Raw genomic sequence first — 54811 nt, 5'->3', positions numbered from 1 at the left:
AGTCCCGAGCTAGCCAAAGATGGCTACACCCTGGTAATGCTCCACCACGCTTTGCAGGGCAGGAACATCAAGGCCGAACGGAGGAAGGGCATCGAGGATGTTTACAAAATCTTCCCGAACCTCGATAGTGAGGGCGAAATCCTGCTGATACAGACCTACCTCGACGGAAACCCTGTGAACCGGGTCGCCAGCGGTCAGGTCGTCGAGGACTTTCCAATAAAAGACGTCTACGTCGTCGGCGACGCCTACAAGCTCCCCGGAGGAATAGAGGTCGAGGGGATAGCGCTGGGAGTTATGAGAACCCTTGAGATGCTCGGCCTGGGAAGCTTCTCCAAGTGGTACCTTTAGCCTGTCCCTCCAATGGGTTCTCCTTTTACCTTTGACAACTTATTTTTTCACACATCGAACCTTTTTTCAGTGGACACCAGTGTCTTCTAACGAACGTTTTTATGCCCAAGTACGAAACCTTACATCACGGAGGTGATACTAATGAAGAGGGTCGTCATAGCCCTTGGCGGTAACGCAATCCTCCAGCGAGGTCAAAGGGGAACCTACGAGGAGCAGATGGAGAACGTGAGAAAGACGGCGAAGCAGATAGCTGACATAATCGAGAGGGGCTACGAGGTCGTTATAACTCACGGAAACGGTCCCCAGGTTGGCGCACTACTCCTCCACATGGACGCGGGCCAGCAGCTCTACGGCATACCGGCCCAGCCGATGGACGTGGCCGGTGCGATGACGCAGGGACAGATCGGGTACATGATAGGGCAGGCCCTAATCAATGAGCTCAGAAAACGCGGTATAGACAGGCCAGTTGCGACGATAGTAACCCAGACGATTGTGGACAAGAATGACCCCGCCTTTAAGAACCCGAGCAAGCCCGTCGGGCCCTTCTACGACGAGGAGACGGCGAAGAAGCTGGCCAAGGAGAAGGGCTGGGTGGTCATCGAGGATGCGGGAAGGGGCTGGAGGCGTGTTGTTCCGAGTCCCGATCCCAAGGGCCACGTTGAAGCCCCGGTGATCCAGGATCTCGTGGAGAAGGGCTTCATAGTCATCGCGAGCGGTGGCGGTGGCGTTCCCGTCATAGAGGAGAATGGAGAGCTTAAAGGCGTCGAGGCTGTCATAGACAAGGATTTGGCGGGGGAAAAGCTGGCCGAGGAGGTCAAGGCGGATATCTTCATGATTCTCACCGACGTCAACGGTGCCGCGATAAACTTCGGGAAGCCGGACGAGAGGTGGCTTGAGAGGGTCACCGTCGAGGAGCTCAGGAAGTACTACGAAGAGGGACACTTCAAGAGGGGCAGCATGGGTCCGAAGGTTCTGGCCGTCATAAGATTCCTTGAGTGGGGCGGTGAAAGGGCGATAATAGCCTCGCTCGACAGGGCCGTTGAAGCCCTCGAAGGGAAGACGGGAACGCAGGTTTTTCCCTGATCTATATTTTCTATCGTCAGCTATTTAGCCTATATGGCTGCCTATATTCTACTGCGACAAGGTATTTATTTGAGACCGTTTAGTCCGGCCCGGTGGGGGATATGGATCCATGGCTGCTCGTCACGATCGTCGTCGGTTTCGCTATGGCCTGGGCGATAGGTGCCAACGATGCCGCGAACTCGATGAGCACTGCAGTTGGGGCCGGTGCGATAACGCCGAAGCAGGCCGTTTTAATCGCCGGCGTTCTCGAGTTCACGGGTGCATATTTCTTCGGGAAGAGCGTTACGGAGACGATAAGGAAGGGCATAATTTATCCTGACAAGATAACAGAACCGTCTGTTCTTATTTACGGTTCTGTGGCCGCCCTGCTTGCCGCGACGGTATGGCTCATCATTGCCACGAAGTTTGGCCTCCCCGTTTCCACCACCCATTCGATTATCGGCGGCATAGTTGGTTACGGAATCGTCTACGCAGGACTTTCTATAGTGAACTGGGGTAAGATGGCACAGGTTGTTCTCAGCTGGATCCTCTCCCCGATCGTCGGTGCGGTTATGGCGTACCTCGTGTTCAAGGCCCTCACAAGGAGCATTTTCATGAGCGGGGATCCCGTTAAGAACGCCCGCCTCTGGTCTCCCCTCTGGGTTGGCCTAGCTTTCGTCGTCATTGGAACGATGTTCTACATCAAGGTTCTCCACGGTAAAGACCTGAAGGCGGGCGTCCTCCTCTGCGGAATCCCGGCCGGTTTTGTAGTTTTTCTGATTACTTACACCCTGATACGGCTTAGGTTCCCAATAAGCGACCCCTACATCGGTGTTGAGAGCATATTCCGCCGCGTCCAGGTCGTTACCTCGGGCTACGTGGCTTTAGCGCACGGGGCAAACGACGTCGCCAACGCCATAGGGCCAGTTGCGGCCGTTTACGCGGTAGCTTCGATGGGGCTGAGCGGCATGAAGGTTCCAGTGCCCAGGTGGATCCTGGCGATGGGAGGCCTTGGCATAGCCGTCGGCGTCGCCACATACGGCTACCGCGTCATGGAGACCGTTGGGAAGAAGATAACCGAGCTGACGAACACTCGCGGCTTTACGATCGATTTTTCGGCCGCGACCGTTGTCCTCGTTGCGAGCTGGCTCGGGATGCCGATCTCAACCACCCACACCGTCGTTGGAGCCGTCATCGGCATAGGCCTCGCGAGGGGGGTAAAGGCAATAAACAAGGACATCGTGAGGGATATAATAATCTCGTGGTTCGTTACCGTCCCCGTTGCGGCAGTTATAAGTGCCGTTATATTCAGGGTCTTAATGCTCGTGGGGTGATACCATGCAGGTCTGGATCAAGCTCTTTGCGAAGAGCCCCTTCAAACCCCTGATAAAGCATGCGGAAGTTGTTATCGAGACCGTCGAGACCCTTGAGAGGGCCCTCCAGGCGTGGCGTGCCGGAAACTACGGTGAGATGGAGAGGCTCGCCGTTGAGGTTGACAGGCTCGAGGACGTCGCCGACAGGATAAAGGAGGAGATAAGGGACTCGCTCAGCTCGAAGCTCATGATGGCCGTTGCGAGGGAGGACGTTCTGATATACCTCCACATGCAGGACAAGGTGGCCGACGCCGCTGAGGACACTGCTAAATGGCTGCTCGTGAAGAGGCCGGGGGAGATACCGGAAGAAATCAAGGACGTGATACTCAGGATGGGGCGGGAGAGCATAAAGGCTGCCAAGCTCGTGTATGAGGCGATAGTCCAGATGGATCGCGTTATAGAGAGCGGCTTTGCCGAGAAGGAGATCGAGCGGGAGTACGAGCTCATAAGGGAGATCGAAGGGGTTGAACAGAACATCGATGGGCTCGACACGGAGCTTATGAAGCTCGTCTTCAAGAACGAAGATAAACTAACGTGGGGCGACGGAACCTACATCCTCAACATCGCGAGAACGCTCAGCAACATCTCGGACAAGGCCAAAGACGCCGCCGAGAGGATAAGGTTGATGATGAACAAGTGATCCCTATTTCCTCTTTGGAAGAAGAGAAGAACGAAATCAGATCGCTATCATCGTCGAGGTCATCTGGATTTCCGGCATGCGTCTTATCTTTTCCGTTATGAACTGGTCAAGGTCCTTGAGAGTATCGGTCTCAACCTTGACAACGAGGTCGTACTCGCCGTAAACAACGTAGGCTTCTTTGACCTCGGGCATAGCAAGAAGCTTCTCCATGACTTCCCTTTCCTTTCCAGCGGCCGTAACCATCAAAATAAAAGCCGTCACCATGGGCTATCACCAAAACTATTTTATTGGAGGGGGTATTTAAGGTTATCGAGGGCCATGTTCGACCACCTGATACCGGAGCGCATAAGGAAGGAGCTCCTTCGGGAGCTTTCAGGGCTTGGAATCGAGGCCCTCAAGCCGTACTCCAAGGGCACAACCAGCGTTGTTTTTCTCGGGAAGCTCGGAGAAAAGAGGGTAATCGTCAAACTCCAGAGACCGGATTCTCCCCGGGACAACTTCAGGAGAGAGGCGGAGATACTCGAGGCAATATCACCATTTGGAATTTCGCCCCCGCTCATCGCCCGGGGCAGGATTGGGAACCTGAGCTACCTCGTCCGTGAGTTTGCAGAGGGCGAGCCGATCCTTTACGCTGAGCTCAAGAAGAGGCACCTCTTCCAGATAGCCGAGAAAACTGCCCTCCTGGACAGGCTTTACCTCGATCACGGCCAAATACAGGGGGGCAAGCACATCATAATTGGCGGGGACGTTTATATCATCGACTTCGAGAAGGCCAACTGGAGAAAGCCGAACAACCTGACCTCCGCGATGGCTATGATCTTCATAGGAAGGAACGCGATATCCGAGAGGGTTTACAAAAGCTTTAACCTTGGTGAGGACTTCAGGGAGGCAATGAAAAGCGCCCTGAGAGTGTACAAGAGGGAGGGAAAGCTTTCAGCCGTGCTGGACGTTCTGGCCACCCTTTGAGCGTTTAATCCTATCGTGAAGGGCCGCTATCACAGGCACGATTATGGCGAGAGTTATGAGGCCCGCCCTGGGGTCCCAGAAGTAGTCAAAGCCTAATATGACCGCTATGGCTATCCCGATCATCACGAAGAGGTCCCTGTCGTAGAGCCTTGACTTCGCGAGGATGTTCTGCTCGCGGGCTATGTACGCAAGGTAAACCGGGATCCCCATCGCCGCGAAGACCACTCCCCAGTACGTCCTCAGCGCGAGCGAGAGCACAAGTCCCGTGCTGAATATCACCGCAACGGCCGTTGTTTCCTTCATAGCCTTCACCTTCCAGCGTTATCGGCGGGCTCCTTTTAAATGTTCCCCGGGTTCAGCAATGTCCATTGAAGTTAGGCTTATATACTTCGACGCTTATCACAATCAGGTGATAGCGTTATGAGCGGTATCGAATGGAACGAGAAGACCTTTTCTCGGTTCGCCTACGTGAACGACCCGAGGATTAAAGGCTCGAGAATAGCCTACACCCTGACCAAGGTCAACATGAAGGACAATAAGTATGAGAGCACGGTGGTCGTTGAGGACATTGGAAAGGGCTCAAGGCGTTTCATAGAGAACGCCTCAATGCCGAGGCTCTCGCCCGATGGCAGAAAGATTGCCTTCACGAGGCCCAACGAGGAGAAGAAGGAAACTGAGGTCTGGGTTGCCGAGCTCGAAACGCTCTCGGCAAAGAAGGTTCTCTCCGCCAAAAACATCCGCTCCCTCCAGTGGAACGACGACTCGAGGAGGCTTTTGGTGGTCGGCTTCAAGAGACACGACGATGAGGACTTCGTCTTCGACGATGACGTTCCCTTCTGGTTCGACGGCATGGGCTTCCTCGACGGCGAGAAGACGACCTTCTGGGTCCTCGACACGGAGAGCGAAGAGATCATAGAGGAGTTCGAGAAGCCCCGTTTCAGCTCGGGCCTCTGGCACGGCGATTCGATTGTAATCAACGTCCCGCACAGGGAAAACGGAAAGCCGGCCCTCTTCAAGTTCTACGACATAATCCTCTGGAAGGACGGAAACGAGGAGAAGCTCTTCGAGCGCGTTTCCTTTGAGGCGGTTGATTCAGATGGAAAAGCCATTCTCCTCAGGGGCAGGAGGGAGAAGAAGTTCATCAGCGAGCACGACTGGCTCTATCTGTGGGACGGCGAGCTCAAGCCCGTCTACGAGGGCCCGCTCGACGTCTGGGGCGCGAAGCTCACCGGGGGCAAGGTCTACTTCCTCACTCCAGATTCGGGCAGGGTGAACCTCTGGCTCTGGGATGGTAAAGCCGAGCGCGTAGTAGCTGGCGACCACTGGATTTACGGCCTGGATGCCAGCAACGGAAAGGCCCTACTCCTCATAATGACCGCCACGAGGATAGGCGAGCTCTACCTGTACGACGGCGAGCTCAAGCAGGTCACCGACTACAACGGCCCGATATTCGCCAAACTGAAAACCTTCGAGCCGAGACACTTCCGCTTTAGAAGCAAAGACATGGAGATAGACGGCTGGTACCTCAAACCGGAGCTCAAGGAGGATGAGAAGGCCCCTGTGATAGTCTTCGTCCACGGCGGGCCGAAGGGAATGTACGGGCACCGCTTCGTCTACGAGATGCAGCTGATGGCGAACAAAGGTTATTACGTGGTCTACGTCAATCCGCGCGGCAGCGACGGTTACGACGAGGACTTCGCCCTTCGCGTCCTTGAGAGGACTGGCTTAGAAGACTTCGAGGACATAATGGCCGGAATAGAGGAGTTCTTCAAGCTCGAACCGCAAGCCGACAGGGAGCGCGTTGGAATAACCGGCATAAGCTACGGCGGCTTCATGACCAACTGGGCGTTAACGCAGAGCGACCTCTTCAAGGCTGGAATCAGCGAGAACGGCATAAGCTACTGGCTGACGAGCTATGCCTTCTCGGACATTGGCCTCTGGTTCGACGTCGAGGTCATCGGGCCAAACCCGCTGGAGAACGAGAACTTCAGGAAGCTAAGCCCCCTGTTCTACGCAAAGAACGTGAAGGCCCCGATTCTGCTGATACACTCGCTGGAGGACTACCGCTGTCCGCTCGACCAGAGTCTGATGTTCTACAACGTTCTGAAGGACCTCGGCAAGGAGGCCTACATAGCCGTCTTCAAGAAAGGCCCACACGGCCACAGCATCAGGGGAAGCCCGAAGCACAGGGCGAAGCGCTACAGGCTCTTCATCGAGTTCTTCGAGAGGAAGCTCAGGAAGTACGAGGAGGGCTTCGACGTGGAGAAGGTTCTCAAGGGCGGGGAGGAATGACCACCTTTTCTTAACTTTCTTCAGAAAGAGCTATATACTGCTTCTCGGAACTGGGTAGAGGTGAATCTCCATGAGGGTGAAGTTTGCCCTAGCGTTGCTCCTGATAGGTCTGGTCGTGATCTCGGCCGGCTGTATCGGGGGCGGCTCCAAGGAGAGCACTCCAACCACCTCATCGACGACCAGCTCTCAAACCCAGACAACGACTTCCGCTGCTCAGACGACCACAACCACCACGACGACAACGACATCTCCACAGACCACCACTACATCAACGCCTTCCATTCCCAAGGTGTCGATAGGTGAAATCGGGAACTACGTCGGAAAGAACGTCAGCGTTGAGGGCCTTCTCCTCGGCATCTCCTACGACTCAGCGAACCACGTCTACGTTATATCAATGGGCGAAAACGGTGCGAAGATAAACGTCACGGCGAAGCGTGGGCTCCTGTCGGTTCTCAACCCGCTTGAGGTTGGCGTTGGCTCCAAGATCCTGGTGACCGGAGAGGTTGAATCCCAGGAGCAGCTCTCGGCCGGTGAAATCGAAGTTGTGGAGAAGAAGGCCCCAACCACCAGTGAGATCAAAGACATCTCCTCTGGGATGCTCGGGAAGATTGTAGTCATCGAGGGCAACGTGGTTAGCACGAAGAAGATAGGCTCCAACCTGAAGCTAACCGTGACCGATGGAACCGGCGAGATAGTCGTCTTCATTCCGGGATCGGTAGTTAAGGAGCTCTCAAACGAGACCCTCTCCGGCCTGAAGGGAGGTCTCGGGGTTAAGATCGGTGGCTACGTTGACGAGTACAGGGGAACGCTTGAGGTCATACCGTACATCCCTGAGGCCATAATCGCCTACGGGGAGCCCCTCCAGATAGAGACTACCACCACGACAACCACAACGACGACAACGACCACGAGCACTCAGACCCAGACCGAGGTTCAGTGGGTTACCGTTTCGGAGCTCTCCTCTGCCAGCGGTACCGTTCAGCTTAACGCCACCTGGGTCAAGCTCTACTACTCCAAGCCGAACTACCTCATCGAGGTCTCTGACGATACGGGAAGGGTTAACCTCACGGCGGAGAGGGAGATCCTCCCGAACCCCATAAAGGTGGGGACGGGCAGCGTGCTCCACCTGGTCGTCGATGCCTCATCGATGAAGGTTCTCAACCTCTCCGCCGTCAGTCCGCAGCCGTCGCCGCTCCTCAGCACGGCCAACGTTACCGCAGAGCTCCTCGGGAAGACAGTGGTCGTTCAGGGAACGGTTTCGGACTTCAAGACCATCGGTGCGAACCTCAAGTTCCTCGTCGTTGACGGTAGCGGCAACATAACGGTCTTCGTGCCATCCTCAGTTGCCTCCAAGCTCCCGGAGGACGTTAAGTCAAGGCTCCAGGACGGGGCTTCCGTTGAGATTGGCGGCTACGTTACGGAGTACAAGGGCACGATAGAGATCATACCCTACTCGGTGGAGGGCATCGAGATACTGACCTAATCCTTTCATTTTTTCGCTGGTCATGGTTATACACGAAACTGTTAAAAGCCCGGCCCTTCTACTCCTTTGCTACGTCCCGAAATCCAGAAGTTGAGGGGGTGTTAGCGTGACCTCAAACGGCTCAAATGGTAATCCTGACTCCAGAAAGGAGGAGAAGAAGCTTTACTATCACGGACTTAAGGAGCAGAAGAAGATCGACGTCTCGAAGCTGAAGTACGTTTCCCTCGTTATAGCAGTTCTCGGTGTCGCGCTGATCCTCATAGCGGCTCAATCTGCGAAGGCTCCAATGGCGAAGATAAGTGATGTCTACGGCAACTATCTGATGAACTACGCCGTTGTCAGGGTGGAAGGAAACGTCGTGAGCGTCCCCTACGTTTCTGAAAGTGGCGGAAAACTGAGCGTTACGTTCTCCGTTAACGATGGCACCGGCTCGATCGACATCAGGGTTTATTCTCCGGTTGCGGAAAAGCTCATCAAAGAGGGAAAGGTTCCCTTCCCGGGCGACAGGATAGAGGCGGAAATACAGCTCCGCGTGAGGGAAACCTACACCTACGGAATGCTCCAGTACCTCGACGGGCTTAAGTTCATAAGCAAGGCCTACTCCCCCAATCCGCCCAAGGTGACGACCCTCACGGAAAAGATGGCCAACGAGTACGTCTACACGGAGGGCCTCGTTACATCCCTCAACAACGTCAGCAGCGGAATCCTGATGGAGGTGGACACCGGCTCCGGTAGGGTGACTGTTCTCATACCCAAGGTTCTCCTGGTCATTGGAAAGGCTCCTAAGGTTGCCCTGGGTGATCAGGTCAAGGTCGCTGGCGTGGTTTACCTCTACAAGGGTAGCTCGCCTGAGATCGTCGTAAGGGATCTCAAGGACTTTACCGTCGTTGGAGCCCAGCAGGTTCCACAGGTCTCGCTTGATGAGCTGAGGGATCACGTTGGAGAGACCGTTTCGGTGGAGGCCACCCTCGAGAAGATAACCTACAAGTCCGGGCAGTACCTCGTCACCGTCAGCGACGGAGATGTTTCTGCCGTCCTGTACACCTCAAGGGACGTACTGGCCGCGATAAACCCGTTCCAGGCCGGCTCTGGATCGAGGATCAAGGCCATTGGCCTCGTTGGTGACAACGGCACGCTCAAGGTCTCGAAGTTCGAGGTTATCAGCCCGGTCAAACCCGAACTGAGCAGAATCGGGGATCTCTCCTCCGAGATGCTCGGGAGGATAGTTGTTATCGAGGGCAACATCGTGAGCACGGCCAACGTTGGCTCGAACCTCAAGCTCGTCGTAAACGATGGAACCGGCGAGATAACCATCTTCATACCCGGTTCGGTGGTCAGGGAGCTCGATGAGAACGTGAAGGGCCAGCTCAAGGCCGGACTCGGCGTTAAAGTCGCCGGTTACCTCGACGAGTACAGGGGAACGCTCGAGGTCATACCGTACACCCCCGAGGCCATAATCGCCTACAGAAAGCCAATAGGTGGAACGACTGAAACGACTACCACCCCGAGTCCGGGCCAGGGCGGGAACGGAACGATCACCCTCTCCCAACTGCCCTCGGCGAGCGGCACCGTTAAGCTGGAGGTGAAGTGGGAGGCCGTTTACTACTCCAAGCCGAACTACCTCATCGAGGTCTCTGACGATACGGGAAGGGTTAACCTCACGGTCTCGCGGGATCTGATCCCCAACCCGCTCAAGACCGGGACCGGAAGCGAGCTCGAGATAACCTATGACGCCGACAAAGACAGAGTGGTCTCGATTGAGGTCGTCAAGGCCGTTGCCTCGCCGCTCCTCGAGACCGGTGAAGTCTCCTCTGACATGCTCGGAAAGACCGTAGTCGTCCAGGGAACCGTAAAGAGCATCTACACGGGCAGTTCATTCGTAAAGCTCACGATAGACGACGGAAGTGGCGAGCTCGTGATCTTCATTCCAAAGAGCGTTCTCGGCGACAGGACGTTCAACGAGGGTGATATCGTGAAGATAGGCGGATACGTGACGGAATACCGGGGAACCTTGGAGGTCGTCCCGTACAGGGGAGACGCGATAGTTAAGGAGTGAGGTGATGCCAATGGTTCCCCTCTCTGAGGTCCTGGTATGGTCGCTCGCCGGGGTGCTGTTCGGATCATTAATATCCTGGATCCCCGGCTTTCACATCTTCAACATTATGGCCCTGCTCGTGGCGGTCTTCGGCGTCGGCGAGCTGATGCCCGTCCAGGCCTTCCCGTTCTTCGCCATTGGCGCGATAGTTGCTTACGCCTACGTGAGCGCAATATCGAGCGTCTACTTCAGCGTTGCCGACGAGAGCGCGGTGTTCCTCCTCTTCCCGACCCAGCGCTACCTGCTCCTCGGCAGGGGGCATGAGGCAGTGCTCCTCTACCTCATAGGGGCGGTTGCGGGAACTCTCGTCCTGGTGCTTGGGGCGCTCTTCATCTTCCCCAAGGTTCTCCCGCCGATCTATCAGGCGACCAGCCCGTACATAACGTACTTCCTCACCGCGATAGTGGTCTTCATGTTCATGAGTGAGTGGCCCAAAGAAGGCGACAGGGGAAAAACACCCCTCCAGAGACTCTGGCTGGCATGGAGGCAGATACTCGGCGGAATTCTGGTGTTCTTCCTCTCCGGTCTCCTGGGCTTCGCGGTGATGAACACAAACCTGCTCCCCTCGACCAGCGCCTACACGAGGCTTACTCCGATGTTTATAGGCTTCTTCGGAATGTCCTGGGTTCTCCTCAACATACTCTCCAATCCACCGATGCTTCCGCAGAAGATCGACGATAAGGTCGAGAGCAGTATTTACAACACCCTCAAGGCGAGCTTTGGAGGGGCCTTGGGAGGCACTATAGCGGCCGTTTACCCGATAATCACCGGAGGTATGGGAGCGCTCATAGCGGGGCACATAACCAGCCAGCGCGGTGACGATGCCTTCATCATCAGCCAGGGCGTCAACAGGGTGATCTACTACGTTGGGGCCTTCACGCTCCTCTTCCTGCCGAACCTGAGGCTGACGAGGGGGGCGGCGGCCTGGCTTGTGAGCTCGGTCTACACGCCGAAGAGCTACGCCGAGTACCTGGCGGCCATAGGCGTCATCCTGCTCAGCGCGGGGATAAGCTTCCTCTTCACCTACTACCTCTCCAAGCTGATAGCCAGGAGCTTCACGGTGGTTCACATCAGGAAGCTCTCCTACGTCGTCGCAGTAGTCCTCATAGCGATCTCCTACGTACTCACGGGCCCGATGGGTGTGCTCGTGCTCTTCGTCTCAACTGCCATAGGCATGATGGCGGCTGCCTTCAACACGAGGAGGAGCTACTGCCTCGGCGGTCTCGTCCTGCCCGTGCTGATAAGCATGACGGGCCACACCGGTGAGGTTATGCGCCTGCTCGGTCTGGGGTGATGGGGGATGAGGGGCTTTACCCACTACATCTCTGGTCTCGCCGCTGCAACCTTCTTCCCCTCGCTGGTATCTGACCTCAGGATGGGCATCCTGCTCCCGGTAATAGCGGCTGCCGCTGCATACTTCCCCGACTTCGTGGATTTCAAGTTCGGGAAGTTCTTCGCCCGGAGGGACTACGAGATCGATCCAGCTCCCTGGGACGAGAAGAAGCACTACGCCCCGAAGCTCGTGAAGATAAAGGAGTTGAGCGAGAAGAACCGCTACCAGTTCTTCGCCATCGAGGGAAGGGTCGAGGAGATCCTGACGAGGGGTTCTGGAACTGTTACCTACACTATCCTCGACGAGAAAGGTGAGCAGAAGACCGTTGAGGAGGAGTACAACAGCATTGTTTTCATCCTCAACGACGGAACCGGCAGGATAACCGTTGAGGCCGTTGGGGACGACTACAAGTTCTTCGAGGAGGAGTTCGGTCAGATCGAGGAGGGCAAGGAGATACTGGTCTTTGGCTACGTTGACATCGACGAGGTCGATAAGGAGCTCCGCTTCGTCGTCAGCGACGCCCCGCACCCGCAGGGTATAGCCGAGACAATAGCGAAGGCGATAGAGGAGGCCTACCACGAGGGCGAGAGGATAGTCAAGATCCACAACATCCGCCTGCCGGGGGACGTTTACAGGCAGTTCTTCGTTTACCTTGACCCCCCGAAGAGGGAAGTTCGCGTCGAGATGGGCCCGATAGTAACGCCAGGTGGAGTGGCCATAACCGACAAACCGCCCGAGTACAGGCGCTATGGAATAGCGAAGGTCAGCGTGCCCTTCATCAAGACCTACCCCAAGCCCACCAGGATAGACTCCTTTTCGGGCCCGGAGATAGCCTTCAGGAGGGCTGAGTTCAGGGGCAAAACAGTTGTCAAAGACCGCTTTTTACCCTGGCATCACGGCTTCAGCCACTCGCTCACGATGGGCATCATAATAGGGGCCTTCGTCTACGCGATCTTCAAGCTCCTCGGCTACAACCACGCGGGTGACCTAGCTTTGGCCTCGATGATAGGTCAGTGGCTGCACGTCTTCGAAGACCAGCTCGGCTTCATGGGCAGCAACCTCCTGCCGCCAATCACAAAGGACGTCATCCCGGGCTTCAAGCTGGGTGAAAGCGGCAGTGGCTTGACCAACTTCTCGACGGCGTGGCTGATGATAAGCTTCATGATATGGAACTTCAACCGCTTTACAGAGCCGAGGCCCATCCCGATAGGCGACGCCAAACTGCTCCTCCTGCTGATATGGCCATCGATAATAGGCTTTGGAATAGCGATAGTGAGGAGCTTCAAGCTGAGAAAGGAGATAGCTCAGCTCATGGACTACTACACCAACTTGGAGGCCTTCGAGGAGCTTGAGGAAGTCGGCGGGATTTAACTCCTCCTTACTTTTTCCCCGGTTTTTTTGCCACAACGCCGAGTGCTTCTTCAACCCGCTTAACCTCCACGAAGCCCGCTCTCCTTAACCGCTCCATAACGCCTTTCTGAAGGTCCTTCCTGCGGTATCTCTTCCCGGGATTGCCAACGTAGTGGAAGAGCCTCCCCCCTGGCTTTAAAATCCTGAAAAGCTCACGGTAGAACTCCTCAGAGTAGAGCTGGCCGGCTAGAGAAAAGCGAGGCGGGTCGTGGATTATAACGTCAAATGTCTCGTCGTTAAAGCGCTTCACGACCTCGAAGGCGTCGCCCTGGATCACCTGGATTTTACCGCCGGTGAAGAGCTCCCTGCTCCAGGGGTTTATCCTTGCCAGCTCAATGACGTTGGGGTCTTTCTCTATGGTTATGACGTAAGCCCCGCGCTTCGAGGCTTCTATCGCCGTGTAGCCGAGTCCCATGCAGGTGTCGAGAACTGTCTCGCCCTCCCTCGGCTTCACCGCGTTCACCTTGCTCCTCGTATCCTGGAGGGGATTTGTTCCCTTCGTTCTGTGCATCCTGATTCCGTTTATCTCTATCGTTGGAGGGATTGTAGGTACCAGCTTGTAGAAGTGTTCCCCCGCTATGGCGGCCTTGTAAACGCCTTTCCTGATGAAGTAAACGTTCTCCGTGTCCCTTGCGATTCTTTCCATGATCTCCCTGGAGACCCTCGTCCCGTCTGGGAAAACGAACTCATCCCCATCCCTCGTTATCTCCCACCTTCTGCCTGTCTTCCTGAGGTCTAGGTTTATTTTGACCGGGCCCCTTGAAGCCAGCAGGAGCCTTGCCTCCCTCGAGGTCAGGTAGTAGACGTCCTCCATCTCCACACCCCGGGATCGTTGATGGCAAAGGTTTAATACGTTGCCGTTTAATACATATGGGGGCAGAACTATGTCAACCCTTCAGGACAGGATCTCGACTGGCATCCCTGGACTGGACGAACTCATCGAGGGCGGCCTCATCCCGGGTAAGGTTTACCTGATAACGGGCCCTCCCGGTAGCGGAAAGACCACGATGGGAATGCACTTTCTCATAGAGGGTGCGAGGAAGAACGAGAAGGTGGCCTACGTCTCTCTCATTCAGGACCCCCACGAGGCCGTGAAAGACATGATGCGCTTTGACCCCTCGGTTCAGGTTTACGCCGGTACGAAAAGGCTCCTTCTCTTTGACCTTGGCCCTGTTCTCTGGAGGGAATCCGCCCACGTTCCAACGTGGCGGAGCGTTCTGCTGAGGATAAGGGAGATAGCGGAGGACGAAAAAATATCCCGCCTTGTCATAGACCCCCTCACTGCCATAGAGTTCTCAATGGAAAACCCTGCTGAGAAAAAGGCCGAGCTGGCCCGCTTCGTTCGCGGCCTTGAGGATCTGGGTGTGACGACGTACCTTATAGCCGAGATGACTGACCTCAACCGCTACACTGAGGAACACTACCTCGTCAGCGGTGTCATAATGCTCCACTACTTCCTGCTCGAGAAGAAAATGGTCAGGGCGATTCAGATCCTGAAAATGAGAAGAACGAAGCACGAAACGGGGCTGTTCCGCATGGAGTTCACCCAGAGGGGCCTGGTTGTCAGGAAGGGTAGTCCCTTCGAGGCCGTCTAACCCTTCAGCTTTTTAAATCCGCCGTCGTGGAACATGAGGACGGTTTCCGCAGTCTCTTCAAGGAGTCCCCGGAGTTCTGGGGACGAGGTGTCCCTGTTTATGAGGTAAACCGCACTGTAAGGAACGGAGAGTTCAACCGCAGCCCTATTGGTTATCGTCAGGGTTATCCTCGCCGAGTCCCTGTGGAACCTTGGGATCCTCTCCATCCCGAAGTAGAGGATCAGCCCGGGTGATTCGCGCTGCAGTATCCCGTCGAGCTTCCTGAGAAACACCGCTGGCTCGTTGTATATGTCAAGCGTCGCTATAGTCCTGCCCCATTCAAACCTTCCCCCTATCTTCACCACGCGGGGCAGTTCCTCAACGTCCCATTCCATTGCCTCGAGGTGCTTTCCCACGACCATACCCGTGTCGACGACGTCGACCACAAGAACGTTCTCCGCACCGAATTCGTCAAGGGCCGCACCGAGGACGAGTTCTGGGTGATCCTTGGAACCGTACTCTATCAGTGAAAGGCCCCTCCCAACCTGGAGCAGGCTGAATGGCGTTTTTGTGACCTTGGCCTCTCCGGTTAGCTCCACGACGTAGTGCTTCTCGCTCTCGAGGTTCCTCAGCACGTACTCGCTTGCAACCGACCTGTTTATGAACAGGAAGGTGTACTTGCCACCCGGGGCTATTGGGGGCCTCTCAATCATCTCAAAGTACATCTCAACCTTTCTCAGGTCGTTCTGAAACGGCAGTATGAACTTCTCCATGCCGAGCACTATTATGGCCTTTGGCTTTTCGTCCCTCTCAAAGAAGGGCTTGACTGTCTTCGAGTACTGAACCTGGTGATACGTGAACTCACTGGGCTCGGAGGGTATGAACACCTCCCCGATGATGTTGCCAAGCCTTACCCTTCCCCCTTCCTTAACAACTGTCAGCCTGTCCACCGGCAGTCTTATACCGCGCCTCTTCAAATGCTCGTTGAACGTATGGAGCGTGTCGAGAACGTCTACCACCAGAATCGGGACATCCTCCTTCAGAAAGTGATCCACGATCCTGTGGAAGACTACCTCGGGTGACGAGATGGGCTCGTACTCTACGAGGACCATCTCCCCAATTTTCATCTCCCCGAGTAGCTCGTCTATCATCACAACACCTCACCCAATTACTTCTTCAAAAACCCTCTTAAAGTTCCCGTATGCTATCGCCTTCACCTCCTTTTCGCTCAGCCTCTCGCCGAGGCTCTCAAGGAGGAGGGGGATCCCAGCTTCGTTTTCAAGGCCTTTGACGGCCTTTCCGCTCCAGCCCTCGAGGTAGTAAACGAAGTCAAAGCCCAGTCCCACGCTCCTGTAGCCTATAAGATCGACCATGTATATGATGTGCTCAACGTACCTCTCGAGGGTGGGATCTTTCTCGTCCACGAAGCTCGGTATGGCAACCGCCCCAACGACTCCGTTCCGCTCGGCTATGGCCTTCAGCTGCTCGTCGTTCAGGTTCCTCGGGTTGTCGCACAGCTTTCTCGCGTTCGAGTGGGACGCTATTACCGGGAAGGAAGTCAGATCGAGGGTATCCCAGAAGCCGGCCTCGTTTATGTGACTCAGATCCAGCAGGATACCAAGTTCCTCGGCCTTTCCAACGACCTCCGCTCCGAAGTTCGTTAGCCCGCCGTTTGTTCTTTCAAAGACACCATCGCCTATCTGGTTCCTAAGGCTCCACGTGAGGGTCAGAACCCTGAGTCCAAGGCTGTAAAAGACCTCCAGGACGTCAAGGCTCTCGAGGGGCTCTCCTCCCTCCATTCCGAGCCACAGGGCTACTCTCCCTTCCTTTATGGCCCTCTCCATTCCCTCAACTGATGTCACCATCTCGAGCCTTGAGCTCTCGGCGACATCTTTTTTCAGCCTCATAACGGCTTCGAGGCCGTACCTCAGGGCGATTGGCCTCTTGTCCACCGGTGTCCAGACTGCCATAACCCTGGCCTTCACGTAATCCCCGAAGAACTCTTCAAACCTGGACTCAAGGACTCGGGTCTTGCCCTTTCCTCTTTCCTTCCATACGAGGGTTGGAAGATCAGAATGTGCGTCAAAAACCCCTATCATATCTCCCACCTGCTCTCCTCCTCAATCTTTGCTATCTCCTCGAGGAGCCTGGCCTTCAGCATGGAGTTTCCTATAAGCTTTGCAACCTCTCTGGCCTCCAGGAAGTCCTTTCTTTCGGCCAGTTTTAGCGAGATCGCCGCGAGGGCGTCGTCCCTCTTCTCCGGATCCTTGATCTCGACGGCAAAGCGGAGAGCCTTCTCAAGCTCCCCCATGCCGCTAAGTATTGCGGCCGCCCTCTGGACGTTGGTCTCGGAGAGGCCTATCCTCTCGAGGAGCTTGAAAGCCCCCTCGAGTACATCGAGGTACTCGGGAGCACCTATCTGCTTCAGCCAGCTCGCCATCTCGAGCATTGCTATAAACCTCTCCTGCGGATCTTTGTAGAGTTTTTCTATGAGCTTGAGGGAGTAGTTGTACCTGCCCTCCAGAAGGGCTGCCCTGACCTCCGGCGGGCCGTGATAGTAGAGGGTCCTGGCCATCTTCAGCTTCTTCTCAACGTCTGCGGCCCTGTGGCTTATCCTGAGCTTGTCAAAGATGTCGTAGGCCATCTCGTAGAACCTTATAGCTTCCCGTGAGTCGAGGCTGTCGCCGGCGTTTTCGATGAGGCCCGCTATTTCAGTTATGACGTCAAGTTTCGTCCTGTAGTCCATCTCGGCCGAGATGGCCGCGTCAAAGGCCTCGTTAAAGGTCTCAATGGCCTCCTCCGTCAGGCCCGTAAGGGCCAGGTTCTGCGCCAGGACAGCCATGGCTATTGCCCGCTCCCCCTCGTCCTTTATCCTCGCTATCTCCTCTGCTGCCCTGTCGAAGACTTCCGTTGCCTCGTCCCCGTTCCCCGTGACCGCGTGGAACCGGGCGAGTTTTGAGTAAATGTATGCCCTGTCCCCGGGATCCTTGATTTTCTTGAGGGTTCTCCGTATCTCCTCAAGGAGAAGAGGAACCAGATCCCTCCTCACGTCCTTTGCCCTAAACGCTATTTCGAGAAGCGCGTCGGCCCATTCAAAGGGATCCTCTATCTCTCCGGCCGCCTTAATGGCCTCCTCGAAGAGGCCCTTAGAAGCGAGCACGAGGATATCATCGTACGAACTCATACTCATCACTCTTGTCTTGTATACACCACAACAGTTTATAAGGGTTCTCGGAAATTCCGCATGGTGGTGCGATGCTGACTCTCGCCCTGTACAACACATATGACACCCGAAAACTTCACGAGGCTCACCTCCGGGCTATCGCGAGAGCGGGCCCCATAGCTTATGCCTTTGGTTTCCACCTTGCCCTCGTCGGTTTTCCGCTCCGGGGCCGGCCACTGGACGTTGCCGAGGAGGTATCGTCCCACACCACAATAGGTGAGGGCGGAACCTACCTGCTCGAGCTCGCCCGAAGAAACCGCTTCCATCTCCTCGACTTTCCGAGGAAGGGCTTTCCTCCCCAGTTCGGAACCGTTGTGGCCACCACCCGAAAACCCTCGGATGAGAAGGAGATATCACCCCTTGAACTGGCCGAGAGGGCCCTCCGAGGTGAGAGCTTCATCTTTCTCGTCGGCCTCGGCAGACACGGTCTCCCCGGGGAAATCTTTAAGTTGGCACGTCATCATATGGACATAACTGGTAAAAGGATCAGCCTCGAAACCTGCACCGCGATAGGTGCCATTCCCGCGAAGATAAGAACGCTCATGGAGGCGCTGAAATGGATGAAGGCTGGAAAAAGGACGTAGCGTGGTTCTTCATAGCGGTCCTCATCGTGGCCGGTATAAACTACGGCCTCAAGATCGTCATGCACACGGACTCACCCCTCGTCATAGTCATAAGCGGCTCAATGGAGCCTGTCTTTTACAGGGGGGACGTCGTCCTGCTCAGGTCCGTCCCGCCGAGCGATATCCATGTTGGAGACGTCATCGTCTACAACGCCCCCATGTACAGCTACCCGATAATCCACAGGGTGAGGGAGATTAAAACCGTGAACCTCGGCGGGAAGGTTGAGAGGTGCTTCGTCACGTGGGGCGACAACAACCCGGTTCCCGATTGGGGGGAGTACAGGCTGTACCCGACACCATATGGGGGCGTGCCCTGCGTTCCGGCCTATGCGGTCGATGCAAAGGCTGTGATGGTTTTTCCGAAAATAGGTCTTATTCCCCTCTGGATCAGGGAACACCTGTGATGGGATGATGTGAGGGTAGGTGGCTGAGCAGTGATGAACTAATCGGCCCCTGACCAACAGCCCTTTCTGACGAAAGCGCTGGCGGAAAGAGGGCGTGCAACTAGACTTCCCTTTCTTTTTTGGATTATTTTCAACCGGCACTTTCACAGTGTTTCACTTCTGACAAGGCGTCTTCCAGACGCCAGAACATAAGTGAAACTAGCTCAATAGGTCAGTTTCTACGTCAATCCCTAATTCGCTGCTGAATTTGGAGCGCACGCTTTGATTCCTATCAAGTTCTAAATCCTTCCTGTACTCTCAAACCCCTGGAGTGGGGCTTCGCCCCACGTTAAGAAACTTTGCTGGGCAAAGTTTCATCAAAGTCGGCATGCCTCTTGAATGGCTTGTCTTCATGGGGGTTTACTTCCAAACTTGCCAGTTTTAAGCGTGTTTTCTCCCGTTAGCGCCCTTCGGGCGCCCTTTTAAGTTAAACACCTTCTCCAGGAGATATTGCAAGTGTAAACCCCAAATCCATTGACTGTTTAATCACGCATGCAACTTTCCTTTTGTCCTGTTTAGATAGTTAAACCATTTTGGTCAAGCTTTGTGCAAGCAAAGGTTGCTCAGAGGTGACCGCTCTCATCACCCCTCAGGAGGGCTTAGCCTCATCATCGCTGGACTTAAAAACCCGCCAAGCCTTTTAACCCTGGTGGTGGCGATGCGCTTCATCCCGCTCATAGTTGCCAGGCCCGAGGTTCAGATGGCGATAGACGAGGCGATAATGATTGCCAGAATCGAGGGGAAGGTTCCCGACACGGTAAGGCTTTACGCCTTCTCGCCGAGCTCCGTGACGATAGGGCGCTTCCAGAGCGTCGTTCACGATGTAAACCTTGAGGAAGCTAAAAAGCTCAACATCCCCGTTGTCAGGAGGATAACAGGCGGTGGGAGCGTCTTCCACGACGAGTTCGGTGAGATAACCTATTCAGTCGTCGTCGGCGAGAACTTTCATCCGGCTTTGAAAAACGTCGAGACGAGCTACCGCTACCTGGCCGGCCCGCTCGTGGATGCTTTGGGGGACCTCGGGCTTAACGCTGGCTTTTCTGGTCTCAACGACATCGTGGCAAACGGGAAGAAGATAAGCGGCTCAGCCCAGACGAGGAGGAAGGGTGTAATCCTTCAGCATGGCACCTTCATGTACGCGACGCGCGTTGACGTGCTTGGTAGAGTTCTCCGCGTTTCGAAGGCGAAGCTCGCAGATAAGGGCGTTTCGAGCATCTGGGAGCGCGTTACAACGCTGGAGCGCGAGGGGATAAAGCTGAACCGCTGGGAGGCCTACGAGCTGTTGAAAGAGAGCTTTTTCAGAGCCTTCGAACTCGAGGAGGGGGAGCTTACAGACTATGAGCTTGAACTCGCGGAGGAGCTGATAGAGAAGCGCTATGGAAACCCCGAGTGGAACGAGATGAAGTGAAACCTTATGGGCTCCCCTTCCCTTTTTCTTGCTCTCATCGAGGATTAGAATCCTTGGATTCCTTGCCAGAGCGCTCGCGAGGCCAATCCTCTGCCTCTGCCCCAGTGAGAGGTTCTTGGAGAGTAGCGTTGAGATGAAGAGCTTCTGCTTGAGCCACGCGGCCGCTTTGGTCTCGGCCCTCCTTTGGCTGGCGTTAGGGTTTTATACTTAGGCGAGAACAAGAAGCGAGGGAGCTTTATGGGAGCGACCAGGAGCGAGATTGTGGTTGAGGTTCCCAAAGGAATGAGCGTTAGCGAGATTCGGAAGATGGTGAGGGAGATTGTCCTCAGATACCTTCGAGAGAAGGGCGCGAGCGAGGAGGAGCTGAAAAAGGTGAGGGTTAGGGTGGAGGTGCTTGAGGAGTGAAGGTCAGGGTCAAGGTGTATGGCGGCTCGATTCCGGAGCGGGTTCTTGCGAGGGAGTTAAAGCGTGCGCTTGAGGTTAAGAAGACGGCGAGCGAGTTGTATGAACTTCTTTCGGAGGAGGAGCTCGATGAAATCAAAAGGGAAGTCTCAAAGAAGAGGGTCTCGTTCAGGGACTTCGGGGATATTGATTGATACGAGCGTTTTAATTGACTTGTATCATGACAGAAAGCTCGAAGAATACTCAGGCTCGGCAATCTCAATCATCACTCTCTTTGAGTTCGTGAGGTGAATCCGCAGTGAGAGAAAGAGAGTGGAAGTTCTTAAGAGGCTGGAGAAGCTGTTCAAGGTTGAGCCCCTTGACAACGTAATAATCCTCACGGCCTCGAAAATATACAGGCACTTGAAGAGGAAAGGAGAGCTAATCGATGACGCTGATATACTCATCGGCGCCACCGCGATAGCTAAAGGCTATACCGTGTGGACCACGAACATTGACCATTTTGAGAGGATGAGGGACTTTGGGGTGAAATTGTACAAACCCCGAAAGAGGTGATGGCCCTGGGTGTTTACCTCGACCGCGAGGCGCTTGAGATAGTGTTCCAAAAGAGAGACTCAGCCTCAAGAGAAGCGCCAAAACTCTAAAAGTTTTAAACTGCAGACTCTATTCCAAACTCCTCCGCCAGCTCGTAGAAGAGCTCATCCTCCCCGAGCTCCTCCCGGAGTTTTTCAAAGTTCTTCATCAGCCTCGGAAGCCTGCCCTTCGAGCGTCTCAACATCGAGTTGCCGATTTCAATGGCGAAGTGCAGGTAGTCGTCGCTGACGAGGATTTCTCCATCCCTACCAAGTGGAGCGGTTAGATACTCAGTGGCGTTTATCTCGACGAGGTAGCGGTTGGAGATTACCTTGAATGTCGTATACTTGAAACCGCTGGCTAAACCGAGCTCGTGGAGCTTTTTGGCCCTCTCAAGGTCTTCAGCCACAACGTGAAAAATCGGGGGTTGGCTTTTGAGAAAGATTAAGCCTTCTCTCGCCTTTTCTAGAGCCCTCTTTGCCTCTTCAAACTCCATCTCGCGGTGAACCTTGATCAGCCACCTGCTAAGGGGTTTGGCCCCCAGGGCAGGCTCCTCGATGATTCCTATCCTGCCCGAGCATGAGCTCGTCGTGTAGATTCCCCTGATTGAGTTGATGAGCAGGAGGAGGTCTATTATGTCCTCGTCGACTTTGCCCTCTCTCATTGCCGTGAAGAGGCTGACCAGCGCTTCCCGCTTTGCCTTCATCCGTTGGCCCCCTCTAAAGTTTTTAATCGGCCTCTAACCGCGTCTGGTTTTCAATATTGGGTTAATACCGGATCAGCTACTTTCTCTTGCGGCATCTGACGAAAACTTTATAAATCTAACTCGAAAGCTTAAGCTGGACGTGGCCGGGGTGGTGTAGCCTGGTCAGCACAGGGGACTGTGGATCCCCTAGCCCGGGTTCAAATCCCGGCCCCGGCCCCATAACAGCCCTTGTAAAGCAAGCGCTGGCGGAAGATTAGGTGCTTTTTCTAAAGGTTTGATTTTAGAGGGGTTTAAGCTCAAATTTGCTCTTCTGTGAGTGTTTCACTCTACAAACGGCGTCCGAAGGACGCCAACAATAAAGTTGAAACTACGTGGAAGGCTTCATTTAGTGTTAAACCCCAGTCAAAGTTGCACTTGACTAGTGCACGACTGATTTTTCTGCCAGTTTGATGAGAAGGGCAATCTTTTCGCCAGCCTTTCTTAAAGGCTGAGCGCGAAGTTTGATCAAGGTTCGTGATTCTTATCCAAGGTGCTCTTTTGCAGTAATGATTTTCGGGTTCAAGGGACTGTTTTTCGGTTGAATGCGCTCTTAATGGCTAACTTTCAAGTGGGTTTACTCCAACTCGCGCTCCTATGGAGCGCTAAAAAGAGCAAACCCTCTTCGAGAGCCAAGTTAGAACTGCATTCCTCTAAAACCCCAGGAGTATAAAAATCCACGATAATAGGGGAGATATGAGGAAAATCACGACCTTTGATAGGACTTCTCCCAAAGTTTTAGTGTTGACGAAAAGAGGGCGTCTTCTTTGGTTAAGCTCTGTGCAAGCCAATCTTACTGGGGGCTAACGTTCTCACATCCTAATAACTCCGCTTGTGCGGGGGTTTGATCAATTTGATCAAAATATTTTGTGACTTCTTTTTAAGTTTGACAGAATGAATAACAACCATCAAAAAAATTCGAGGTTGTTAGTCAAAATGAAAAGTCAAAGCAGGCCTTCGATGAGCCGGTAGTCCTCCTCCGGGATTTCTCTCATCGCCTTGCCCATCAGGTGGCCGCTCCAGCGCTTCTTGTTGGTGATGAACTTCAGCTTTGGAACCAGCGGCTTGAAGTCGAGCTCGCCGAGCTTTATTGGCCTGATCTTAATCCTCAGCGGGTAACTCTCGTTGAGGTGTGGCGGGCTCTTGAAGATTCTGTGAGGTGTCTCAACGCGGACGATTTATCTGCAAGTCCCAAACTAATCAAAGGGCATCGGAGAAGATCATCGGAATATTGAAGTACTCGGAAGTCACTCCTAACTAACAAGTTGCTCAAGCGGATCCCAATCCTCCACCATGTCATCCCAGCATCTTCTCAAGCTCTTCAACGGGTCTGAGCTCGGAGGCAAGCACGTGGTACGTTCTCTCGTCGATTGCACTTTTTTCAATGGAGATTATCACTATCCCCCTGTGCAGGGACGCCAGATCCTTGAGCTTCGTCACGAACTTGAGCATCGCCTCGTCCCCGTTCTCGAGCATCAGGTACTCAATGCAGTCGATGTGAACGACCTTGTCGGTCTCGGTGGACTTTAGAAAGTTGAGGATGCGGTCGAGGAGGTAGGGGAGCCTCCTCGGATCAACTGCATCCTCGTGGCTGACCTTGGATATCCAGATGACCGGAACGAGCTTCAGGCCGAGTTTGGAGCGGAAGACCTCCGGCGGATCCCTGCTCAGCACTATCGCCGGCAGGTGGAGGCTTTTGACGAGCCTGACGAAGGCCTTTGAGGCCCCTTTCTCGTCCCCCCAGTAGGCCCCGTAGATTGAAGGGTTCAGGGGCTCGGTGACTATCGGTACTATCGTGTACTCGTTGCGGGAGAAGGGCAGGTACACCATTATGGAGGAGACGAAGAGGAGAACCGCCCCGAGGGTCAGGATCACCGATCTAACATCCATCATCAACTTATTTCCCCAGAGCACGTCCGTCCTCAGCAGGACGCCGATGAACTCGGCAATGGCCACCAGGATGAACGAGGCCACGAGAACGTTGAAGCTCAGGACGAAGTACCTGCTCCCGAGGTTTTTCTTCGTGTTCTTGCCTATCGAGAGAAGGAGAAAGACTATTCCGAGGGAGAGGATGAGGACTGTGAGATCTCTGATAAAATACCAGAGGGAGCGGATCATTACCATGTTTGCAGATTGGATCCGCTGATTTTTAACGGTTTCGAGGGTTTTTTAAGGAGTTGGAGGATTTATCCATGGTGATGTCCGTGACCTGGAAAGACAAGCTCGGACTGGTGCACATCTACACTGGCAACGGGAAGGGAAAAACTACCGCCGCTTTTGGCCTGGCCGTTAGAATGCTCGGTTCCGGCGGAAAGGTCGCGATAGTTCAGTTCATGAAGGCTCCGAAGGCCTACGGGGAGCAGAAGAAGATAGAGGAGTGTGGAGCTTTGATAGAGTCCTTCGGCCTGCCGAAGTTCGTTCACGGCAAACCGACGGAGGAGGACATTGAGGCGGCAAAGAGGGCCCTCGCAAGGGCAAAGGAGCTCGCCTCAAGCGGTGAGTGGGATCTGGTGATCGTCGACGAAGTCTGCGTCGCCCTCGGCTTCAACATGCTGGACGTTGGGGAGGTCAGGGAGCTGATAAAAAGCAAAGCACCCCACACCGAGCTCGTCCTGACGGGCCGCTACTGCCCTGAGGAGCTCTTCGAGCTGGCAGACTACGTTACTGAGATGAGGGAAATAAAGCACCCCTACCAGAGGGGTGTGATAGCGAGGAGGGGCGTGGAGTACTGACGCCTACCTTTTTATCGTGGTGACGCCCGGTATGTGGAGCTTGAGCTCCACCTTCCTCATTATCCCTATTATCAGGGTGGCGAAAACGAGGTAGATCCCAGCGACGACGAGGTATATCTGGGCGTAGAGGAATGTCTGGGACGCTGCCACGCTCGCCTCGTACATCAGCTCCGGGACAGCTAAGAGCATCGCCAGCGATGAGTACTTGAGCAGGTAGACCATCTCGTTGGTCCAGCTCGGGAGCATTATTCTGAAGGCCTGCGGGAAGATCACGTGCCTTATTATCTCCCATTTCGTCATCCCCAGTGAGAGGGCCGCCTCAACCTGGCCGTACTCGATGGAGTTGAAGGCACCCCTTATGTACTCCGCCTGGTAGGCCGCGCTGTTGATGACCATCCCTAGGGCCGCCGCCACCGTTGGATCCATGACGAAGTTCGGGAAGTGGTCCCTTATCACAAGCGGGAGCCCGAAGCCGATTATGTAGAGCTGGAGGAGCATTGGCGTTCCCCTGATGAGCTCGATGTAGGTTGCCGAGAGTGCCCTTGAAAGCCTCCCCCCGTAGGTTCTGGCCACAGCTAAGAGGAACCCGAAGCGAAGCCGCCTATGAAGCCCACGATCGTGAGCTCCAGGGTAACGACGAGTCCGTGAAGGAGGTACCGCGCTATCGTTTCCCAGACCATCACGGTCCCCCCACCGAGAGATCAGCTATCCTCTTCAGGAACTCCCTGGTTTCCTTCCTCTTCGGGTTGTAGAGGATCTCCTCCGGCTTTCCCTTCTCCCAGATTACACCGTCGTAAAAGAAGAGCACCTCGTCGGCGGCGTTGAGGGCGAAGCCTATCTCATGGGTCACGACGAGCATGGTGACCTTCTTCTTCGCGAGCTCGCGCATGACGTCGAGCACCTCTCCGGCCAGCTGAGGGTCTAAGGCCGAGGTCGGCTCGTCGAAGAGGATTATCTCAGGCTCCATTGCCAGTGCCCTCGCTATTGCAACGCGCTGCTGCTGGCCGCCCGAGAGCTGGGCCGGGTACTTGTGGAACGCGTCCTCCTCCAGGTGGACCATCCTGAGGGCTTTGATTGCCTTCTTCTCGGCTTCTTCGTCGCTCATCCCCCTGACGACCTTGAGGCCGATTTTAACGTTTTCAAGGGCGGTGAGGTGCTTGAACAGGTTGAAGTGCTGGAAGACGAAGCCTATCTTGGCTCGAATCTTCCTTATGTCCACACCCCTTTCCAGGATGTTGGTTCCGTTGAATATTATCTCCCCCCCATCTGGCTCAATGAGTCTGTTTATGCACCTGAGGAGGGTGCTCTTTCCGGCCCCGCTGGGCCCGATGATGACCTTTGTCTCTCCCCTCTCAACTTCGAAGGAGATCCCCTTCAGAACGGGTTTTTCGCCGAACCTTTTCGTGAGGTTCCTTATGATCAGAACCCTATCAGAGTCTGACATCCATCGCCCCTCCGGTTCCCTTTATTCCGTACCTCTTACCCATCCAGTTCGCGAGGTAAGTCAGGGGCAGAACCATCGCGAGGTAGAACAGCGCCGCCAGTCCGTAGTACCTGAAGGGCTCCGCCGTGATCGAAACGAGGTAAGTTGCCTGCCTCGTGAGCTCCACTATGCCGAGGGCCAGTGCTATTGACGTGTCCTTCAGGACTATGACGTACTCGTTCATCCAGGCTGGAATAGACATTCTCAGCGCCTGCGGAAGAACGATGTGCCTTATTATCTGCCACTGGCTCATTCCGAGCGAGAGCGCCGCCTCTATCTGCCCTTCATCAACCGCCTGTATGCCGCTCCTGAATATCTGGGATTGATAGGCCGATGAGCGTATCCCAAGGCCGACGACGGCGGCTAAGAACGGTGAGAGCCCCAAACCGATGAGCATCGGCATCGAGTAGAAGATCACGAAGTATATCGCGAGGAGTGGGATCCCCCTCAGCGTCCCCTCGTAAACCATCGCGACCCGCCTCAGGGTTTTACCCCCGTAGGTTTCCATCAGTGCGACGGGGAGACCTATGAGAAGGCCGAGAAGGATCGAGAACACCGACAGGACTATCGTCGTTTTAGCACCGTTCAGGAGCATTCTGAGGGCAATGTCTAACGGAACGCTCGTGGAGGTAATCAAGCGTGGCACCTCCAAAAAATAGAGAAGAGGTCAGCTTCCAAAGTACTTCTCAACGAGCTTGTTCCAATCGGGCGAGTTCATGATATCCTGGAGGGCCTTGTTTATCTTGTCGAGGAGCTCCTTGTTGCCCTTCTTAACAGCTATTCCGTAGTGCTCGTTCGTGTTTATTGTGTAGACAACCTTGACGTCGTACTTGTTGGTGAACATGTTGGCAACGGGCGAGTCTATGACGAGGACGTCAACCTGACCGTTCAGGAGGGCCTGAAGCGCCGCGACGTAGCTGTTGTACTCCTTGAGCGTGACCTGATCCCCGAGGTTGTCCTTAATGTAAATCGCGCCGGTTGTTCCCTTTTCGACGCCTATCACCTTACCCTTCAGGTCGTCAAGGGAGCTGACCGTGATGCTTGAGTCCTTCCTGACGACGACGGCCTGATCCGCCTTCCAGTAGGGAATGCTGAAATCAACGACCTGCTTGCGCTTCTCGGTTATGGTCATTCCGGCTATTACGACGTCAACCTTCCCTGTCTGAAGGGCCGGGATTAGGGAATCGAAGTCCATGTCCTTTATCTCAACTTTGTCGTAGCCCGCTTTTTTGGCCACCATCTTGATGAGTTCTATGTCAAAGCCCGTTATGTTCCCGGTCTGCGGGTCTTTATACTCGAACGGCGGAAAGTCGGCGCTGGTCCCAACGACCAAAACCTTCTCCTTTGAGCCGCCACTGATGCAACCGCTGGAGGCAACCGCGGCAGCCAGCATTAAAACCAAAAGCCCACCGATAATTTTCCCGTCCATTGTTGATACCACCGATTGGCTTTTAGGTGCCGTTGCGTTTATATTGTTTTTGGTCCATTTTGAGTTTTACAAACCCAAAAAAGCTTGGCCCGGCTATAGAAGATCACTCAACCGAAAAGCTTTTTAGTTAGGAAAGCTTAAGATAAGCCGGGGAGGTTTTAGTAACAATTCTTTAGGATAATCGGAAGGGGGTGATAGAATGAGCGAGCTGATTCAGCAGATCGTGCAGGTTCTCAAGGAGCAGGTCGTTCAGGACACCGTTGTTCCCCGGAACATAAGGCGCGCCGCCGAGCAGGCCATAGAGATTCTCTTGGATGAGAGCAAGGAGCCCGCCGTCAGGGCGGCGGATGCCATAGCCATCCTCGAGGAGATCAGTGAAGACCCCAACATGCCCATGCACACGAGGACCATCATCTGGGAGGTTCTCGGTGCCCTTGAGCAGGTGAAGTGAGCCTTTAATTTTTCCGCTCATTTCCCCTCAGGTACCAGAGTTTGGCGCTCTCCTCGACCAGCTCCGCCTTGTAAAAAGCTTCCCTCAGGCTTTTTCCGACGGTCACGATTCCGTGCTTCGCCATCAAGACCGCGTCCGCCTCCTTCAAGGCTTCTGCCGTGACCTCCGCGAGCTCCTCTGTGCCCGCCGGGCGGAAGGGTGCAATTGGAATCCTCTTCAGGTATATCTCGGCCTCGGGCGTTATTATCGGCAGTTCTCCCTTGAGCAGGGTCGAGGCGACTATCGAGTACGGAGGGTGGAGGTGAGCTATTGCCTTAACGTCAGGCCTTACCCTGTAAACGGCCAGATGAAGCCTGTACTCGGAGGAGGGCCTAACGTCCGAGAGCTGATTTCCGCTGAGGTCTATCACGGCCACCTGCTCATCGGTCATCTCGTCCATAACCGCTCCGGTCGCCTTGATGAATACCAAATTTCCGACGCGGACGCTCAGGTTCCCGCCGAAAGCTGCAGTTAAACCGCGCTCGTGGGCCTTCCTCGAGTAGAGAACGAGCTGGCGTTTTGCTATTCGGCTCATGGAAATCACCTCTCAAGAAAAGTGCACTTCAACGGCTTCCCTTATGTTCTCCATAAGCTCATCGAGGGTCTTCCCCTGGGTGAAGATATCATCATCTATGCCTTTGGCACACCAGTACTCACCGTCGAAATATACCTCGAACTTGACTATCATGCTCTCACCGTGTATTCTTCGTTGGCATGGTACTTAATCTTTAACCTTAACCCCGTAACCGCAGTCCAGACAGACCGCCTTCTTCCCGCGCCACGCGAGTTCGCCGCCGCAGAGGGGACACGTTTCGATGTTTCCGTTTTCCTTCCAGCGCTCGAGGGTTTCCCTATCAACGACGAGGTAGATGCCGTCCTTTTCCTCCTCGAAGTCGCCCAGAACGGGATTGCTCTCGAGCTCACCGGTTTCGAGGTTCACTATCACGGGCTCGAGCCCTATGTTGCCCTCGTACTCCAGATCGTTCGCAGGCAGTATCTCAAGGATAAGAGAGTTGAGCTTTCTGTCGTGGTAAGCTATGATCTCAAGCGCGTCGCTTACCTCTCCGCTCGCCGGGATCACGTCAACGACTAAGCTCTCCCTCGGGAACAGAAGCGCCACAACGTCCCCGCTCCTGAAGAGTGCTATCCCTTTTCCCGCGTAGAGCTCCTCAAGCCCAAGTTCCCTCAGGAATTCCCTAACCTCGTCCCCGCCCGGGAGACGCTTTTCAGTGACCATGACGTCCCTCATCCTCTTCGCGAGAGGAACCGCGACGGTTATCGGCTCCCTCATCTTCTCCCACCGCATGTACTCCGAGGGAAAAATTTATAAACCTGCCCCGGGGATAATGGATCGGGCTAACTGTAGGGTCCCGCGGTAGCCTAGCCTGGGAGTGGCGGCGGACTGTAGATCCGCAGGTCCCCGGTTCAAATCCGGGCCGCGGGACCACCAGAATTCTCGGTGTTCTCGATGGGGGCAATCTCAAAGGCTATGCGGCTTCTATCATGGGTTTTAGTACTGCTTCTCCTCGGGGTTACCCTTGACGTTTCCCTGAACGACGGCGCTCTAACCAAGAAGTACCTCCCCCGCCCGGTTCTTGATGAGTTTGAGGGGCTTCGGGAGCGGGTTGCGTCCCGCGCTGAGGACTACCTCGTAACCGAGGCCTTTGAGCGCTACCTCAACGATCCTAACGAACTCTCCGTGCTCAGGAACATCTCCGTTGCCCTCAAGGGAGAGGACGCCGTGAGCTCCGCATGGAACGTTCTTACCTGGGAGGACGAGCACCTCAATTACGATCGCAACAGAACTGAACCGATGTTCATACCGCCCTCAGAGTTCATCTCCCGGGGCAGGGGAATATGCGGCGATTACGCACTACTGACCGCAGGGCTTCTCCTGGTTATGAACCACTCCCCGGTTTACGTTCTCTCGATAGAGTTCAATGATTCAGACGTTGGTCACCTGACCGCTGCCGTATCTGTAAACGGCCGATACCTCGTTGCGGATCAGCACCCGCCCCTTATGGATCTTGGGGCCTATTACCGCCACTGGGCGCTCTACGTTGATGATCCCGCCCACATATCCCGCGCCACCGTCTATGTGCTCTCCTGGAGAGGGGGCAGAATCGTTATGGAAAGGTACAGCGAGCTCTCCTGGAGAGATTTTCTGGCACAGGACTACAACATGAGCGAGCGGGATCTCAAATCCATGTCGGAGGAGCTCGTAAGGTCTTTTGAATTGAGGTACAACGTGGTTCCCGATCCCACGCTCCCCAGAATAGCGGATGAAGGTGTATCGGAGCGCTATCACTGGGTATCCCTCTGGCAGGGCATTTTCCCTGGTTACGCCGACTACTACCTGCCTATCACCCGCGATGAGATGGTCGATTACATGCTCGATCAGATGGGGACCCAGAGTGAGCTTGGCAAAAAACTTCGCGAGTCCCGTGCCTTCTGGCTTGAGCTCTCCAAGAGCGGGGTTAACCTGACGCTGACCCTCTATCTGGCAGGATAGGGTTGATGGTTTTCCAATTTTCCGGAGAAATCTCTACACTGCTGTACTCCTATTGGATTTCATTGTAGCATTGGAACTCTTTCCTGTATATTTCTTCTTTTTCTGAAATCTGGATTGTATATTCTCTGAGATAAAGGCCCCAACGATTAGAAAGATATTTAAACTTTAAGTTCCAATTTTTATACCGGTGGGTGTTATGGAGTTAGAGTTACTAAAAAAACTTGTATCAATTCCCTCCCGTTTTGGAGAGGAAGATAAAATTTCGAACTTCATTGGTTCGTTTCTTGAGGAACATGGGCTCTCCGTTGAGTATCAGGAGGTCGAAGGTTTTGGTAGCAACGTTATATCACGGATCAAGGGAAAGAGGCTAACCGTCGTTCTCAACGGTCACATGGATACCGTCGGCCTTGGCTCGGGCTGGACGAGAAACCCGTGGGGCGAGCTCGACGGCGATCGTTTCTACGGCCTGGGAAGTGCTGACATGAAGGGTGGTCTCGCCGCGCTCATGGCAGCCTTCGTTGAGGCCTCATACCTCCCCCGGAGGAAAAGGCCTACGGTGCTCTTCACGGCGGTCGTCGACGAGGAGGGCTATTCCCGGGGTGCCTGGAAGCTCATCGAGGAGAACAAGGTTAAGGACGCGAACCTCGTTCTCATAGCCGAGCCAACCGGGGAGAACCTGATGCTCGGTGCTCGGGGCAGGTACGTGATCCGGTTGAGGGTCAGGGGGAAGAAGGCGCACGCCGCACGGCCCGAGAACGGAATAAACGCGATTGAGGAAATGTCCAAGCTCCTGGCGTTCCTCCCGAGAATAAAGACGAAGAAGCACGTCCGTCTCGGTTCCGGTTCGTATTGCACACTCTACGCCCACGGCGAGGCGGACGGGCTGAGCGTTCCGGAGGAGGCCGAGGCGATAGTCGACAGGCACGTCGTGATCGGTGAGGACTGGGAGAGGGTCGTTGGAGAGCTCAGAAAGGCCGCGGAGAAGGTTGGGATGAGAGGGGAGCTGGAGATATCCAAATTCCCCCGCCCCACCCCCGAGATGCTGCCATACCTCGTTCGCGAGAACAACAGGTTCGTCTCGATGATGTCGCGGATCCATTCGATCCTCTGGGGCAGAACTCCCGAGAAAATCTACGGAAAGAGCGTCGGCGACTTCAACTACTTCGGCACCTATCTGGGAGTCCCGACGATAGTCTTTGGCCCAATCGGCGGCAACTGGCACGGGGCCGATGAGTGGGTGAGCGTTTCCTCAGTTGAGCGCGTCAAGGGCACCTACCTGGAGTTCCTCAGAGTACTGGGCAGCGGTAAAAGGCTCGCCGAACTCGTGGAGATGAAGGACTACGTACCTTCCTAGCTTTCCTTCCCTCCAGCAGGAGTTCCCATGCTCATCTTTTTCCACGTCTCGTTCTCCCTCCTCAGTTTTTGCCGCGCTGCGCGAGGACACATTTTTTCATGTACTTGAGGGTTTCGACGGTTCCGTTGGGGTAAATTGTGATTTTGTCCACCCTCGGACATAAGCCTTTTTCTTCCTCCAACAGTTTGGACGGGAAAGGGTTTACAATGACTCCTGATGCGTTTATGAGGATCTCCCTGCCTTCGCACATTCTGTCCAAGATTATGGGAAGGGGTGGAAGGTCCCAGATAGAGGGTGTTTGCTTTTTGGGTTTGAAGCTTCCACCAAGCTCCCATAAGGGGATAAACAGCAATAATGCCGGCAGAATTATCGTCCTTGACGACCGTTATCCAGGTTGAGTACCCGCATTTGACCTCTGTCGGAAACACGAAGTAACCGCCGATCAGAGGATTTCTGTCCACTCCGGGGCGGTTGGACTTATCACCGAATATTAACGTGCAGTTGTTGCATTTTTCAAGGATCCCTTCCAGCTTTGGGGTGTTTCTTAGAACATGCTCCAGCTCTTCCCCCTTCAGCACCGTTACAGTACCGTTCACTTTTATCGCCAAGAACTGCTCCCTTTGGGGGAAGTGGGGGATTTGGCGGATTGAGAACACCAGCGGGCTGTAGTTTATCTCGGTTTTCACCGCCCGTTCGTTGACCACGATTTTTGATGTTGGGAATTCTCTCTTTAGGGTTACCTGGGCTTCCCTCAGTGTTCCGTCCGTGTAGGTTATAGCCACCCATCCGGCTAGGTCTTTGTAGATTAGGAGCAGATTCTCTTTGTCGAGTCCGGCTCTCTCCAGCACGCAGGTTGGTGAGTTGAAGCATGATGATTCCCTGTGGTCGTAAGCTAACAGCGACCCGAAGACCAGCACAAAAATAATGAAGGGCAAAAGCAAGCGCTTCATTCCCAGATCACCTCATGTGAAGTGGCCAGTGTTGGTGTGTGGGGATTTAGTCTCTTCTGGCACACCATATTGTTCCTCTTGCCCATGTTTTCACCGTACCGTTCTTCAAAACTATCACCTGTATGATCGTGAAACACTTCCTCTCCTTTATTGCTTTTGGCGCCGTTTGGTTAAAAATCTCCTGAGCGTGCGGATTAACGTAAATTCCAGTAGCATTCACTAAAGTGCTCTCTACATCCACACATGGACTCTCGTCAATCTTTTTCAAAAGCCCTAAGTAGTCCTTTCCTTGAAAGACCGGCTGGTTCAGTGCTTTTATTAACGCGCTTGCATTCCCGTGCGGGTAAATGACCCTCACCAGATCGTGCGTTTCATTGTACGGCTCAACCACCAGCCAAGTACCCTCACAAAGCGGATCGTTTGACGTTGTGAAAGCCAAGATTCCACCCGTAAGGCTAGTGTTTTCTAAGGTTAGCCATTCGTGGTTTCTGACCGCATTAACCCCGTGGACTGTCCTGATTAGTTTGAAGGTTCCATTGTCGAGGATTCTGCTGAGTTTTACGCATACTTTCCTGAACTCACTGTAACTCCTTGCCGGATGACTTATCAGTTTCCCGTTTTTAGGCAGGTATACTATCTCCCTGAATCCCTCCTCGTATTTTGGTAGGTTTTGGACTTGGCTTACTGGTGTTGTCAAGTTCGTGTAGTGGAGGATTGTTGCGAGTTCTTCTTTGCTCTCTCCGTCTGGCGTTATTGTCAGCTTTACGAGTTTTCCGGAGGGGTTGTAAAGGTAGAATTCCCACTTAGGCTTCCAGGGGGTTATTATTGAACCCTTATCGAGCTCGAAGTAAACTCCGAGGAGGGTGTAATTCTGGGCTTCATAGGTTTTTAGGTAGTGCTCGTAAACGAATTTTGGGTTTTTCAGCTCTTCGTTTCTCGCGTGCTTGGTGTAAGCTAACCCCCCAAGCAGGAGGAGAAAGACGAAAAGAAAAACAAACAAAGCCTTAACAATGTTCATTCCCAAACCACCTCTTTAATTGCAATAGTATTCGTAAATATAGTCGAATCTCCTTTTATCAATGCTCCCCGGGGGATATATTCTCAGCTCGGCGTGAATTTTCTTGTCTTTGTCTATCCATCTTATCCATGCGTACACTTCTCCAGAATCTTTGAATATATGGAACCGCACCCTTGTGTTTTTTCCTATGGTTTTTTGGTGTTGGAGTGAGTTGAGTTTTTGGAGGATTTGTTTGAGGGGGATTTCTTTTGGGGTCCACGTCATGTTTGGTGTAATGTTAACCCTGTGGTATTTTGTGATTTTGAACTCGTCGGAGAGGGTAACGTTGTCAGGATAGTGGATAACCCGCTTGATGGTCTCATTGTCCACTGGCAAAAATTCAACCACAACACCCCTCGTGAGATTAACCATAGGACTGGGCAAATAAAGCAAACCCTTTCCATAATAAATATCGTCCGTAGGAAACATCATGTCACCGTGAACCTCTATGATCGTTCCGGTGGTGATTTCTGAGTCTTTGAGGAGGGAGAGTTTCACGTAGGTGGTGTTCTCTTTGCCCTTGATTACCTGTTCGATTGACGGGTAAATGTTTTCAATTTCTTCGTTCTTGTAAATCCTGCCCGTGTAGAGGAGGACTCTACAATTGTCACAGTTTTTGAAGTTTTTGAGTTTTTCTGGGCTGGTGGCCAGTACGGAGTAATTGAGCTGGGTTTTACACGAGATTTTGTCTTCTGTCATTCTTGGCCAGACTTTCAAGAGTTTGGAGATTTTGAACGTGTAAATGCTGAGTGTCCGCTCTTTTGGATTGTAAAACGCGAATTGATACTCTCTGAAGCCGCTAAAGCCAGTTTGGGAAGAGTAGTAAGCCGCTATCAACTGCGAATTTTCCCTAACCTGCTCTGGGATCTTCTTGTATAGTTCATCCATGCTCTCGCTCGGAAGGTAAAAGTAGCCAAAAAGCAGGAGAAAAATCAAAAAGAAACCAAAAACGGCAAGGAGCTTCTTCATCCCCAAACCACCTCCATAAAGTAACCAACACCAGTGTACGGGCCGGTTTTAGGGCGAATTTGGGCACCATTTTGCATGACTGTCACCATTGTTCTCCGGTTTCACACTCCATCTTGCCCTGCTCAATTCCATCCCTGATTTACCCCCTTCACGTTGAATCCGTCAAGGTCCTCCCTATATACCGCTACTCCTAATTGGCAGAATAATATAGGGCGTTTACTCTTAAAAATCTACGTCTAATTGAGGGTGATAAAATCAGAAAACATGGACGTTTAATATGGGCGTCACATAACGCAGCACTCGTAGATTATCTCAACGTCCCTCACCGTTTTTGCCCACTCGATGACTTTCCTCGGCGGGTTCGTCAGCCTGTCAACGCCCGCCAAAACCGCCCCCCTGTCGAACTCAAGACGCCACCTTCCAGTCGGGCGCATGCAGCCTATGCTCAGCTCTCCGTTGAAGCGCTCGCGCGCGTATTTTACGACCTTCAGGCTCTCCTCAACGCCCGGTTTCGGGACGTTCTCCATCTCCGTCCCCTTCGTCGGGATGAGAACGTCCAGCACGAGGACGTCTATTGGATACTCCATGAGCAGGTCAATCGCCCGGTACTCCCAGTGGATTCTCCCGAAATCGAGGCCTATCGTTATGTGGGGCGCCACGCGAATTTCGTTCTCGGTCAGAAGTTCAACTATGCGAAGGTAATCTTCTACGGTCTTGTCTATCCTGTAAACTCGCCTTATCACGTCGTCATCGCCGACAAAGTCAAGGGAGACGACATCAACGTATTTCAGCCATTCCAAATCGCTCTCATCTATGAAGCCGACGTGGGCGTTTATCTTCAGGTTCGTTCTCCTCTTTATCTTCCTTAACTCGTCCGCATACTTGTCAATCGGCACCTTCAGGCGGGAGTCCATACCACCGCTGAGCAGACAGCCCAGACCGCCGGAGCGCTCAAGGTTGAGGCAGAAGTCAACGAGCTCCCCCTTTTTGGGCTTCTTCATACCCTCGAGGTAGTGTCTCCCGCAGTGGGCGCAGTTGAGGGCGCAGTAGCTCCCCGTGAGCGAGACAGAGGGAAATTTGATTCCGGGGATGTATATCTTCAGTTTCTTTTTTTCTGCTTCCATTTCAATCACCTTTCAGAGCAGGGGGTTGCAGGGGGCGGAGCCCCCTCCAGTGTTTAAAAAAGAAGGAAGGGTATGGGAAACGTAGTTTCCCCCTCTATGTGGGGCGAAGCCCCACCTTCGGGGGGAGGGGGTTAGCAAGGACGTGGGGGGTGAAACCCCCCGGTTCTGCGAGGGAAATTTGATTCCGGGGATGTATATCTTCAGCTTCTTTCTTTCTGTCATACAATTCACCTCTCAGAACGGAGGTTTTGCCCCCTTCATTGGCCACCTTTCTGAATGAGACTCCAACTGGAGAAAAGTGAAAAGAGGCTAAAACCCTTCCGGGACAAAAATGGGAAAAAGGAAGTCACTCCTTCTTGGCCTCTTTGTGGTTCTTGAACAGGGGCCACCAGGCCTTCTCGCCGAAGAGGCTCATGAAGGCCGGGCCTATGAAGTACACCGCCATCGTCGCCGTCAGCAGGACTCCAGCGGCCAATGCAAAGCCTATCTCCCTCATTCCCCACGTGCTGCTGAGCATCAGCGCGCCGTAGGTGCTCGCCAGAACCACCGCGAGGCCGATTACCAGCATGTCCATCGTTCCCGCTGCGACCACCAGTGCATCCTTCGGTGAACGGCGCTCGAACTCGTCCCTGGCCTTGACGAGGTAGAAGCTGTTGTAGTCAATGCCGACTCCCATGAGCACAACGAAGACCATCAGCGGCAGGAACCACATGACTTCCTTACCGAAGACCCTGCCGAAGAGCCACGTTGAGACCCAGATGCTCGTCATGACGCCGAGGAATATGGTCATCATCGTCGATACCACAGCAGGCAGTCCCTTGAGCGTCGGTATCAGCGAGAGGAACATCAGCACGAGGGCCACTGGGATTATCCTGTGCCAGAAGATGTCGTTTATCCTGTCGGTGAGGTCCATCGAGAGCGCCGCCCCTCCTCCGACGAGTCCCTCCTTTATCCTGCCCTCCTTCTCAAGCTCGGCCATGTAGCTCCTTAAAGCCCTGACGAGCTTCTTGGCTCCCTCCTCGGTCGGCTCGTAAACCGACTCCACCTGTATCATCACTTTGTCTCCCTTGCTTGAGATGAACCTGTCCCCGCCGAGCGCCTTGACCGCTGACAGCGTCAGGTTGCTCACCGGCTCGCCGTAGGGTCTGGTTGGAGAGTAGACCGCCTTAACGCCTTCCATTCTCGTTACATGGGCCGTTATCTCGTCTATCACCTTGAGGTCTTCGTCAGTCAAGTTGTGGCCGAGGTCGATTATGACGTAGTTCGGCGAGGTTATGGCCGCTCCGAGCTTCTCCTGGCTCAGCTGCATGAAGGTGAGGGTCTCGCTTCCCTCAGGCAGGAAGAGGCTCATGTCATGGGTTCCCTCGAAGTTGAAGAACGTGTACGTCGCCGGAACCGCTATCAGGAGGCCTATGAGCAGGACGACCTTGGCGTGGTTGACAACCCACTCGGCTATTCTGCTCCTCTCGTGGACGTCGAGCGTTTCGATGTGTTTTATGTGCCTCGGCCACCAGAATATTTGCTTGTCGCCTATGAGGGCCGTTATTGCAGGGATGAGTGTCAGGCTTGCTAGGAGCACCGCTATGACCGCTAATGGGACAACCATTCCCATTTGCTGGAATATCGGGAACTCCCAGGCCAGGACGAAGCTCGCGAAGGCTATGATGTCCGTGAAGGCACTCGCCAGGACGGCGTCCTTAGCCCTCCTGAGGGCCTCTGCGACGGCCTTCTCATGGTCGTAGCCCTCGGCTATGTACTCCTTGAAGCGGTGGACGTAGTAGGTCGAGTAGTCTATACCGAGGCCGAGGGCCGTTGTTATGGTTAGCATCTGGGCCCAGCTTCCAATGTTGAGGATTCCACTCCTCGCGAGCAGGTACGCTATTCCTAAAGCTGTAAGTGCTGATGTCGCGACGCCAGTGAAGGGCAGGAACGTCGCCAGCAGAGCACCTCCCATGAGGATGAACAGCACGATGAGGGCGCTTATGATGCTCGCCTGGCTTGTCTTCTGGTTGTCCTTCTTGCCGTACTCGGTCATCTCGTGCATCTGAATTGGCGTTCCACCGAGGGCTCCAGAGGCCTCTGGGAAGTACTTCCTGAACTCCTCAAGGGCTATCTCCTTGACCTTCGTGGCGTTCTGGGCGCGGTAGAGGTACTCGTCTCTGTCCGGGCCCGGCTTTCCAAAGGGCACGAAGGTTATCAGAATCGTGGTGTTGTCCTCGCTCTTGAGCATGCTGAGATAGGTTCCGGCCTTCTCCCTGATGACGGGCCAGAGCTCCTCCGCGAGGGGCCTGACGTCCTCCCTCGTTATCGCACTTGGGTCATCCTTGAAACGGAAGGCTATATCCGCGAGAAGGGTCTCGTTAAAGTTCAGCTCGACTCCGTAGGGGTTGTCCTTTGCGTAGCTCGATATCATCGAGAGGACTGTTTCCTTGACGAGGCTCTCGATTTCCTCATCGCTCAGCGGGTAGTTCTTGACGACGGCCTTCGTGAGGTTCATGAAAACTCCCTTAAACTCCTCAGGTATTGCTGTGGCGTTCATCTGGCTCATCTGCTCCTCCGCGCCCTTGAGGAAGAGGTTCTCCGCGACGGTTCTCGGGTCGGCGCCCTCGTAGAGCTCTTTCACGACCTCGGAGATGTCTATGTCAACACCCTCCGGAACCATGCCCTCGCTCATGCTCGCGATTACCTCGATGGTCGCGTCTTCGAGCCTTTCGCCGCTTATTATTCCCTCCGGATCCGCTGTAACGGTTTCGACGATTTTCTCAGCTATTTTTTCTGCTTCCGGGACGTTTGCGCTCTCAAGCTGCTTGATGGTTCCTTCTTTGAGGAGCTCCTTGGCGATGTCCTCGATTACCCTCTCGTCCCCGTTGCTCTCGTAGATGGCCTTCAGGACGTTCTCATCCAGCTCAATCCCGATGTTGCCCACCATTCCCTCTATGACCTTCAGGGTGGCCTCTTCGAGCACGCTCGCGTTCTTCGAGAGAACCCCCTCCGCAGTTGGGTCGTAGGCCATTACCGTCTGGACGATGACGGGGCCGAGCTGGCCGGCGGTGCCGTTCATCATCTTGGCCATTCCCGCGGTGAGGAGCTCGGCCTCGAGCTCTGGAGTCGGCCCCCTGACGAGGAGGACTCTCAGGATTTCCTCCGGGTTTTCGACGTTTGCGAGAGGATTCTCAGGTGCCTTTGCGGTGAACCCTAGCCCGAGCTGGACGGTTGCGTTCTCAACGGCCTCGGGGGCTGGCTCTGGGCCGAGCGAAATCGCGGTCTCAATTATTGAGGCAAACGTTTTTGCATCGAGGGTTCCAAAGCCGGGCACACTCACCGTCTGGTTGCCCTGGGCGATAATCTGGGGCAGGCTCTGAAGGGCCTGCGATGCTATCCCCGAAACCGTTTCCATCAGCTGGGACTCGTTCATGCTCTGAAGGGCGTACTCACTTCCGACCTTTTCGTCGAAGGCCTTGACGCCGAGGTAGAAAGCTGTCCCATAGGCCTCGACGAGGGGTTTCTGGTCGTCAGGGGTTCCAGCAAGAACTATGGCCTTTGTCACGTTTGCAAGGAGGGTGTCCGTTACCGCGAGGCTTCCACCCTGTGCATAAATCGGGTAGACGGCGTCAAAGACCGCATAGACGAACTCTGGAGTTGTCCCCGTCTGGTTAGCTATCACCTCTGCCTCGACCTGAGTAAGGTTTCCCCTATCGTAGGCCCCAGTGGCCAGGATGGCCTTGTGAACGACCATGACCCCTACGTACGTCTTCCCATATGTCGAGTTGAGAGCATAGAGACCACTGTTGAGCTCTATCAGCGTAGAGTTGAGGCTCCTGAGCATCTCACTCGTTGATGTCAGGTTTCTGTGGAGGGCGACGTAGGCAGAATCCGTCTGGTTGAGGGCATTCCGGAGGAGAACGGTCTGGTTCCAGAGGAAGGTTAAGTTGTTCTTGAGTGCGAGATAACCCTGGGCGGCGCCCACGAGGCTGTTTTTGGTCATCTCCGTCGTGTTTTTGAGATGGTACATGAGGTTGAGCACCTGCCCAAAGCCTTTTTCGCTGTTGATCACAGCCTCGTAAAGAATGCCCGTGATGTTGGCCGTCATCCTCGTGATGTTCAGCGTGAGGTTGTAGTCCATATCCCAGAGCATGTCGAGGGCGTCGTAGTAGGAGGTTACGTTCGTGGCGTACCTACCTTCTACGCGGTCCTTAAACGCGTAGTAGGCCTTCCTCGCGTTCTCGTCGTTGACGCTGATGTTGGTTATTATCAGGTACGTCATGTTCTCGTTCTGGGCTTTTGTGAACTCCTCGCTCATGATGTCCTGAACTCTGATTGACTCTATCTTATGCGACACCATCTGCTCGGTGCTGTAATCGGTCAGCTCACCGATCTTTCCTGCTAAAGGTGCTAGAATAAGGATAAGCGCCACCCAAATTGCCAGCACTGTCTTTGGGTGCTTTGCAATCCACTCGTTCCAGGCCATCTTGACACCCCCAAAGATTTTTAAATGATTGTCATGAATATGTAAATTGTAAACCTATCTAATTCAGATAGGTCTAATTCAGACATATATGGGCAGGGTGAAGCTTATAAGCCTTTCGCCGGTGGTGAGACCATGTCGGACTCAAGCCTCGTGAGAAACCTCTTCACGGTCCCGATGAAGAACCTCATCCTCCTGATAATAGGCCTGAAGGGGGAAACCCACGGCTACGAGATACTGAAGGAGATAGAGAGAATAACCTTCGGCAACTGGAAGCCCAGCCACGGCAACCTCTACACCATGCTCAACAAGCTGGCGGATGAGGGACTAGTCGAGTCGAGGGAAGAATACAGGGGAAAAAGGAGAGTCATCAGATATCGCCTCACGGAGAAAGGATGGCTCTACCTTAGAGAGGCAAACGAACTCACCCTGAAATCCCTCTATCTGGCAATTCAGTATCACGAGAGGCTTAGGGAGAAGCTCAGGGAAATGGGATACGGTAGAGAGCTCGCCAAGGAGGCCGTTGGGGAATACCTCAAACTGCTGGACGGCATCATAGAGATACTCCAGAAAAAGAGAGAGCAGCTTAGAGATATGATCGAGAACTCTCCCAATTAGTTCTTTTCAAGAAAACGCTATCTATTTCTCCGTCTTCAAGTTCTCAGAGGTTAGGAGAAACTTTAAGTAAAAAACCTTGCTCAGAAGAGCTAGAAACGTAAACGAGCTAAGTGCAGGGGCCGCTAAAATCTTCAGAAACCCTGTCAGTTCCCAGATTTTTGCAAGTGCCGGCAGAAAGGGCACAATCGCAGCCATGAAGAGAACAATCGAGTTGAGACGGGAAAACCAGAGGCTAGTCCTCAAACCTTCGATCTTCCAGAGGACGCTGTTCCTTATTCCAACCGATAGGTAATTAACAACCGCACCTACAAGCGCAACGATCGAAGTCGCGAAGAACTCACTGGGGCCAAAGGGAAACACATTTCTTATAACTGCAGAGTACGTGTAAAACGCGGAAATACCAATCAGGAACCACGATAGTGCCCTTAGAAAGTAAGCTATCGTGAATCTCCTGACCGCCCATGTTCCAAACCTTTTTCTCACGAGCTCTCTCATGCCCGAGTAGTAGAGGATCGTGGATCCTCCAAGGCACACGACCGATAGGCCGTAATGTGACGTCGCCGAAAGCAGAACGGCAAGGACGAGCAACAGCTCAGCAGTTAGCAAGAGATAGCGGTGGTTTATCGGGGTTAAACTCATTCTCATAATCTTCACCAGAAACATAAAGAAAAAGGTTCAGAGGAACGGGTTGCGGAACCTCTTGCCCGGATAGACTGCTATACCCTCAAGCTCCTCCTCTATCCTTATCAGCTGGTTGTACTTGGCGTTCCTGTCGCTTCTGGCTGGAGCGCCGGTCTTTATCTGGCCGGCGTTGAGAGCAACGGCGAGGTCTGCGATGGTGGCATCTTCCGTCTCCCCGGAGCGGTGGGAGACGACGACGCCGTAGCCAGCCCTGAAGGCCGTGTAGGCGGCATCTATCGCCTCGCTGAGCGTTCCAATCTGGTTGACCTTGAGGAGGAGTGCGTTTGCCGCGCCCATCTCGATGCCCTTCCTTATCCTCTTCGGGTTGGTGACGAAGAGGTCGTCACCGACTATCTGTATCTTGCCTCCAAGTTCCCTTGTTATCATGACGAAGCCTTCCCAGTCCTCCTCATGGAACGGGTCCTCGATGGAGACTATCGGGTACTTGCTCACGAGCTCCCTGTAAAGTTCAAGAAGCTCGCCTCTGTCATACTCCTTTCCACCAACGACGTATTTGCCGAGCTTTTCGTCGTAGAACTCGCTGGAGGCGGCGTCGAGGGCAAAGGCTATCTCGTCGCCGGGCTTGTAGCCGGCCTCTTCGATGGCCTTGATGAGGACCTCGAGCGGCTCGGTAACTTCCTTCATCGGCGGGGCGAAGCCGCCCTCGTCGCCGACGTTGACGGCGTTCTTGCCGTACTTTTCGGCTATGACCTTCTTGAGGGTGTGGTAGGTCTCGGAGACCCACCTTATTCCCTCGCGGAAGCTCTTTGCACCGACCGGCATTATCATGAACTCCTGGAAGTCGAGCTCGTTGCCCGCGTGAACGCCGCCGTTGATGACGTTGCTCATCGGAACGGGCATGACGTAGGCGTTGGTTCCGCCGATGTACTGGTAGAGCGGAAGGCCGAGCGCGTTGGCGGCGGCCTTTGCTACCGCCAGAGACACACCGAGGATTGCGTTGGCTCCAAGGTTGCTCTTGTTCTCCGTTCCATCGAGCTCAATCATCAGCATATCAATGTCCCTCTGCCATGTGACGTCCATTCCGATGATTTCCGGTGCTATAATCTTGTTGACGTTCTCAACCGCCCTTCTGACGCCCTTTCCGTGGAAGCGCTTTCCGCCGTCGCGGAGCTCCAGGGCTTCATGGGTTCCCGTGCTCGCTCCGCTCGGAACGGCCGCTCGCCCCATGCTCACCGGCGTGTAGACCTCGACCTCAACGGTTGGGTTTCCCCTGCTGTCGAGTATCTCCCTCGCCACAACTGCGGTAATCTCGAACGGGTTCTCCATCTCAATCACCTCGGGTGATACTAGCCAATCTCTCTTATAATCGTTTTGAAGCTACACTTCAAGCCAGTTTGAAGCCGTCGGGGGGCTTAAATAAAATGAAGCCGGAATACTTAATGGTGAGGGGTATGAGAAGGGTGTACTCCCTGTTGGTTGTCGTGGCGTTCATCGTTTCAATGTTGCCGGCTCAGTCCGTAGGGGCCTGCTTCAATCCCTCCGACCTATACTCCGTTGAGGTTCTTCTGAACAAACCCGGGGTTGAGTACAACCTCTCCCCCGCTGTTCCTCCCGTGATGGAGATCGAGGGAAAAACGTTCCTGCTCAGGGTCTGGAACGGGAGTAAAGGCCTGCACGTCTGGATTGGGATTCCAACGGTTAGGCATCTAGGTGCGTACTGGGTCTACTCCGGAACCTTCATCCTTACCTCCGATGCCCTCGAAAAGCTAAGGGCCCTTGGATGGATCGTAAACGGGAGCAAGCTCATCAAGGGAAACGCCACCTTCAGGATCACAGATCAGGGGTGGGAATGCAAATCCGACTCCGACTGCGCCACCGGCGGCTGCTCCGGTGAGGTCTGTGGCAGAAAAGGTGAAGTCGAGAAGATCGTAACTCCCTGTGTTTACGCTCCCTGGTACGAGTGCTTCCAGCTCACGAGCTGTGGCTGTGTGAACGGTACCTGCTCCTGGAAACCCAACCCGGAGTTTGAGAAGTGCCTGAGGAGTCACGGGGTGGATCCCTCCAAGGTTATACGGGCCGGCCCCACAGGGATTGTCGGAAAGGCCCCAGATCCCGAGGACCTTAGAGAAGCGGTTGAGGAGCTTTTGAAAGCAACGGGGATAAACTGCACGAAGATCGAAGTTCAATCGCGCTCCGAGGAGGGGCCGGCCTACGATACCTCGGAGGTAAACGCCTCGATGGTAATGATGAAGGTTCTTGAAGAGCTCGTCGCCAGGGGCGTTGTCAGGGGCCTCACTGAGGAGGACATCGAGGAGATAGCGGAGGTCTCTGAGTGGGGCAACGCCGGCTGGAACTCCCACATCGGGTGGTACGAGACGAAGAACGGCACTTATGCGTGGATACCCTACGACGAGAGCAAGGATCCATTGCTCGTTCGCTTTGTCGGCTGTGGGGCGTGGGATACTGGGAACGGCAGTAGCGTCGTGTCAACAGGCGAACCCGGAACCAGCGAGGGCCTCCAGCATGGAACCCCAGAGCACATCGGCTCTCCAAGGCCTTCAAGTTCGGTTTCAGACTCAGTTAAAGCCCTCTGCGGCCCCGGAGTGATCACTCTGCTCTCCCTGTGGCCCCTTATGATCGTAAGAAGGAGGAAATGATTAGCCTCCACTCACCGGGGGGAAGATGGCGACCACGTCACCCTCCCGAAGTGTCTCGTCGAAGCGTACGTAGCGCCCGTTGCGCGATACGTTGACGTCCGCAAGGTCGTCGTCCTCCGCGAAGACCTCGTTCCTGAGAACTGGATGCATCTCTTTTATTTTCTCAATAAGATCCATGACGGTCGCTCCTTCGGGGAGCTCGACTTCCTCCTCTCCCTTACCGACTAGGGAGCGGTAGCGGGCGAAGTACCTAACTGTGACCTTCATGGTAACCACCGGTTAAACTTCTCGGCCCCTCTAAAAAAGTTTGTCAAAAAAGTAGTGGAAAAGCCCTTGCGGGCGTGAGATGTGAGCTTGAACCTTCAGATAACCTGAGCGAAGGCAAACTTCCTCTTAACGGAGTTTATAACGATCTCAACCTCGTCTCCGACCTGGGTGTTCGGGACGAAGATAACGAACCCCTTTATCTTGGCGATGCCATCGCCACCCTTACCAAGGCTCTCAATCTTAACCCTGTAGCGCTCCCCAACCTTGACCGGGGCCTCGTTTCCATATCCACCAAATCTATCTCCATACATACCTAACACCAACTTTCCAGTATTGGGGCTCCCTCGAAAGACTCCGAGAAGAGTCCCACTGGGAGGTTAGTTGTAGAGTATATAAAGGTTTGCATTGGTATCAAAGATGATTAAGATAAGAGCGTGAAAACGCCTAAAACTCCGGTCCGAGAGGCAAACGGCGCTTGTGTTCGCTTCTCCTCACAAGGTTCTCGACGTATTCAACTCTCTCGACTGGAATGCCAAGTTCCCCCGCTATCTCCTCCTTTGGCATCTTCAAATCTACAAGGCGCCAGAGTATCTCATCGAGGAGGCGGTAGCTTATTCCAAGCTCGTCTTCATCAGTCTGCCCCTCCCAGAGACCTGCTCTCGGCTTCTTCTCGATGATCCTTTCCGGAACTCCCAAGAGCTTGGCAACCTCCCATACCTCGGTCTTGTAGAGGTTTATGAGGGGAGCATAATCGCTCGCGCCGTCGCCCCATTTTGTAAAATATCCAGTCAGGAACTCGCTCCTGTTGCCCGTCCCAAGGACGAGGTAGTTTTTGGCGTTGGCGTGCGCGTAGAGGAGGACCATCCTCGTCCGGGACATTATGTTGCCGAGGCTCCGTTTATCAGGTTGAAAGCCGAGCCCGGCAACGAAGGAGTCAACGATCGGCTTTATGCCTATCTCCCTGCACTCAATCCCGAGGGAGGAGCAGACGAGCCTTGCATCGTCAACGTCTTGGTTGTTGTAGTATGGCATTATGAGCCCGAGGACGCGCTCCCTTCCCAGGGCTTTAACGGCCAGATAAGCTGTGGTTGCGCTGTCTACTCCACCGCTTATCCCTATCACAACTCCGTTGGATTTTGCCTCCCCGACTTTCTCTTGAATAAAGGATACCAGTTTCTCGATTACCTCCCCGTAGTTTAGCTCCCTCATTTTGACCACGAAGTTACCTGGGAGTTCTGACTTTAATTTATTTTCCCACGGCCAGTATCTTAACGTGCCCCTCCCTGTTCTTCGCGAGCTCCTCAAAGCCCCTCTCGATTATCTCCTCAAGCCCAACTCTTGAGGTTATCATGGGCCCAACGTCAACCCTCCCGGATGCAATGAGGGAAATCCCCCTGCAGAAGTCATCCGCGCTGTGGGAAACCGAGCCCACTATGCTTTTCTCCCCAACGACGAGGCCTTTTGCGTTGAAGGACGTCAAGCACTTGAAAACCCCAAGGATAACGGCCCTCCCGCCTTTCCTTATGCTCTCGACGGCCGTCTTGAAAGTTTCGTTGAGCCCAACGCACTCGAAGCTGACATCGGCTCCAAGTTCAGTTTCGCCCACTATCTCATCAACGACTTCCTCCGTGCTCCTGCCGCTCGGGTCGATTGCAATATCAGCACCAAGCTCGAGGGCCTTTTTCCGTCTCACCCTTGAGGGCTCCACGACGATTACCTTTCCCGCCCCGGAGGCCCTCGCAACGAGGAGCACGCTGAGGCCTATCGGACCCGCTCCTATTATCACCACGCTGTCCCCCGGTAACAGGCCGGCCTTTTTGACCGCCCTCACCCCGACTGAGAGGGGCTCGACCAACGCGGCCTCCTCGAACGAAACGCTTTCGGGGATTTTGTAGGCCTGATATGGTCTGACCAGGGCATATTCTGCAAAACCCCCGTCCTCGCTGAGGCCCGTAACCCCAAAGTTCACGCAGAGGTTCTCCATTCCCCTCCTGCAGAAGTAGCACTCACCGCAGTGGATTACCGGGAAGATAGCAACTCTGTCCCCGACTTCAAAGCCCTTAACGCCCTCGCCAATTTCAACGACCTCCCCAGCGAACTCGTGCCCTATCGTTACTGGAGCAGTTCTGCCAGTGAGAGGGTGGGGCCTCTCGGTGGGTATGAAAATCGGTCCGTTGAGGTACTCGTTCAGGTCGGTTCCGCATATTCCACAGGCTTTCACTTTGATTTTGATGAAGCCCGGCTTAACTTGGGGCTCGGGGATGTCCTCAAGCCTCAGATCCCTCCTTCCGTGCCACCTGACCGCGAGCATTTCATGCACCTCAGGTGCGTGACAAGGGATGCATTGACTTAATTCCTTTTCTCCAACGCTTCGTTGGACACCTTTGGTTCAGTAAAAGCGGTTCAAAAAACGCTTTTTAACCCCGATAATGGAAATTTCAGTGTACAGAAAACGAATCCAACAAAAATATGGACATAAAAGCACTGAAAAGTTCAATATGGGGCAGAGAGGGGATAAGCGTGCTGGAGGTTGAGAAGTGCATAGGATGCGGGCTCTGTGCCGAAGCATGCCCCTTCAATGCAATAACAATCGTAAACGACAGCACGCGCAGGATAACCTTTGAGCCCGAAAAGTGCGGTAGCTGTGGGTTTGAGTGCAACGAAGCGTGCCCCCTGGGGGCCATAAGGGGCATTCCAGATGGGATGACGCTCACCTTTGAGTTCGCCCGCTGTCGGGCCTGCGGCAGGAAACTTCCGTACACCGTCAAAGAGGCCGAATACATGGCCTCAAAGCTCAGGGAAGCCGGTGAGGATGATACGCTCGTCTACCTTTGCGATGATTGCAAGAGGAAGCGGATATTTGACGTGGCCCGAAGTTATGAAGCCTACGTGAGGTGATGAAGATGAAAGGTATGAACTTCGCCTTCCTGTGCCGGGAGAAACCCGAGCCTACTGGAAAGAAGGTCGCAATAATCGGTGCCGGACCGGCCGGCCTCGCCGCGGCTGGCTACCTCGTCTGCCAGGGGCACGAGGTTCACGTCTACGACAAGCTCCCAGAGCCAGGGGGGCTGATGCTCTTCGGCATTCCAGAGTTCAGGATTCCGATTTACAGGGTAAGGGACGGCTGTGAGAGGCTGGAAAACGCCTTCGGGGTAAAGTTCTTCCCGAGGACAAAGGTGTGCTTCGGCAATCCAAACGAGAACGGCGACGACTTCGTGGAGAGGAGGATAGACTTCGAGGAGATCGTGAAGAACTACGACGCGGTTCTGATAGCTACGGGAACGTGGAACGCCTACGTGCCAACCATACCGGGTTCCGACCTCGAGGGGGTCTTCCCGGCCCTCGAATACCTGTTCAAGATCAAGAGCGCCAAGCTCGGGCACATGGACTGGGATAAGGTGCCCCCCGTGGAGGGAAAGAAAGTCATCGTCATAGGGGCGGGACACACGGCCGTTGACGCGGCCCTCGAGAGCGTCAACCTTGGGGCCGAGAAGGTCTACCTCAGCTACCGCAGGACCATTCGCGAGGCCCCGGCGGGGGCCTACGAGATAAACCTCCTCCAGCAGAGAGGCGTGAAGTGGCTCGAGAGGACGATGCCCGTGAGGATAATCGGCGAGAACGGAAGGGTCAGGGCAATAGAGCTCGTCAAGACGAAGCTGAGCGAGCCCGACGAGACGGGAAGGAGAAGGCCAGTTCCAATTGAAGGCTCGAACTTCCAGATCGATGTCGACTACGTGGTCTGCGCGGTTGGCCAGATGCCAACTCCTCCCTTCGCCAAGGACACGGGAATAGCCCTCGACAGGAAGGGGAGGATAGTCGTGGACAGCAGGCACATGACGAGCAGGGAAGGCGTCTTTGCGGCCGGCGATGTTGTGCTCGGGCCCTCGAAGGTTGGAAGGGCCGTGAAGGACGGCCTGTACGCGGCCGAGAGCATCCACTACTGGCTTATGGAGGTGAAAGAATGAGGAGGATTCTCCACGTGGATTACAGCCTCTGCATCGGTTGTGAGACCTGTGAGGGGGTATGTGAGTTCATCCATCACGGAAAGCCCAACATAAGAGTCTACTACACGGTAACGGGCATTCCGATTCCAATAACCTGCAGGCACTGCGAAAAGGCCCCCTGTATGGACGTGTGCCCTGCTGGAGCGATATTCAAGGACTACGACGGGGCGGTCATAATAGACCCCAACAAGTGCATAGGCTGTATGATGTGTCTGGCAGTTTGTCCCTTTGGCGTCCCAACCTTCAACGTGAAGCTCAAGGTCATGACCAAGTGCGACATGTGCGCCGACAGAAGGCAACTCGGCATGGCCCCGGCGTGCAGTGAGATGTGCCCTGCCGAGGCAATATTCTTTGGAAAGCCCGAGGAAATTGAGGACGAAATCAGGCGCAGGACGGCCGAAAAGATAGCGAGGGAGAGGATGTCAACGATATCGCTCGAGGGGGTTGGGAGGCTACCCTGAAAGCCTTTAGATGGCCATTTCTCTTTTTTTAACGCATTAACGTTGGTGGATCCAGTGATTCATAACCTAAACTCCCCCCATATCGGAAAATTAGAGTTCCAAACCTTTAGTTCAAAAAACGCTTTTATCGTGCGTTTCGAACTCAGAAATGGAGTGAAAAGCGGAGGTGAAGGCTTTGGGCGAGATAACCCTCGATAAGGTGTGCAGGATTGCGGGTGAGGCCAAGCTCATCCTGTACGAGGAAGACGGGGTTGTTCAGGATGCCCTCTTCATAGCAACCGCCCCTGTTAGGGGCTTCGAGAAGATGGTCGTCGGAAAGAACCCCCTCTTTGCCGTCGAGGCCGTCATGAGGATATGCGGCCTCTGCCACGCCTCCCACGGCATAGCGGCGAGTGAGGCCATAGAGCACGCCATAGGGGTTACTCCCCCGAGGAACGGCAGGCTCATGCGGGAAGCCCTCGGCCTGATAAACAGGGCCCAGAGCCACGCTCTGCTCTTCCTCATGGTCGCGGGCGACCTGATTAAGGAGGAAAAGAGGAACGACGTGCTCTTCAAGCTCATGGACTTTCACGCAAAAATAAGCGACTACCTGCTCAAGCTCGGTGGTGCTGCTACCCACCCACCGAACCTGACGATAGGTGGCATGCTCTCAGTTCCGAAGTGGAGCGTCTTCAACAACCTGAAGGCGAGGTTCAAAGACCTCACCGCAAGCTGGGAGGCCGCCGAGGAGCTTTTAATCGACGAGGACATCCAGACCGAGATTGCGGATGAGCTTAGGGAAGCCAAAAGGCCCTTCAAATACCTCGCGAGCGGCTTCTTCTATGGGGACAGGTACAACATCGAGTGGGACAAGGTCTCAAGCGTTCCCTACTACGAATTCAGGAAGGAGGAGGCCGCGAGGGAATCAACGACGCTCGTCTCGTTCTACGACGGCGAGAAGGTCGAGACGGGACCGAGGGCGAGGATGATCACGTACCGCGAGTTCAGGGACGAGTCCCTCTACGGTTTACACCTCGCGAGAATAGAGGATACGAGGCTGGCCATCCAGAGGCTCGGCGAAATCCTGGACGAGATAAGGATAGAGGAGCCATTCAGGACTGGTGACATAACTTTCAGGCCGGGGAAGGGAGTTGGCGTTTATGAAGCTCCAAGGGGGACGCTCATCCACTACGTCGAGCTCGGAGAGGAGGGAAGGGTTCTGAAGTCAAGGATAGTAGTTCCAACCATGTTCAACATCCCGGTCATGGAGGAAATGGCGAAGGGTCTGAGCGTTAAGGCGGCGGAGGCCGTTATGAGGCTCTACGACCCGTGTATACCCTGCACGACCCACGTCGTGAGGTTGAGGTGATGCTCATGGAGAAGCTCAAGGTTCTCCACGTGGATTTTGCCGGGTGTGAGGGATGCAACGTCAGCATAATCAGAGCTTATCCCAAGCTGATGAACGAGATAGACCTCGACATCTCCTACCTCCGCGACGGTTCCTGCCAGTACGGCGAATACGACGTTGCCTTAATAACGGGCGGGGCCTGCATGAACGAACCCAGAATTCTCGAGGAGCTGAAGGAGATAAGGGAGAAGGCCAGGGTCGTTGTCGCCTTCGGCTCTTGCGCGTCGCTCGGCGGAATACTGCGCTTCGCCCGAGGGGGCCAGGAGCCGAGGCCCGACCACAGGAACTTCCAGCCAATAAACAGCGTAATACCAGTTGACTACTCAATTCCCGGCTGTCCCCCAACGCCGCAGATGCTCCAGTCGTTCTTCAAGTTCTTCATGGCGGGGAACGAGTCGAGGCTCAGGCTGTTCAAGGTGACCGCTGGCCTGAAGAAGCTGAGCGGATTTGACCTCATCGACGACATAGTTCTCACGGGCCTGTGCATAGGCTGTGGCGCCTGCGAGCTGTCCTGCCCGACCGGCGCGATAAGGCTCGTGGAGAAGAGGCCAACCATAATCCAGGAGAGGTGCATAAGGTGTGGAACTTGCTACATCCGCTGTCCGCGCGCTTCCCAGTTGATATGCCTCGGGGGTGAAAAGCCATGATGCCAATCGGTGAAAACCTCCTCGGACAGTTTCGCGGTGTTTATCTTGCCCGGGCGAAGGACGAGGAGATACTCAAGAGGAAGGTCGCGAGCGGTGGGGCGGTAACGGCGCTCCTCTGCTACGCCCTCGATAAGGGACTCGTCGATGGAGTCGTGACCTCAAAGAGGGTGAAGGGGTTCGAGGGCAAAGCCGTTGTCGCGCGCAACAGGGAGGAACTGCTTGAGGCAGCTGGCAACAGCTGGAGCATTGTCCCCTTTGCAGCCAGGATAAAGGCAAAGATTGAGGAGGAAGACCTCAGGGCGGTCGCGATAGTCTGTCTGCCCTGCCAGGCCCAGTTCTTCGGCCAGATGAGGGACTTTCCGATACTCGAGACGGACTTCGGCAACAGGATTAAGTACATAATCAGCCTGTTCTGCATGGGCACCTTCGCGTTCGAGGCCTTCCTGAACTACCTCCGCGTCCGCTACGGCGTCAGGGCGGAGGACATAAAGGACATCCGCCTGGGTAGGGAGTTCCTGGAGGTTCACCACGACGACACAGTTCTCGCGATACCGCTGAAGGAGGCCTACTCATACCTCCAGACTGGCTGTCTGGTGTGCACTGACTACGCGGGACTGTGGAGCGACATCTCGGCTGGATTCGTCGAGAGCGAACCCGGATGGACGGTACTTATAACGAGGAACGTCCGCGGGGAGGAGCTCGTGAAAGGGGCGGAAAAAGAGGACTACATAGAGCTCCGTGACGGTGTTCACGTCCTTGGAGATGTCCTGAAGAGGGCGAGAGAAAAGGTCGCCAGGGCGCAGAGGAACATGGCTCAGCTCTTCTGACTTTCATTTTTATCGTTAATGCTTTACATCCCCTCCCCCGTTAATTCGTGTTGTTTGCCTCCAGGCTCAAAGGCATACAAAAGAGTAAAACAGAGGAAATTGGGCCTTATTTTAACTGTTCTCTCCTTTCTAAACCTTTGGTTGGAAACTAAGCTGTTAAAAAACCGTTTTAAGCGAAAACACGAAGCTGATTCTGAAGAAAAACATGGACATCGAGGTAATAGATGAACATTGATGAACGCAAAAATACATGAAGGGGGTGTTCCCGTTGGAAGAAAAGCTCGTACCGGTCGTCTGTCCGTACTGCGGGGTTGGGTGCAGGCTGTACATAAAGAGCCTTGACGGCTACCCGCGGGGAATCGAGTACGCAAAGGACATACCGGGCATCTCAAACGAGAACGGAAAGCTCTGTCCGAAGGGCAACGCCGTTCTTGAGTACCTCCTGGCGAAGGACAGGCTCAAAAAGCCCCTGAAGGCAACGGAACAGGGCAAGTTCGTTGAGATAAGCTGGAGCGAGGCCATAAAGGAAGTCGCCGAGAGGCTTAGGGCGTACTCCAAGGACGACCCCAACGCGATGATGTTCTTCGGTTCGGCGAGAACCTTCAACGAGCCCAACTACCTCATCCAGAAGCTGGCCAGAATGCTCGGAACGAACAACGTTGACCACTGCGCTCGCTTGTGCCACTCCTCAACGGTCTCCGGCCTGAAGGCGGTCTTTGGCGCTGGGGCGATGACCAACACCTACAAGGACATCGAGGAGGCGAACGTAATCTTCATCATAGGCCACAACTACGCTGAAACCCACCCGGTTGGCTTCCGCTACGTCCTAAAGGCCAAGGAGAGGGGCGCAAAGGTCATCGTCGCCGACCCGAGGTTCACCAGAACCGCGTGGTTCGCGGACATATTCCTCCAGCACTATCCAGGAACCGACATAGCGCTTCTCAACGGCATGATGCACGTCATCATCAAGGAGAACCTCTACGACGAGGACTTCGTGAGGAGAAGGTGCGTCGGCTTCGACGAGCTGGCAAGAACCGTCGAGAAGTTCACACCAGAATACGTTGAGAAGATAACCGGCGTTCCGGCTGAACTCATAGTCCAGGCCGCGAGGACCTTCGCAACCGCCGGAAAGGGTGTCATAACCTGGGCGATGGGCCTGACCCAGCACACTCACGGCCACGACAACGTCAGGTTGGCCGCGACGCTCTCGGCAATATGCGGCTACCAGGGGAAGGAGGGCTGTGGAGTCTCGCCGATGCGCGGTCAGAACAACGTCCAGGGCGCGTGCGACCTCGGAGTCCTCCCGAACGTCTTCCCCGGTTACCAGGCAGTTACCGACCCCGAGAAGAGGAAGTTCTTCGAGGAGTTCTGGGGCGTCGAGCTGAGCGGTGAAGTCGGCCTCACCGTCATCGAAGCGGCCCACGCCATAGAGAAGGGCAAGGTGAAGGCCTACTACGTCATGGGCGAGAACCCGGTCATAAGCGACGCCAACACGAACCACGTTCTCAAAGCCCTCCAGAAGCTCGAGTTCATGGTCGTCCAGGACATAGTGCCGACTCCAACGATGGAGTTCGCCGACATAGTCCTGCCAGCGGCCGCGATGCTTGAGAACGAGGGTTCCCTCACCAACACGGAAAGAAGGGTGCAGTGGAGCTTCCAGGCGCTGAACCCGCCCGGAGAGGCGAGGCCCGACTGGTGGATAGTGAGCGAAATCGGAAAGGCCGCAGGGTTCTCCGGAGACGGGGCGAGAGGATTCAGGTACACCTCCCCTGAGGACATTCTCAGGGAAATCAACGCGTGCACGCCCCAGTACAGGGGCATAACGCCTGAGAGGCTCAAGAGCAACCTGGCAGGAATCCACTGGCCGTGTCCGAGCGAAGACCATCCGGGAACGAGGGTTCTCTACAAGGAGAGGTTCCTGACTCCAGACGGAAAAGCCCACCTCGCGGCGGTTGACTACAGGGGGCCAGCAGAGGTGCCGGACGAGGAGTACCCGTTCCTGCTCACGACAATCAGGTACGTCGGCCACTACCACACGCTCACGATGACGGGAAGGAGCAGGGCCCTCGTCAAGCGCTGGCCGGAGCCCTTGGCCGAGATACACCCAGAGGACGCCGAAAGGCTCGGCATAAAGACCGGCGACTGGATAAAGATAGAGACGAGGAGAGGTGCTTACCCGGTCAGGGCCAAGGTCACCAGGACCGTCAAGAAGGGAGTAATAGCTGTTCCCTGGCACTGGGGGGCAAACGTCCTCACCAACGACGCCCTCGACCCGGTCTCAAAGATACCCGAAACCAAGGCCTGCGCCTGCAGAATAGCGAAGATAAGCGAAGAGGAAGCGAGGGAGCTGATGAAGGCCGTTCCAAAGGTTATACCCGAGTTTGAGGTCGTGAAGGGGTGATTTGAATGGCCAGGAAGACCGTCTTTATCGACTTTTCAAAGTGCATTGAGTGCCGCGCCTGTGAGGTCGCCTGTGAGAGGGAGCACAACGGCAGGTCCTTCATCAACGTCTTCGAGTGGCAGGAAATGGCCGCTATGGCCCTCAACTGCCGCCACTGTGAGAAGGCCCCGTGTGTCGAGGTCTGTCCCACCAACGCCCTATACCGCGACGAGGATGGAGCAGTCCTGCTCGCTCCCCAGAAGTGTATCGGCTGTCTCATGTGTGGCATAGTCTGCCCCTTCGGAATCCCTGAGCTGGACGTACTCGACAAGATAATGATGAAGTGCGACCTCTGCTCCCACAGGA

Annotated in this window: 57 protein-coding genes, 2 tRNA genes and 2 pseudogenes (2 of these 61 only partly in view); 33 read left to right on the top strand and 28 right to left on the bottom strand. The window is 54.6% G+C overall.

What is annotated here, in order from left to right; all coding sequences use genetic code 11:
- From TGAM_RS00605 to TGAM_RS00590, 4 genes are all read left to right on the top strand, one after another.
- Window positions 1-348 carry the final stretch of a phytoene desaturase family protein gene (locus TGAM_RS00605; RefSeq protein WP_015857744.1) on the top strand. It extends 915 nt beyond the left edge of the window, so 348 of the gene's 1263 nt are visible here — the last part of the coding sequence; its start codon lies off the left edge, out of view; it ends in the stop codon at window positions 346-348.
- Window positions 349-489: 141 nt separating this feature from the next.
- On the top strand, window positions 490-1431 hold the full coding sequence (arcC, locus tag TGAM_RS00600; RefSeq protein ID WP_048810957.1) for a carbamate kinase: 942 nt from the start codon (window positions 490-492) through the stop codon (window positions 1429-1431).
- A 101-nt stretch (window positions 1432-1532) separates the two neighbouring features.
- Complete coding sequence (locus TGAM_RS00595; protein ID WP_048810956.1) at window positions 1533-2744, top strand: inorganic phosphate transporter; 1212 nt, start codon at window positions 1533-1535, stop codon at window positions 2742-2744.
- Between the two features lie 4 nt (window positions 2745-2748).
- The gene (locus TGAM_RS00590; protein ID WP_015857741.1) at window positions 2749-3423 is read left to right on the top strand and encodes a TIGR00153 family protein; all 675 of its coding nucleotides are present in this window, start codon (window positions 2749-2751) and stop codon (window positions 3421-3423) included.
- 36 nt (window positions 3424-3459) lie between these two features.
- Here the strand turns inward: TGAM_RS00590 and TGAM_RS00585 are convergent, their stop codons facing one another.
- Window positions 3460-3687, bottom strand: a complete 228-nt coding sequence (locus TGAM_RS00585) for an Lrp/AsnC family transcriptional regulator (RefSeq protein WP_014122803.1) — start codon at window positions 3685-3687, stop codon at window positions 3460-3462.
- A gap of 54 nt (window positions 3688-3741) precedes the next feature.
- Between TGAM_RS00585 and TGAM_RS00580 the strand changes: the two genes are divergently transcribed.
- A complete protein-coding gene (locus TGAM_RS00580; protein WP_015857740.1) occupies window positions 3742-4389 on the top strand; it encodes a serine/threonine protein kinase in 648 nt (215 codons plus the stop codon).
- On the opposite strand, the gene TGAM_RS00575 is transcribed toward TGAM_RS00580, so the two are convergent.
- On the bottom strand, window positions 4357-4692 hold the full coding sequence (locus TGAM_RS00575) for a membrane protein (protein WP_015857739.1): 336 nt from the start codon (window positions 4690-4692) through the stop codon (window positions 4357-4359). The genes TGAM_RS00580 and TGAM_RS00575 overlap by 33 nt on opposite strands.
- 117 nt (window positions 4693-4809) lie before the next feature.
- Here TGAM_RS00575 and TGAM_RS00570 point away from each other — a divergent pair, with 117 nt between their 5' ends.
- From TGAM_RS00570 to TGAM_RS00550, 5 genes are all read left to right on the top strand, one after another.
- On the top strand, window positions 4810-6681 hold the full coding sequence (locus tag TGAM_RS00570; RefSeq protein WP_015857738.1) for an alpha/beta hydrolase family protein: 1872 nt from the start codon (window positions 4810-4812) through the stop codon (window positions 6679-6681).
- A gap of 70 nt (window positions 6682-6751) precedes the next feature.
- A complete protein-coding gene (locus TGAM_RS00565; RefSeq protein ID WP_015857737.1) occupies window positions 6752-8164 on the top strand; it encodes an OB-fold nucleic acid binding domain-containing protein in 1413 nt (470 codons plus the stop codon).
- Window positions 8165-8270: 106 nt separating this feature from the next.
- Entirely contained in the window at window positions 8271-10220 is a 1950-nt protein-coding gene (locus tag TGAM_RS00560) for an OB-fold nucleic acid binding domain-containing protein (RefSeq protein ID WP_015857736.1), read from the top strand.
- A gap of 10 nt (window positions 10221-10230) precedes the next feature.
- Entirely contained in the window at window positions 10231-11553 is a 1323-nt protein-coding gene (locus TGAM_RS00555) for a tripartite tricarboxylate transporter permease (RefSeq protein WP_048810955.1), read from the top strand.
- Window positions 11554-11559: 6 nt separating this feature from the next.
- Window positions 11560-12963 carry a metal-dependent hydrolase gene (locus tag TGAM_RS00550; RefSeq protein WP_015857734.1) on the top strand — a complete coding sequence of 468 codons (1404 nt, stop codon included), beginning with the start codon at window positions 11560-11562 and terminating at the stop codon, window positions 12961-12963.
- A gap of 7 nt (window positions 12964-12970) precedes the next feature.
- Here TGAM_RS00550 and TGAM_RS00545 read toward each other — a convergent pair whose 3' ends face one another.
- Window positions 12971-13816, bottom strand: coding sequence for a class I SAM-dependent methyltransferase (locus tag TGAM_RS00545; RefSeq protein WP_015857733.1), 846 nt, complete (start codon window positions 13814-13816; stop codon window positions 12971-12973).
- A 70-nt stretch (window positions 13817-13886) separates the two neighbouring features.
- On the opposite strand from TGAM_RS00545, the gene TGAM_RS00540 reads away from it, so the two are divergent.
- Window positions 13887-14597: an RAD55 family ATPase gene (locus TGAM_RS00540; protein ID WP_015857732.1), complete on the top strand. Its 711-nt coding sequence runs from the start codon at window positions 13887-13889 to the stop codon at window positions 14595-14597.
- Here the strand turns inward: TGAM_RS00540 and TGAM_RS00535 are convergent.
- The 3 genes from TGAM_RS00535 to TGAM_RS00525 are packed head-to-tail and all read right to left on the bottom strand — an operon-like array spanning window position 14594 to window position 17766.
- Window positions 14594-15727, bottom strand: a complete 1134-nt coding sequence (locus TGAM_RS00535) for a DUF257 family protein (RefSeq protein WP_048810954.1) — start codon at window positions 15725-15727, stop codon at window positions 14594-14596. The two genes, TGAM_RS00540 and TGAM_RS00535, sit on opposite strands and share 4 nt — an antisense overlap.
- A gap of 9 nt (window positions 15728-15736) precedes the next feature.
- Complete coding sequence (locus tag TGAM_RS00530; RefSeq protein WP_015857730.1) at window positions 15737-16675, bottom strand: dipeptidase; 939 nt, start codon at window positions 16673-16675, stop codon at window positions 15737-15739.
- Window positions 16672-17766: a tetratricopeptide repeat protein gene (locus TGAM_RS00525; RefSeq protein ID WP_238516222.1), complete on the bottom strand. Its 1095-nt coding sequence runs from the start codon at window positions 17764-17766 to the stop codon at window positions 16672-16674. The genes TGAM_RS00530 and TGAM_RS00525 overlap by 4 nt, the downstream gene beginning before the upstream one ends.
- 65 nt (window positions 17767-17831) lie before the next feature.
- Between TGAM_RS00525 and TGAM_RS00520 the strand changes: the two genes are divergently transcribed.
- The 3 genes from TGAM_RS00520 to TGAM_RS00510 all read left to right on the top strand — a co-directional run bounded on the left by TGAM_RS00520 (window position 17832) and on the right by TGAM_RS00510 (window position 20273).
- Complete coding sequence (locus TGAM_RS00520; protein ID WP_015857728.1) at window positions 17832-18383, top strand: DUF531 domain-containing protein; 552 nt, start codon at window positions 17832-17834, stop codon at window positions 18381-18383.
- Window positions 18356-18826, top strand: coding sequence for a signal peptidase I (locus TGAM_RS00515; RefSeq protein WP_048810952.1), 471 nt, complete (start codon window positions 18356-18358; stop codon window positions 18824-18826). Before TGAM_RS00520 ends, TGAM_RS00515 begins: the two co-directional genes overlap by 28 nt.
- A gap of 697 nt (window positions 18827-19523) precedes the next feature.
- Entirely contained in the window at window positions 19524-20273 is a 750-nt protein-coding gene (locus TGAM_RS00510) for a lipoate--protein ligase family protein (RefSeq protein WP_048810951.1), read from the top strand.
- Between the two features lie 90 nt (window positions 20274-20363).
- On the opposite strand, the pseudogene TGAM_RS11415 reads toward TGAM_RS00510, so the two are convergent.
- Window positions 20364-20408 (bottom strand): annotated as a pseudogene (locus TGAM_RS11415) (hypothetical protein); the annotation flags it as partial.
- A gap of 102 nt (window positions 20409-20510) precedes the next feature.
- On the opposite strand from TGAM_RS11415, the gene TGAM_RS11200 reads away from it, so the two are divergent.
- The 3 genes from TGAM_RS11200 (at window position 20511) to TGAM_RS00500 (ending at window position 21230) form a co-directional block, all read left to right on the top strand.
- Window positions 20511-20678, top strand: a complete 168-nt coding sequence (locus TGAM_RS11200; protein WP_169302020.1) for a hypothetical protein — start codon at window positions 20511-20513, stop codon at window positions 20676-20678.
- Window positions 20675-20869 (top strand): hypothetical protein, encoded by a 195-nt coding sequence (locus TGAM_RS00505; RefSeq protein ID WP_048810950.1) that lies wholly within the window; start codon window positions 20675-20677, stop codon window positions 20867-20869. Before TGAM_RS11200 ends, TGAM_RS00505 begins: the two co-directional genes overlap by 4 nt.
- Before the next feature lie 118 nt (window positions 20870-20987).
- On the top strand, window positions 20988-21230 hold the full coding sequence (locus tag TGAM_RS00500; protein WP_015857723.1) for a PIN domain-containing protein: 243 nt from the start codon (window positions 20988-20990) through the stop codon (window positions 21228-21230).
- 94 nt (window positions 21231-21324) lie between these two features.
- Here TGAM_RS00500 and taw3 read toward each other — a convergent pair whose 3' ends face one another.
- Window positions 21325-21954, bottom strand: coding sequence for a tRNA(Phe) 7-((3-amino-3-carboxypropyl)-4-demethylwyosine(37)-N(4))-methyltransferase Taw3 (gene taw3 / locus TGAM_RS00495; RefSeq protein ID WP_015857722.1), 630 nt, complete (start codon window positions 21952-21954; stop codon window positions 21325-21327).
- 142 nt (window positions 21955-22096) lie between these two features.
- Here taw3 and TGAM_RS00490 point away from each other — a divergent pair.
- Window positions 22097-22173, top strand: a tRNA-His gene (locus TGAM_RS00490).
- 761 nt (window positions 22174-22934) lie between these two features.
- Here TGAM_RS00490 and TGAM_RS11325 read toward each other — a convergent pair.
- Window positions 22935-23144 (bottom strand): annotated as a pseudogene (locus tag TGAM_RS11325) (EVE domain-containing protein); the annotation flags it as partial.
- 142 nt (window positions 23145-23286) lie between these two features.
- Window positions 23287-24114 carry a DUF835 domain-containing protein gene (locus tag TGAM_RS00485; protein WP_015857721.1) on the bottom strand — a complete coding sequence of 276 codons (828 nt, stop codon included), beginning with the start codon at window positions 24112-24114 and terminating at the stop codon, window positions 23287-23289.
- 80 nt (window positions 24115-24194) lie between these two features.
- Between TGAM_RS00485 and cobO the strand changes: the two genes are divergently transcribed.
- Window positions 24195-24722, top strand: coding sequence for a cob(I)yrinic acid a,c-diamide adenosyltransferase (cobO, locus tag TGAM_RS00480; protein WP_015857720.1), 528 nt, complete (start codon window positions 24195-24197; stop codon window positions 24720-24722).
- 3 nt (window positions 24723-24725) lie between these two features.
- Here cobO and TGAM_RS00475 read toward each other — a convergent pair whose 3' ends face one another.
- From TGAM_RS00475 to TGAM_RS00460, 4 genes are all read right to left on the bottom strand, one after another.
- Complete coding sequence (locus TGAM_RS00475) at window positions 24726-25295, bottom strand: amino acid ABC transporter permease (protein WP_015857719.1); 570 nt, start codon at window positions 25293-25295, stop codon at window positions 24726-24728.
- Window positions 25296-25401: 106 nt separating this feature from the next.
- Entirely contained in the window at window positions 25402-26166 is a 765-nt protein-coding gene (locus TGAM_RS00470) for an amino acid ABC transporter ATP-binding protein (protein WP_015857717.1), read from the bottom strand.
- The gene (locus TGAM_RS00465; protein WP_238516220.1) at window positions 26153-26851 is read right to left on the bottom strand and encodes an amino acid ABC transporter permease; all 699 of its coding nucleotides are present in this window, start codon (window positions 26849-26851) and stop codon (window positions 26153-26155) included. The genes TGAM_RS00470 and TGAM_RS00465 overlap by 14 nt, the downstream gene beginning before the upstream one ends.
- A 21-nt stretch (window positions 26852-26872) precedes the next feature.
- A complete protein-coding gene (locus TGAM_RS00460) occupies window positions 26873-27634 on the bottom strand; it encodes a basic amino acid ABC transporter substrate-binding protein (RefSeq protein ID WP_048810949.1) in 762 nt (253 codons plus the stop codon).
- A gap of 199 nt (window positions 27635-27833) precedes the next feature.
- On the opposite strand from TGAM_RS00460, the gene TGAM_RS00455 reads away from it, so the two are divergent.
- On the top strand, window positions 27834-28085 hold the full coding sequence (locus TGAM_RS00455; protein ID WP_015857714.1) for a UPF0147 family protein: 252 nt from the start codon (window positions 27834-27836) through the stop codon (window positions 28083-28085).
- A gap of 4 nt (window positions 28086-28089) precedes the next feature.
- On the opposite strand, the gene TGAM_RS00450 is transcribed toward TGAM_RS00455, so the two are convergent.
- Genes TGAM_RS00450 through TGAM_RS00445 form a run of 3 tightly spaced genes read right to left on the bottom strand, consistent with a single transcriptional unit; the run spans window position 28090 to window position 29430 of the window.
- Entirely contained in the window at window positions 28090-28659 is a 570-nt protein-coding gene (locus tag TGAM_RS00450; RefSeq protein WP_015857713.1) for an aldolase, read from the bottom strand.
- A gap of 12 nt (window positions 28660-28671) precedes the next feature.
- Entirely contained in the window at window positions 28672-28812 is a 141-nt protein-coding gene (locus tag TGAM_RS11195) for a type II toxin-antitoxin system HicB family antitoxin (protein ID WP_014122775.1), read from the bottom strand.
- 33 nt (window positions 28813-28845) lie between these two features.
- Window positions 28846-29430 carry a hypothetical protein gene (locus TGAM_RS00445; RefSeq protein ID WP_015857712.1) on the bottom strand — a complete coding sequence of 195 codons (585 nt, stop codon included), beginning with the start codon at window positions 29428-29430 and terminating at the stop codon, window positions 28846-28848.
- A 63-nt stretch (window positions 29431-29493) separates the two neighbouring features.
- Here TGAM_RS00445 and TGAM_RS00440 point away from each other — a divergent pair.
- From TGAM_RS00440 to TGAM_RS00430, 3 genes are all read left to right on the top strand, one after another.
- Window positions 29494-29571: transfer RNA gene (locus TGAM_RS00440), tRNA-Tyr, on the top strand.
- Between the two features lie 21 nt (window positions 29572-29592).
- Entirely contained in the window at window positions 29593-30636 is a 1044-nt protein-coding gene (locus TGAM_RS00435) for a transglutaminase-like domain-containing protein (protein ID WP_048810947.1), read from the top strand.
- Between the two features lie 196 nt (window positions 30637-30832).
- A complete protein-coding gene (locus TGAM_RS00430) occupies window positions 30833-31990 on the top strand; it encodes a M20 family metallopeptidase (protein WP_048810946.1) in 1158 nt (385 codons plus the stop codon).
- Here the strand turns inward: TGAM_RS00430 and TGAM_RS00425 are convergent.
- The 5 genes from TGAM_RS00425 to TGAM_RS00405 form a co-directional block, all read right to left on the bottom strand.
- Window positions 31987-32940 (bottom strand): hypothetical protein, encoded by a 954-nt coding sequence (locus tag TGAM_RS00425; RefSeq protein WP_015857709.1) that lies wholly within the window; start codon window positions 32938-32940, stop codon window positions 31987-31989. The two genes, TGAM_RS00430 and TGAM_RS00425, sit on opposite strands and share 4 nt — an antisense overlap.
- Before the next feature lie 46 nt (window positions 32941-32986).
- Window positions 32987-33958, bottom strand: a complete 972-nt coding sequence (locus TGAM_RS00420; RefSeq protein WP_048810945.1) for a hypothetical protein — start codon at window positions 33956-33958, stop codon at window positions 32987-32989.
- 15 nt (window positions 33959-33973) lie between these two features.
- On the bottom strand, window positions 33974-34966 hold the full coding sequence (locus TGAM_RS00415) for a hypothetical protein (protein ID WP_048810944.1): 993 nt from the start codon (window positions 34964-34966) through the stop codon (window positions 33974-33976).
- A 284-nt stretch (window positions 34967-35250) separates the two neighbouring features.
- Window positions 35251-36090 carry a radical SAM protein gene (locus tag TGAM_RS00410; protein WP_015857706.1) on the bottom strand — a complete coding sequence of 280 codons (840 nt, stop codon included), beginning with the start codon at window positions 36088-36090 and terminating at the stop codon, window positions 35251-35253.
- 346 nt (window positions 36091-36436) lie between these two features.
- Window positions 36437-40558: an MMPL family transporter gene (locus TGAM_RS00405; protein ID WP_015857705.1), complete on the bottom strand. Its 4122-nt coding sequence runs from the start codon at window positions 40556-40558 to the stop codon at window positions 36437-36439.
- 132 nt (window positions 40559-40690) lie between these two features.
- Between TGAM_RS00405 and TGAM_RS00400 the strand changes: the two genes are divergently transcribed.
- The gene (locus TGAM_RS00400) at window positions 40691-41173 is read left to right on the top strand and encodes a PadR family transcriptional regulator (RefSeq protein WP_015857704.1); all 483 of its coding nucleotides are present in this window, start codon (window positions 40691-40693) and stop codon (window positions 41171-41173) included.
- A gap of 21 nt (window positions 41174-41194) precedes the next feature.
- Here the strand turns inward: TGAM_RS00400 and TGAM_RS00395 are convergent, their stop codons facing one another.
- Together TGAM_RS00395 and eno are read right to left on the bottom strand one after the other, a co-directional pair.
- Window positions 41195-41818, bottom strand: coding sequence for a hypothetical protein (locus tag TGAM_RS00395; RefSeq protein ID WP_238516219.1), 624 nt, complete (start codon window positions 41816-41818; stop codon window positions 41195-41197).
- A 30-nt stretch (window positions 41819-41848) separates the two neighbouring features.
- Window positions 41849-43141: a phosphopyruvate hydratase gene (gene eno, locus TGAM_RS00390; protein ID WP_015857702.1), complete on the bottom strand. Its 1293-nt coding sequence runs from the start codon at window positions 43139-43141 to the stop codon at window positions 41849-41851.
- Between the two features lie 125 nt (window positions 43142-43266).
- On the opposite strand from eno, the gene TGAM_RS00385 reads away from it, so the two are divergent.
- On the top strand, window positions 43267-44472 hold the full coding sequence (locus tag TGAM_RS00385) for a CGP-CTERM-anchored Cys-rich protein (RefSeq protein WP_148206238.1): 1206 nt from the start codon (window positions 43267-43269) through the stop codon (window positions 44470-44472).
- Here TGAM_RS00385 and TGAM_RS00380 read toward each other — a convergent pair whose 3' ends face one another.
- The 4 genes from TGAM_RS00380 to TGAM_RS00365 all read right to left on the bottom strand — a co-directional run bounded on the left by TGAM_RS00380 (window position 44473) and on the right by TGAM_RS00365 (window position 47050).
- Complete coding sequence (locus TGAM_RS00380; protein ID WP_015857700.1) at window positions 44473-44739, bottom strand: ubiquitin-like small modifier protein 1; 267 nt, start codon at window positions 44737-44739, stop codon at window positions 44473-44475.
- Window positions 44740-44834: 95 nt separating this feature from the next.
- Window positions 44835-45050 carry a TRAM domain-containing protein gene (locus tag TGAM_RS00375; protein ID WP_014122763.1) on the bottom strand — a complete coding sequence of 72 codons (216 nt, stop codon included), beginning with the start codon at window positions 45048-45050 and terminating at the stop codon, window positions 44835-44837.
- Window positions 45051-45183: 133 nt separating this feature from the next.
- Window positions 45184-45948, bottom strand: a complete 765-nt coding sequence (locus TGAM_RS00370) for an NAD+ synthase (protein WP_015857698.1) — start codon at window positions 45946-45948, stop codon at window positions 45184-45186.
- 37 nt (window positions 45949-45985) lie between these two features.
- Entirely contained in the window at window positions 45986-47050 is a 1065-nt protein-coding gene (locus TGAM_RS00365) for a 2,3-butanediol dehydrogenase (protein WP_052291825.1), read from the bottom strand.
- A gap of 209 nt (window positions 47051-47259) precedes the next feature.
- Here TGAM_RS00365 and TGAM_RS00360 point away from each other — a divergent pair, with 209 nt between their 5' ends.
- The 8 genes from TGAM_RS00360 to TGAM_RS00325 form a co-directional block, all read left to right on the top strand.
- Window positions 47260-47637 carry a 4Fe-4S dicluster domain-containing protein gene (locus TGAM_RS00360; protein ID WP_148206237.1) on the top strand — a complete coding sequence of 126 codons (378 nt, stop codon included), beginning with the start codon at window positions 47260-47262 and terminating at the stop codon, window positions 47635-47637.
- Window positions 47638-47642: 5 nt separating this feature from the next.
- Window positions 47643-48704: an FAD-dependent oxidoreductase gene (locus TGAM_RS00355; protein ID WP_048810943.1), complete on the top strand. Its 1062-nt coding sequence runs from the start codon at window positions 47643-47645 to the stop codon at window positions 48702-48704.
- The gene (locus TGAM_RS00350; RefSeq protein WP_015857694.1) at window positions 48701-49204 is read left to right on the top strand and encodes a 4Fe-4S dicluster domain-containing protein; all 504 of its coding nucleotides are present in this window, start codon (window positions 48701-48703) and stop codon (window positions 49202-49204) included. The genes TGAM_RS00355 and TGAM_RS00350 overlap by 4 nt, the downstream gene beginning before the upstream one ends.
- Window positions 49205-49370: 166 nt before the next feature.
- Window positions 49371-50552 carry a nickel-dependent hydrogenase large subunit gene (locus TGAM_RS00345; protein WP_015857693.1) on the top strand — a complete coding sequence of 394 codons (1182 nt, stop codon included), beginning with the start codon at window positions 49371-49373 and terminating at the stop codon, window positions 50550-50552.
- Window positions 50552-51238 (top strand): NADH-quinone oxidoreductase subunit B family protein, encoded by a 687-nt coding sequence (locus tag TGAM_RS00340; protein ID WP_238516218.1) that lies wholly within the window; start codon window positions 50552-50554, stop codon window positions 51236-51238. The genes TGAM_RS00345 and TGAM_RS00340 overlap by 1 nt, the downstream gene beginning before the upstream one ends.
- Complete coding sequence (locus TGAM_RS00335; RefSeq protein ID WP_015857691.1) at window positions 51235-52065, top strand: Coenzyme F420 hydrogenase/dehydrogenase, beta subunit C-terminal domain; 831 nt, start codon at window positions 51235-51237, stop codon at window positions 52063-52065. Before TGAM_RS00340 ends, TGAM_RS00335 begins: the two co-directional genes overlap by 4 nt.
- A 250-nt stretch (window positions 52066-52315) precedes the next feature.
- Window positions 52316-54466, top strand: coding sequence for a formate dehydrogenase subunit alpha (fdhF, locus tag TGAM_RS00330; protein WP_015857690.1), 2151 nt, complete (start codon window positions 52316-52318; stop codon window positions 54464-54466).
- A 5-nt stretch (window positions 54467-54471) separates the two neighbouring features.
- Window positions 54472-54811, top strand: partial view of a 4Fe-4S dicluster domain-containing protein gene (locus TGAM_RS00325; RefSeq protein WP_015857689.1) — the 5' portion only. Its footprint extends 161 nt past the window's final position; only the first 340 of its 501 coding nucleotides appear in the window; its start codon is at window positions 54472-54474; its stop codon lies beyond the right edge, outside the window.

The organism is Thermococcus gammatolerans EJ3 (assembly GCF_000022365.1).
Lineage (GTDB): Archaea > Methanobacteriota_B > Thermococci > Thermococcales > Thermococcaceae > Thermococcus > Thermococcus gammatolerans.
The sequence above is the reverse complement of the archived record's forward strand: the minus strand, read 5'-3'. Positions and strand labels throughout refer to the sequence as shown.

Bases quoted from the DNA above. Each gene is read 5' to 3' on its own strand.
- arcC (WP_048810957.1), top strand. From the start codon at position 490: ATGAAGAGGGTCGTCATAGCCCTTGGCGGTAACGCAATCCTCCAGCGA.
- TGAM_RS00595 (WP_048810956.1), top strand. From the start codon at position 1,533: ATGGATCCATGGCTGCTCGTCACGATCGTCGTCGGTTTCGCTATGGCC.
- TGAM_RS00590 (WP_015857741.1), top strand. From the start codon at position 2,749: ATGCAGGTCTGGATCAAGCTCTTTGCGAAGAGCCCCTTCAAACCCCTG.
- TGAM_RS00585 (WP_014122803.1), bottom strand. From the start codon at position 3,687: ATGGTGACGGCTTTTATTTTGATGGTTACGGCCGCTGGAAAGGAAAGG.
- TGAM_RS00580 (WP_015857740.1), top strand. From the start codon at position 3,742: ATGTTCGACCACCTGATACCGGAGCGCATAAGGAAGGAGCTCCTTCGG.
- TGAM_RS00575 (WP_015857739.1), bottom strand. From the start codon at position 4,692: ATGAAGGAAACAACGGCCGTTGCGGTGATATTCAGCACGGGACTTGTG.
- TGAM_RS00570 (WP_015857738.1), top strand. From the start codon at position 4,810: ATGAGCGGTATCGAATGGAACGAGAAGACCTTTTCTCGGTTCGCCTAC.
- TGAM_RS00565 (WP_015857737.1), top strand. From the start codon at position 6,752: ATGAGGGTGAAGTTTGCCCTAGCGTTGCTCCTGATAGGTCTGGTCGTG.
- TGAM_RS00555 (WP_048810955.1), top strand. From the start codon at position 10,231: ATGGTTCCCCTCTCTGAGGTCCTGGTATGGTCGCTCGCCGGGGTGCTG.
- TGAM_RS00550 (WP_015857734.1), top strand. From the start codon at position 11,560: ATGAGGGGCTTTACCCACTACATCTCTGGTCTCGCCGCTGCAACCTTC.
- TGAM_RS00545 (WP_015857733.1), bottom strand. From the start codon at position 13,816: ATGGAGGACGTCTACTACCTGACCTCGAGGGAGGCAAGGCTCCTGCTG.
- TGAM_RS00540 (WP_015857732.1), top strand. From the start codon at position 13,887: ATGTCAACCCTTCAGGACAGGATCTCGACTGGCATCCCTGGACTGGAC.
- TGAM_RS00535 (WP_048810954.1), bottom strand. From the start codon at position 15,727: ATGATAGACGAGCTACTCGGGGAGATGAAAATTGGGGAGATGGTCCTC.
- TGAM_RS00530 (WP_015857730.1), bottom strand. From the start codon at position 16,675: ATGATAGGGGTTTTTGACGCACATTCTGATCTTCCAACCCTCGTATGG.
- TGAM_RS00525 (WP_238516222.1), bottom strand. From the start codon at position 17,766: ATGAGTATGAGTTCGTACGATGATATCCTCGTGCTCGCTTCTAAGGGC.
- TGAM_RS00520 (WP_015857728.1), top strand. From the start codon at position 17,832: ATGCTGACTCTCGCCCTGTACAACACATATGACACCCGAAAACTTCAC.
- TGAM_RS00515 (WP_048810952.1), top strand. From the start codon at position 18,356: ATGGATGAAGGCTGGAAAAAGGACGTAGCGTGGTTCTTCATAGCGGTC.
- TGAM_RS00510 (WP_048810951.1), top strand. From the start codon at position 19,524: ATGCGCTTCATCCCGCTCATAGTTGCCAGGCCCGAGGTTCAGATGGCG.
- TGAM_RS11200 (WP_169302020.1), top strand. From the start codon at position 20,511: ATGGGAGCGACCAGGAGCGAGATTGTGGTTGAGGTTCCCAAAGGAATG.
- taw3 (WP_015857722.1), bottom strand. From the start codon at position 21,954: ATGAAGGCAAAGCGGGAAGCGCTGGTCAGCCTCTTCACGGCAATGAGA.
- TGAM_RS00485 (WP_015857721.1), bottom strand. From the start codon at position 24,114: ATGGTAATGATCCGCTCCCTCTGGTATTTTATCAGAGATCTCACAGTC.
- TGAM_RS00470 (WP_015857717.1), bottom strand. From the start codon at position 26,166: ATGTCAGACTCTGATAGGGTTCTGATCATAAGGAACCTCACGAAAAGG.
- TGAM_RS00460 (WP_048810949.1), bottom strand. From the start codon at position 27,634: ATGGACGGGAAAATTATCGGTGGGCTTTTGGTTTTAATGCTGGCTGCC.
- TGAM_RS00455 (WP_015857714.1), top strand. From the start codon at position 27,834: ATGAGCGAGCTGATTCAGCAGATCGTGCAGGTTCTCAAGGAGCAGGTC.
- TGAM_RS00450 (WP_015857713.1), bottom strand. From the start codon at position 28,659: ATGAGCCGAATAGCAAAACGCCAGCTCGTTCTCTACTCGAGGAAGGCC.
- TGAM_RS11195 (WP_014122775.1), bottom strand. From the start codon at position 28,812: ATGATAGTCAAGTTCGAGGTATATTTCGACGGTGAGTACTGGTGTGCC.
- TGAM_RS00445 (WP_015857712.1), bottom strand. From the start codon at position 29,430: ATGCGGTGGGAGAAGATGAGGGAGCCGATAACCGTCGCGGTTCCTCTC.
- TGAM_RS00435 (WP_048810947.1), top strand. From the start codon at position 29,593: ATGGGGGCAATCTCAAAGGCTATGCGGCTTCTATCATGGGTTTTAGTA.
- TGAM_RS00430 (WP_048810946.1), top strand. From the start codon at position 30,833: ATGGAGTTAGAGTTACTAAAAAAACTTGTATCAATTCCCTCCCGTTTT.
- TGAM_RS00425 (WP_015857709.1), bottom strand. From the start codon at position 32,940: ATGAAGCGCTTGCTTTTGCCCTTCATTATTTTTGTGCTGGTCTTCGGG.
- TGAM_RS00420 (WP_048810945.1), bottom strand. From the start codon at position 33,958: ATGAACATTGTTAAGGCTTTGTTTGTTTTTCTTTTCGTCTTTCTCCTC.
- TGAM_RS00415 (WP_048810944.1), bottom strand. From the start codon at position 34,966: ATGAAGAAGCTCCTTGCCGTTTTTGGTTTCTTTTTGATTTTTCTCCTG.
- TGAM_RS00410 (WP_015857706.1), bottom strand. From the start codon at position 36,090: ATGGAAGCAGAAAAAAAGAAACTGAAGATATACATCCCCGGAATCAAA.
- TGAM_RS00405 (WP_015857705.1), bottom strand. From the start codon at position 40,558: ATGGCCTGGAACGAGTGGATTGCAAAGCACCCAAAGACAGTGCTGGCA.
- TGAM_RS00400 (WP_015857704.1), top strand. From the start codon at position 40,691: ATGTCGGACTCAAGCCTCGTGAGAAACCTCTTCACGGTCCCGATGAAG.
- TGAM_RS00395 (WP_238516219.1), bottom strand. From the start codon at position 41,818: ATGAGAATGAGTTTAACCCCGATAAACCACCGCTATCTCTTGCTAACT.
- eno (WP_015857702.1), bottom strand. From the start codon at position 43,141: ATGGAGAACCCGTTCGAGATTACCGCAGTTGTGGCGAGGGAGATACTC.
- TGAM_RS00385 (WP_148206238.1), top strand. From the start codon at position 43,267: ATGAGAAGGGTGTACTCCCTGTTGGTTGTCGTGGCGTTCATCGTTTCA.
- TGAM_RS00380 (WP_015857700.1), bottom strand. From the start codon at position 44,739: ATGAAGGTCACAGTTAGGTACTTCGCCCGCTACCGCTCCCTAGTCGGT.
- TGAM_RS00375 (WP_014122763.1), bottom strand. From the start codon at position 45,050: ATGTATGGAGATAGATTTGGTGGATATGGAAACGAGGCCCCGGTCAAG.
- TGAM_RS00370 (WP_015857698.1), bottom strand. From the start codon at position 45,948: ATGAGGGAGCTAAACTACGGGGAGGTAATCGAGAAACTGGTATCCTTT.
- TGAM_RS00365 (WP_052291825.1), bottom strand. From the start codon at position 47,050: ATGCTCGCGGTCAGGTGGCACGGAAGGAGGGATCTGAGGCTTGAGGAC.
- TGAM_RS00355 (WP_048810943.1), top strand. From the start codon at position 47,643: ATGAAAGGTATGAACTTCGCCTTCCTGTGCCGGGAGAAACCCGAGCCT.
- TGAM_RS00350 (WP_015857694.1), top strand. From the start codon at position 48,701: ATGAGGAGGATTCTCCACGTGGATTACAGCCTCTGCATCGGTTGTGAG.
- TGAM_RS00340 (WP_238516218.1), top strand. From the start codon at position 50,552: ATGCTCATGGAGAAGCTCAAGGTTCTCCACGTGGATTTTGCCGGGTGT.
- TGAM_RS00335 (WP_015857691.1), top strand. From the start codon at position 51,235: ATGATGCCAATCGGTGAAAACCTCCTCGGACAGTTTCGCGGTGTTTAT.
- fdhF (WP_015857690.1), top strand. From the start codon at position 52,316: ATGAAGGGGGTGTTCCCGTTGGAAGAAAAGCTCGTACCGGTCGTCTGT.